Raw genomic sequence first — 56,872 nt, 5'->3', positions numbered from 1 at the left:
CGAGCTGATCGGCGCCGAATCCGTCGGCGCCGACGACAACTTCTTCGAGATCGGCGGAAACTCGCTGCTGGCAACGCAATTGGTGGCCCGGCTCAGCGATGCCACCGGGGTGCGGGTGCAGGTGCGTTCGGTCTTCGGCGCCCCGACCGTCGCCGAACTCGCCGCCCTGCTCGACGGCGGCGCCCGCGACGGCGGCCACGGCCCCGCTCTGACGCGGCGCGAGCGCCCCGCCCGGGTGCCGCTCTCGGCGGCGCAGCGGAGGCTGTGGTTCCTCAACCGGTTCAACGCCTCCTCGGCCGAGGATCTGTCCGGCGTCTACAACGTGCCCGTCGCTTTGCGCATGCACGGCGCGTTGGATGTGGCGGCGTTGCACGCGGCCCTGCATGCGGTGCAGCGGCGTCACGAAACGCTGCGCACGGTCTTCCCGGAGGTCGACGGCGAGCCCTACCAGCGGGTGCTCGCACCCGGCGAGGCCGCCGTGGCGCTACCGGTGGTCGACGTCGACGAGGGCGAAATCACCGGCGCCGTACGGACTTTCGCGGCGGCCGGATTCGATCTCGCCTCCACCGCACCGCTGCGCGCGCAGCTGCTGCGGATCGCCGCCGACGATCACGTACTGGTGCTGGTGGTCCATCACATCGCGATGGACGGCTGGTCGCTGGAGCCGCTGGCCGCCGATATCGCCGGTGCGTACCGGTCGTATGCGTCCGGGTCGGCGCCGGAATGGGCCGAGTTGCCCGTCCAGTACGCCGATTACACGCTGTGGCTGCAGGACACCCTGGGCGCCGAGGACGATCCGGAATCGCCGATCAGCCGCCAGCTCGACTACTGGCGCGAGGCACTGAGCGGCATTCCCGAACTGCTGCCGCTGCCCACCGACCGGCGTCGCCCGGCGACGCCGAGCTATCGCGGGGGCACGGTGGACTGCGTCCTCGATGCCGTCACCCATCGCGAACTGCAGGCCGTCGCCGCCCGCCACGGCGTCACCATGTTCATGGTCCTGCACGCCGCGCTGGCCTCGCTGCTGCACCGGATCAGCGCCGAGCACGACATCACCGTCGGCACCCCGATCGCCGGACGCGGGCAGCAGGCCCTCGACGCGATGGTCGGAATGTTCGTCGGCACGCTGGTGCTGCGCACGCCGGTCAGCGGCGCACAGACCTTCGCGGATCTGCTGCGGGCGGTCCGCGACACCGACCTCGAGGCGTTCGCGCATGCGGATGTGCCGTTCGAGCGGCTGGTCGAGGTGCTCAATCCGGCGCGCTCACAGGCGCATCACCCGATGTTCCAGGTGATGCTGTCGGTGCGCAATCAGCCGGTGCGCAGCCTGGAGCTGCCCGAGCTGACGATCGAGGCGTGCGACGCCGATCCGGGGATCGCGAAATTCGATCTGCAATTCACCCTCACCGAATCGTGGACCGAGCAGCGGGAACCGGCCGGGATCACCGTCTCGGTGAATTTCGCCCGCGACCTGTTCGACGACACCAGCGCTGCTCGCCTCGGCGCCCGCTTCGCCCGGCTGCTGCAGGCGGCGGCCGCGAACCCGGAACTGCCGGTGGGCGATCTGGAGCTGCTCGACCCCACCGAATGGTCGACGCTGGCGCCCGTGCGAGGTGCGCTCGCCGGCCGTCCAGGGACGCTGCCCGAGGTCTTCGCTGCCGCGGTCGCCGCCGATCCGCGGGCGATCGCCCTGCGCACCGAAGACGCCGAGATCAGCTACGGTGCGCTGGACCGGTGGACCAACCGCCTGGCCCGGGTGCTGATCTCCCTCGGGGTCGGACCGGAAATGCTTGTCGCCGTGGGTATTCCGCGGTCGATGGAGTCGGTGGCGACGACCCTGGCGGTGGCCAAGGCCGGTGCGGCGTTCGTGCCGGTGGACCCGAACTATCCCGAACACCGCATCGCCCACATGCTCACCGATTCCGGTGCCACCCTGGGCATTACGCTCGCCGCGCACCGCGAGCGGATGCCCGCGGGCGCCGAATGGATGGACCTGGACGGACCGGACCTGCAGGAGCACGTGCTGCGCGCCTCCGAGGCGCCGATCGCCCCGGCGGAGCGGCGGGGCCGGTTGCGGATCGAGAACCCGGCCTACGTCATCTACACCTCCGGTTCGACTGGCACCCCCAAGGGAGTGGTGGTCACCCACGGCGGTCTGTCGAACTTCGCCGCCGAAACCGCCGAGCGGTTCGACGTGCGGCCCGACAGCCGGGTGCTGCACTTCGCCACCCCGAGCTTCGACGCTGCGATGCTCGATCTGCTGTTCGCCCTGGGCGGGGCGGCGACACTGGTCATCGCCCCGACCGGGATCTACGGCGGTGCGGAGCTCGCCCGGCTGCTGGCCGAGGAGGACATCACCCACGCGTTCATCACCACCGCCGCGCTCGGCACGGTGGACCCGGCCGGACTCGACTCGTTCCGGCACGTGCTCGTCGGTGGCGAGGCGCTGCCGCCGGAGCTGGTGGCGCGGTGGGCGCCCGGCCGGAACCTGCACAACGTGTACGGCCCGACCGAGACGACCATCGTGACGCTGATGGCCCCGCCGATCGCGCCGGGTGCGCCGATCACCATCGGCGAACCGATTCGCGGTGTGCACGCGGCGGTCCTGGACCCGCGGCTGCATCCGACCCCGGCCGGCGTCGTCGGCGAGCTGTACCTGTCGGGTCCGGCGCTGGCGCGCGGGTACCACAACCGCACCGGGCTCAGCGCCGGGCGGTTCGTGGCCAACCCGTTCGGCAAGCCCGGCGAACGCATGTACCGCACCGGCGATCTGGTGCGCTGGGTGCAGCGCGGTGGCCGCTTCGAACTCGAGTACGTGGGCCGCACCGACCACCAGGTCAAGATTCGCGGCTTCCGCATCGAACTCGGCGAGATCGACGCCGCACTGCACCGCCACGCCCAGGTCGAGTGGTCCACCACGATCGGTCACCGGACCGCCGCGGGCGCCACCGCGCTGGTGTCGTATGTGAAGCCGCGCACCGGCACCGATCCGACACCGGCGCAGTTGCGCGCCCATGTGGCCGGCCTGGTGCCGAGTTATATGGTGCCGCAATCGATCATGCTGCTGGAGTCGGTGCCGCTGAACCCGGTGGGCAAGCTGGATCGCAAGGCGCTGCCCGAACCGGTCTTCGCCACCGAGCACGGCTACCGCGCGCCGTCGGGACCGATGGAAACGGCGGTCTGCGACGCGTTCGCCGAGGTGCTGGGAGTCGACAAGGTCGGCGCCGACGACGGGTTCTTCGATCTGGGCGGCAACTCGCTGCTGGCGACGAAGGTGGTGGCGCACCTGCGTTCCGCGGGGGTCGAGATGCCGGTGCAGCTGATGTTCGCCGAATCCACCCCGGCCGGCATCGCCCGGCAGCTGGCGGCTTCCGGCGAGGATGTGCTGGCGGTCGCGATGCAGCCGTTGCTGCCGATCCGCCCCGCCGCCGAGGCCACGTTGCCGCCGCTGTTCTGCGTGCATCCGGCGATCGGCCTGTCGTGGTGCTACGCGGGCCTGCTGGCGCATCTGCCCGGCGACCGCCCGGTCTACGGGTTGCAGGCGCCGCACATCACCGGCGAGCAGGAGCACGACTCGATCCGGGCGGCCGCGAAAGACTATGTCGCGCATATGCGTTCGGTGCAGCCGGAGGGCCCGTACCATCTGCTCGGCTGGTCGCTGGGTGGTTTGATCGCCCATGAGATCGCGGTGCAGCTGCAGGAGGCGGGCCAGCAGGTGGCGCTGCTGGCGATGATGGACAGCTACCAGCTCGGCGACCGCTGGCTCGACCGGGCGATGCCGGGCGTGGCCGACATCATCGGCGAATTCGGCAGCGATCTGCTCGGCGGCGACAACGGCGTGGATCCGGGCCTGACCCTGGAGGAGGCGGCCGAGTTGCTGCGCGGCCGGCCCGGCCCGTTCGCGGCGCTGACGATGGACCACCTGCAGCGGCTCTACACCGGATACGCCAACGGCACGGTGCAGGCCAACGGATTCCGGCCGCGCGTCTTCGACGGTGATCTGCTGTTCTTCACCGCCGCCGACGACGAGGTCAACCTCGCCGATCCGGAGCGCTGCGCCGCGGCCTGGGAACCGTTCGTGACGGGCGTGATCGAGGACCGCAAACTGCGCTGCCGGCATTCCGGCATGACGACACCGGAAGCGCTGGCCGTCATCGGTCCGGTGCTGCGGCAACAACTCGAGGCCGCCGCCGGCGGCGACACGGAGGAGACGCTGTGAGTTTGGCAGTGGAAGTCACCGATCTGGTCAAGACCTACGGTAAGGCGCGGGTACTCGACGGCATCGACCTGGAGATCCCGTCGGGGACCGTGATGGGTCTGCTGGGACCCAACGGCGCCGGTAAGACGACGACGGTCCGAATAGTCACCACCCTGTTGAAACCGACCTCCGGCAATGTCCGGGTCGCCGGGGTCGACGTGGTGCATCATCCGGCGCGGGTGCGCACCCGGATCGGGCTTTCGGGGCAGTACGCCGCGGTCGACGAGAATCTGTCCGGATTCGAGAACCTGCGGATGGTGGCCCGGCTGTACGGCATGGACCACAAGAAGTCCGCCGAGCGCGCGACCGAACTGCTCTCGGCGCTGGGGTTGGAACATGCGGCCGGGCGGCGCGCGGGCACCTACTCCGGCGGTATGGCCCGCCGCCTGGACCTCGCGGGGGCGCTGGTGGCCCGGCCCACGGTGGTGGTGCTCGACGAGCCGACCACCGGCCTGGACCCGCGCGGCCGCCTCGACATGTGGAAGGTGATCGGCGATCTGGTCGACGACGGCACCACCGTGCTGCTGACCACCCAGTATCTGGAGGAGGCCGATCAGCTGGCCGACCGGATCACGGTGATCGACAAGGGCCGCGTGATCGCGCGCGGCTCCGCCGACGAACTGAAGACCTCGATCGGCGGCGACCGGCTCACCGTGACTCTGGCCGAGGGGCAGGATCCGGGCCCGGCCAAATCCGTGCTGAGCGAGGTCGGCCTCGGCGAGCCGATCCACGAGCCGGGAGCCGATCACGTCTCGATCGTGGTCGGCGACGGCACCCGGACCATGGTCGAAGCCCTGCGCCGGCTCGACGACGCGGGGGTGTGTGTGGTGGATGCGGAGGTGACCCGGCCGAGCCTCGACGATGTGTTCCTGTCGCTGACCGGCACGCCCGCAGAGCCGATCGAGGAATCCGAAACCGAAGACGTAGCAGAGGAGATCATGTCGTGAGTACCGTCGAAGCGGCGGTCGCCGAATCGGAGACGGCGGCAGAACCCACGCAGACCGACGCGGCGGTGACGCGGCCCGACACCGACAGCGACGTCCATACCATCGCGGCGCCGGTCCGGGTGTTCCGCGACAGCGCGATCATCGCCTACCGCAACCTGCTGACCATCCTGCGGGTGCCGACCCTGCTGGTGACCGCGACGGTCCAGCCGTTGATGTTCGTCTTCCTGTTCGCCTACATCTTCGGGGCCTCGCTGGGCGGCGGCCAGTATCGCGAATTCCTGCTGGCCGGCATCTTCACCCAGACGGTCGCGTTCAACGCGGCGTTCACGACGGTGGGCCTGGCCAACGACCTGCAGAAGGGCATCATCGACCGGATGCGCACGCTCCCGATGTCGCGGATGGCGGTGCTGATGGGGCGCACCCTGTCCGACACGGTGGTCAACGTGGTGGCGCTGGCCGTCATGGTGGCCTGCGGCTATCTGGTCGGATGGCGGATCAACGGGTCGGTGGCCGATGCGGCGCTGGGGTTCGCGATCATTCTGCTGTTCGCGTTCGCGATGTCGTGGGTGGGCGCGCTGACCGGGCTGATCGCGCCGAATGTCGAGGTCGCGCAGAGCGCGGGACTGATCTGGCTGTTCCCGGTCACGTTCATCTCCTCGGCCTTCATCTCCGCTGAAACACTGCCCGGCCCGCTGCGCTCGATCGCGGAGTGGAATCCGATCACCGCGGTCTCGGCGTCCGGGCGGAAACTGTTCGCCAACAGCTCACCGCCGACCTTCGCCGCCCCGCACGGCTGGCCGGTCGACCACTGCGTGGAATACGCGGTGGCGTGTTCGGTGGCGATTCTGGCCGTCGCGGTGCCGCTGGCGTTGCTGCAGTACCGCAAGGTGGCCAGTCACTGACGGTCCCGATAAGCGAAAGTCCCCTCGCACCGACCGGTGCGAGGGGACTTTCGCTGTGTACTCGATCTACCGGCCGCGCCGGGTCTTGAGCAGTTCGAGGCGCTCCTGCAGCAGTTCCTCGAGTTCCTCCTTCGAGCGGCGTTCCAGCAGCATGTCCCAGTGGGTGCGCGGGGGCTTGACCTTCTTGGGCTCCTGGGTGGTGCCCTCGATCAGGATGCCCTCCTGGCCGTTACGGCACAGCCAGGTCGGCGGGATTTCGGCGTCGTCGGCGAACGGGACGTCGAACTCCTCGCCGTTGTCGGTCCGGTACCGCGCCACTCGACGTGGTGCCAGGTCGTGGTCGCGGTCCGTCTCGTAGCTCACCGCTCCGAGCCGGCTACCTCGGAGTACGCGATCTGCCATGGTGTGCGGTCCTCTCTGGCCTGTCGGCAACGTTCTACTTGACTATCAACGCGCCGGCGGCCCGATCGGTTCCCGCGACGGTCAACCGGGGTATTTTACGGTCTCGGCCGGGCCCGGCCGAGACCGGCCCGGGCGGTAGCGGCGATTCGCCGGTTGCGGCGTGGCCCGGGCGCGAGTGCCGGGCGGACGGCTAAGGTGTCGGGTCATGTCGCGCCGTGTGCTGTCGTCGTGTCTGTGGTGCGGTCGGGAAATCGCCGATTCCGAAATCGGCCGTCGCCGCCGATACTGCCGGCAATCCTGCCGCCAGCGCGCCTACGAACATCGCAAGGGTTTGGAGGGCACCGGCATTCCGGAGGATTCGGTGGTGCTGAGCGCTCAGGAGGCCGCCGATCTCGCCGACCGCTGGTTCGCCGCCCGCTGCGCGGCCGAGGATGTCGCGACCGCCGTCGCCGAGGGCGCCGACCCGTCGGAGCTGGCCGCTTTGACCGCCAATCTCGTCGAACTCGCCAAGGACGCCGAGCGGCTGCGCTGAGCGTGCCGCACGACGGCCGCGCCCGCGCCCAGTGTCACCACGCTCAGTGCGAGGAATGCGAGCACGGCGGCGCGGTCGGGGTGGATCAACGGCTGCGCTCGCAGCGCCTGCCACAACAGCAGCGCCACCAGCCCGGCGTAGCCGAGGGCCAGGACACCGATCAACCGGGCGCGCGCCCGTTCGTCCAGCCAGGGCCGCCGCCGCGCGAGCCAGGCCGTGACCGCGACCGCCGCGAGCAGGAATTGGATGCCGTGCAGCCCCGCGAAATGCGGGATCCGCAGATCGCCGCCGATCGTGCTCCAGTGCGTGATCGGCATACCGCCCACGCCGTCGCGCACGGGCAGGGCGGTATCGGTCACCGTATGGCCGGCGGCCAGCCGCACCGGACGGCCGTGGGCGTCACGCACCGTCTGCTCGCCGGTGAAGCCCATCAGATATCCGAGCGCCATCCCGGCGACGGCGATGGCGAGCCCGGCGTGCACGGCCCGGCTCGTGGGACGGTCCAGGACGCGTTGCCGGCACAGGATCACCGCGACGACGAGGTTCGCGACGAACAGGCCCGGTACGCCGGAGGCGAACACCATCTGGCCGATCGAATTGACCGCATCGGTTTCGGTGTCGAAGTGGCTGAAGGTGCCGCGTGCCGCCTGCACCACGATGAAACCCACGTCCACGACGCCGGTGAGGGCGAAAACGGTTCCCGCCCACCAGGTCACGCGGGCACCGCGGTGCGGCACCGACAGCAGCCACGCGAGGGTCAGCGTGTACAGGCAGAACGCGATGCCGAACTTGCCGGGTTTGAGCCATACCGACTCACCGAGGATGCGGCGGTCGTCGAACGGCGCGGCGCACAGACAGCACAGCGCGAGTGCCGCCATCGCCGCCGCGGTCCACAGCAACGGCCGGTGCCATCGACGGGCGGGGGAGCTGATCGTGGTCATGACGCGAAGTGTGCGGGCGCTGCTACCCGTCGCGCGTCCCCCGGCCGTACTGTTCGGCTCTCATACTCCGGTACCGGTTCGCCGTCGGCGGAAGGCGAGCTCTGTCACGGGATTTGCGCCGCGCGGGCCGGTAGCGCAGGGTACCGGCGCGTCGTGGGTTGCAATTCGGATTCGGGCCGGAAGCGTTCCGGCAACGGGTCGACTGCCCCCAGATAACGGGCCCCTCCAGGAGGGTGAACACCCGCAGCGCCGTCCCGCGAAACCTGCGCGCGGCCTTGGTCTTTCGTGACGCTGTCCCGCACACCGCCGGCGGCGGGGCTCGAGATGGAACCGAAATATGTTCGCTACCAGGCAATTCGGGCGCCGAACGGCGGCGCTGCTTGTCGGACCATCCGAGTAACTTGGCGGTTATCAGCCCCAACGAAAATCTACGGGGCTTCGTATCAAGGGGGCGGAGGGCCATGTCGAACATCGACGAGCGAATCCGGATGGCAGTGGAATGGCTGCGCGGCAGTCAGTTACCGCATCTCGACGGGGGTGCGGGCTGGGGCTGGATCCCCGATGTGCCGCCCAATCCGCAGAACACCGCCGAGGTGGTCTGCATCCTGCATCGAGCCGGGTGCGAAATCCCGCGCGCCGCAAAGGTCGCCATGCTGGTGCGGGCAACGGTCGTGCAACGGCCGATCGGCGACGAATGGTACTTCCGCACGCCGATCGATGTCGCGTGGCGGATCCGGGCCCTGCGCTGCCTCGACATCGAGGAGTCCGACCCCGGCCTGGCCGGTGCCGTGCGAAATCTGCTGGACCAGCAGGATTCCGAAACCGGTGGCTGGCGGATGTCGGGTTTCCTTGGCCGGGTGTCGATTACCGCGACCTCTGCCGCGGTCGAGGCGCTGATCGGCGGCGGGGCCTTCGACGGTGAACGCCATCAGGCCATCTCGCGCGGCATCGCCTATCTGGTGTCCTCGATGTATCAAGAGCCCCGGACGTTGCCGATGTACGCGGCGGCGCATATCGCGGCCGTGCTCGCCCGGCCGGAGATCGTCCGGATCGGTGACAAGCGCGCCGAGCGCGCGTGCGAGCTGGCGGTCAAGCGCCTGCTGACCGGACTGCGCCGCGGTGAGTGCGATATCGAGACCGAGATCTTCCGCCGTGACGATCTCGTCGACACCTGGCGTCACCTCACCTTGCACCTGGCGGTCGGGGCCGTGATCGCCGCCGACAGCCGCACCATCTTCGACCCGGCCGTGCGGGCGGCGATCGTCGCGCTGCTGGATATGCAGGAGATGGACGCACTGGCCATCTACCGGGGCGGATTCCGCATCTCCGACGAGGGCCCGGTCACCTCCTATGCCACCACGCAGGCGCTGGAGGCGCTGTTGCAGGTGCGTCCGGCGATCAACGAGCGGGTGAATCCGGCCAAGGTGTACGACGAGATCTGCCGGGTCGACGGCGCCCATCGCACCGACCCGCAGGCGATCGCCACGCTGGGCCGTCATCGCATGCTGATGAATTCGACTGCCGGACAGGCGTTGCTGGTGCTGGCGGCCTCGGCCGGCGCGACGGTGTTCGCGCTGGCGGTGGGTTTCGACACCGTATTCGGCACGGTCGGCAGTCGCGCGCTGGTGGTCTGGGGAACGGCACTCGTCGCGGTGGGTACGTATTGCGGTCTGGCGACGCGCTTTCCGCGACTACCCAAGCGGCACGTGGCGAGCGCGGTCTTCGCCGCGTTCACCGCGCTGGTCATGCCGGTGGTCACCTATCTGCTCGCCTGAGCCGATGAACGGGCCGCTGGTCCTCATGGTCGCGGTGACCTGTCTGTGGGGTACCTCCAGTGCCCTGCTGGCAACGCTGGCCGCTCCCACCACCGCGGGCCTGGTGGCCCTCGGTGGAGCGGTGCCGCTGCTGATCTGGGCGCGGCTGCGCGGACAGCACCCGTGGGCGACGCTGACCGCTCATCCGGCGCTGTACTTCCGGCTGGGCGGGCTCGAGGCCGCCAATCTGGCGCTGTACGTGGCGGCGCTGCGGATGGGGCCGTTGCCGGTGGTGGTCGCCCTGCACCTGACCGCGCCGGTCCTCATCATCGCCGCCGCACTGGTCCGCGGCCGGCGGGCGCCCACGCTGCCGGTACTGGCCGAACTGCTGCTGGTCGGGGCGGCGATCTGGCTGGTCGCCTGGCGGCACCCGGGCGGCGACGCGCAGATCGCGGCCCTGACCGGATGCGCCCTGGCGCTGGGCAGTGCGGCCTGTGTGGCGATGCTGGTCAGTGTGGTCGCCCGGCACTCGGGACCGGACCACACGGCCACCTCGGCGGCCTTGCAGTTGCTGTTCGGCGGCATCGCGAGCAGCCCGCTGCTGGTGCTCGATCCACCGTCCGGGCGGGTGGCGGCCGAGCTGGCCGCGATCGGCGCCACCCTCCTCGGACCCGGATTCGCGCTCTACTGGCTGGCGCTGCGGCGATTGAGCGCGGCCACGGCCAGCGTCATCGGGCTCAACGAGGCCGTCGTGGCCACGCTGGTGGGAGCGGTGGCCACCCGGAGCCTGCCCACCGCGGCGACCGCCGCGGCGGGGTTGCTCATTCTGATCGCGGCCGGGCTAGAGCAGCGATCGGCACCGCGACATCGCGTGCCGCCCTGACGAATTCGGTACAGGTCGCCGGGTCCTTGTCGCCCCGGCCGTCGTCGACGCCGGAGTTGACATCGACCCAGGCCGGCCGGACGGCGTCGATCGCGGCCGTGACGTTGTGCGGGTCGAGTCCACCGGCGAGCATCACCGGAAATGCCGAGTCGTCCAACAGTTCGACGATGCGAGCGCTGATCGACCAGTCATGGGTGCGCCCGGTGCCGCCCAGCCGGTCGGTGGAACGCGAATCCAGCACGAGCCCATCGCAATCGGGGGCCGCGCGCTCGGCGGCGGCGACCGCCTCCGGGCCGGTGACGTGGACCGCGCGGATCACCCGCCGCCCGCCCGCACCGCGCCGGACCGCGCGCGCGGTGTCGTGGGAGATCAGGCCGTGCAGCTGGATGCAGTCGACGCCGATCCGGTCGGCGAGGCGCAACACCTCGCCGGCGTCGGTGAGATGGGTGACCAGTACGCGTTCCATCGAGGAGGGCACCAGCCGTGACAACCGGTGGGCCGATTCCGGGTCGAGTTCGTCTTCGCTGAAATGCGTCGTGCCCGAAATGAATCCGGCCGCGTCCGCATCAGCGGCGACGACGGCCCGGAGATCGGACTCGCTACGGATACCGCAGATTTTCGTTCGGACGGTGATCATCGGCACACGATACTGCCCGAACGTGTCCGGTCAGGCGGTTCGTGTCGATTACCACGCTGCCCGCCGCCGCGGCGGGGCGCTCACCCGACGCGGCGATAGGCGGTTCCGCGCCGGTCGGCCTCGGCCCACCGGCGGCGGTCCAGTTGCGTGTCGACGGCCTCCACGACGTCCGGGACGGTGATCTGGAGCAGACCCGGATCGGGGGTGTCGCCGTCGCGCTCGCCGGTGTGGCCCGCCCACAGCGCGATGTGGCGGCCGGACAGATGCGGCGGCGGCCCGCTGCGGCCGGGGGCGGTGGGGCCGAACAGCGCGACGGTGCGGGTGCCGAATGCCGTCGCCAGATGTGCGACACCGGTATCGCCGCACACCACCAGCGCGGCCTCGGCGACGGTGGCCGATAGTTCGATGAGATTCTGCTGCCCGGCCAGTACCTGGTCGTGCGACAGCCCCGCGCGGGCGGCGATGCCGAGGGCGAGGTCGCGTTCGAATTCGTCGCCGGTCACCACGACCTCGCGACCCTGTACGAGCAGATGCCGGATCACCGCGGCGAATCGTTCACCGGGCCAGCGGCGGGCGGGCGCTCCGGCACCGACGTGCACCACTACGCAGTCGCGGTGACTGGTGGTGGCCACCGGCGGCACCAAGCCGAGATTGCGGCGGTCGGCGTTGATTCCGGCCGATTCCAGCAGATGACACCAGCGGTCGATGTCGTGCATATCCGCTTGCCATTCGGGGCCGTCGAGATCGGGAAAGGCGGCATTGCGGTAGCTGAGCAGCCGGGCGGGTTCGGTGCGGGAGAGTTCGACGATGCCGTCGGCGCCGGGGCCCTGCAGATTGACCGCCAGGGCGGGGGCCGCGCCGTCCCAGCGCATGGTGTGCGGGTCTGCGGCGGCGACCATCTCGTCGACCGAGGTGATCAGGTCGACGATGGGTTTGAGCCGGTGCGGTGCGGCCAGCACGATGTGATCGCGCGGCCTCGCCCGGCGTAGCGCGCGAAGAGCGGGGACCGCGGTGAGAAGATCACCCAGTCCACGTGCGCGCAGCACGAGTACAACCGCCACCCTCTTCTCCTAGCCATCACCAAGCGACCCAGCAGTCCCGACCCACTCGATTCCGCGCCGTTGCCGCGGCACGACCGAAGAGAGCCACCTGAGGATGACTACCCGACCCGATCCGGCGTGAAACGCGCGTATTTCCGCCGGGTCCGCGTCGGTGCTGTGGCCGGGGGCGGCGGAACCGGTAACCTGAGCGACGGTCGGGCCGAAACAAACTGGAGGATTTCATGATTCGCACCGCTGGACTCATCACCGCCGTCGCGGCGGCGGGCGCGTTCGCAGTGCTCGGCGCCGGTGCCGCGCAGGCCGCGCAGGGCACCGTCACCGTCAACGGGCAGATCTACAACAACCCGACCGGTTGCATCGAACCGCACGCCTACCAGCTCACCGTCGGCAACAGCACCGACAAGGTGATCGAGGTCCACGCCGGGCGGGGATGCACCGGGCCGGTGATCGGCAAGGTCGACCCCGCCGGGATCACCATGGTGCCGCGCGGCAGCCTGCTGATCGTCGAATAATTCTCCCCGTTCCGCCCCGCGTCCGAGGATCGGCGCGGGGCGGGGCCGTGCCTGCGCACGGCAGGACAACGTCACCGTGAGAGCGAGCCCGCGAGAATGCCTGCGGCGGTGCGGATATCCGGGGCCCGGCGGGGATGTAAGCCCTACTACGCCGTGTCGTTGAATTGGTGCCGATGATCTACGCTGTGAGCCATGACAGTGGTCTACAACCTGGTGGTCGTCACCCACCTGCTCGGACTCGCCGCGGTGATCGGCGGATACGCCGCCGGCCGGCCGGCGGTGTCGCAGGTGATGCTCTGGGGTGCGCGGGCGCAGATCGTCACGGGTCTGATTCTGGTCGGCATGGCCGACGGCATCGATTCGCTCGACAAGAATCTCGACATGGCCAAGATCGTGGTGAAACTGGTCATCGCGGTCGCCGTGGCCGGTCTGGCCGAGATCGCGCACGCCGATGCCAAGCGTGGCAAGACTATTGCCTGGATGGTCGACGCCGCCGGACTGCTGGCCATCGCCAACGTGTTCGTGGCCGTGCTGTGGCACTGACATCCGATGCGGTTCGGCAACAGGTGCCGAACCGCATCGAGTGCCTGCGGTGCCCGGTTCAGCCCTCCAGCAGGGTCTGGCCGATATAGCCCTGCGCGTCGGTGATTCCCGGTGGAATCACGAACACCGCGGACCCGACGGGAGTGGTCCAGGTGTTCAGGGCGTCGAATTCGGCGAGACGACGCTGCACCGGCAGATACTGCGTCGTGATATCGCGCTGGTAGGCGGCGAACAACAGCCCTGAATTCGAGGTGGTCCCGGGCGCGGGGGCATCGTCGTAGTTGTAGCCGCGGCGCAGGAAACGCTCGCCGTCGCTGGTGCGATGCGCCCGCGCGATATGCGCCGAAGGCGGAATGACCGGGATGCCGTGGGCGTCCACAGCCGCGAAATCCGGATTGTCGCTTTCCCGGGTTCCGGTCAACGGCGCCCCGGTCGCGATGCGCCGGCCCACGGTCAGTTCTCGCCCCTCGGGGTCGAGTTCGTCCCAGGTGTCCAGATTCATCGCGATCCGGCGCAGCACCATCGACGTTCCACCCCGCAGCCACGGCAGGGTCGCGCCGTCGTCCCACACCAGCCGATCGAAATCGGCCCCGGGGGCGATGTTGACCGTGCCGTCGACCTGACCCATCAGATTGCGCATCGTCTGCCCGGCAGCGGCGTTGCGGAATCCGCGCTGGGTCCAGCGCACGGTCACCAGCGAGGTCACGCTGCGCGAGAGCGCCCGCACCGCATGCGCCACCGTCGTCGCCTCGTCCGCGCAGACCTGCAGCAGCAGATCCCCGTCACAGAATGCGGGGTCGAGCCGGTCGATGGTGAAGCCGGGCAGTTGCGTGAGCCAGTGCGGCCGCGCGGATTCCAGTCCCGCCACAGTGAACAGCCGCGGGCCGAATCCGATGGTCACGGTCAACCGTGCCGGCCGGTGAGCCAGCTCCGGCTCGGTATCGGCCAGCGTCGGCTCACCGGCCACGAGCCGCGCCGCGTCCCCGGACCAGATGCGCAGCAATCCCACGAGGTCGGCACGGGCGGTGCCGGGCCGCAGATCGAAGGCCACGAACGCCGCGTGCTGCTGCGGCGCGGTCGCGACCCCGCCCTGGTGTGGTCCGTAGAACGGTTCGCGTGCGGTGCCCGGATCGGCGGTCTCGGTGCGGCGGGTCCAGCGTTCGGCGCCGAGGGTGAGCCCCGCGACCCCCGCCGCACCCGCCGCGGCCGCACTGCCGCCGAGCAACCGGCGCCGCGACAGCCGCTCAGCCACCGTGGGCGGCCGTAGTCGGTGCGTAATTCTCCTGATTGCCCGCGAAGTCACGCACCTGCGCGGTGAAGGTGGTGCTGGTGCCGTCGGCGAACTTCACCGTGATCGGCGTCTGCGTTCCGGTGCGCAGCGGGGCCTTCAGGTCGATGAACATCAGATGGTCGCCACCCGGCGTCAGTTTCGCGGTGCCGTGGGCGGGGATCGCCAGCCCGCCGGCCTTGGGACGCATCATGGACGCGCCGTTCGACTGGACCACCTCGTGAATCTCCACGCGCGCCGACGCCGGGCTCGTCGCGTCGACGATGCGGATCTCGTGGCCGCTGGTGTTGGTGAAATTCGCGAACGCCGCCGACATCCCCGCGTTGGCGGCCTTGATCCACTGATCACCCACGGTGACCGAATCGGCGTCCGCGGCAGTGGATGTGCTGCCGGACGAACAGCCGGCCAGCAGCAGTGGGATCGAGGCCGCGGCGGTGATCAGCAGGCTCGCCGACCGACGCCGGCGGGTGGAACCTGCCGTGTGGCGGGACGGCGGTGTCGCACCGTGGGGCCGGGCCTGGGTGGATGCCGCACGGCGAGGGCCGCGGGCGCTCGAGGCGAGGGGGGAACGCCCGGTGTGGGGGAGAGAGGACATTGGTGAACTCCATTGCATGAGAAGGGGTTTCATCGAGCAGGCGGCACGTCGTCGCGGATTCTCACCGCGCCCCGGCGCTCGTCACACCCTCGAACCACGCGTTGCGCGGCGTAGGGGTGAGTGCGCGGCGTATACCGCCACCGGTGTTCGTTCGTTGCTGCGTGCCCAGCGGCGAGCGGTGCGACCTCCGCGGTCACACGCGAATCAGCCACCCGCAAGCCTGTCCGGCGTATCCGATCGCCCAGGACGTCGTCGGAAACCGGCGAGGACCGACCGAACAGCACCGCGCGCGATCAGCGCTCACGGCAGGACCGCCACAGCGATGACCGTGACCGAGCATGCAGGCCCGCCGACGTCGACTGATACGCCGACAGCTCGAGCGACCGCTTCGGCGAAGCGTCGGTAGCTGTCCAGGTGCCGTGCGATAACGGTCGATTCGGGTAGCCGCAGTTGCCGCTTGCCGCTTGCCGCTTGCCGCTTGCGGGTCGGCGGCTGCCGCTCGGCGGTGTGCCGTCACTGGCTCACGGACGTTGCCGCACACGGGCGCGGCTGCACGTGCTGTGCGATCCGATGTGACGCTCTCGAGAGCTATCCGTACATCCGGTGGCTCAGCCGTTGGTCGTCATCCGTGGTCCCGCCGCGATCCGGCAAGCCAGTGGACACGTCCACCGATGTGCCGGTATCACGCCCACGCGGGTACGCGGTGCAAGGCAGCGAACGAACCGGTGAGCCTCGGCGGACCGCGCCGCCCGGTGCCGGAGGCCAGCACGAGCCACCGCGGCGCGGTCACCGTATCCGGTACCGAGACGACGACCGGAGCGCTGGAGACGCCGAGGTTGTGCGCGACCGCGCCGACCACGCGGCGGATCAGCGAAACGGCGCGTCGCAGTGTGATTTCCGCGCCACGGACGAGGACCGCCCCGACCACCGTCGCCGTGATGTGCGCGACCAGCATGGGGGCGGTGATCAGCACCTCGTGGCAGTGCGGGGACGTCGACAACGCCAGATGGCCGATCGCCTGGCCGACCGCGAGCAGGCCCATCAGCCGGAACAATCCGGTGCGGGTGTGTGCGGCGAGGCAGCCGATCGCGGTGCTGGCGGCGATCAGCATCATGATCGCCGTGGAGCCGGGTGCCACCGCGCCACCACCGAGGGCGTGGGCGGCGATACTCACCGTGCCCGCGGCGGCGCCGACGCATCCACCACGCAGCTGCGTGGAAGGGTCGGCCGTTGCTCGCACGAGATCATGGTATCGGGGCTCGCCGGCGGGCCGGGCCGCCAGGTCCACCTGTAGGCACCGGCCGTGATGCCCGTCACCACCTGCGGTTTCGGCGCCTCGCGGTTGCGGCGGTCAGAGGATCTCCAGTTCGGCCTCGCGCAGATCCTGGGGGAAGACGAATCGCCGCAACGCCCAGAATCGGAAGGCCATCGCCAGCAGGACACCGAGAATCTGCCCGGTGATGAAGTTGGAGACCGCCTGGGTGAACGCGCTCACATGCGGCACCCGGATATCGAAGACGTACAGCGCGACCGCCTGCGGAATGACGGTCACGCCGACGGCGAGCGCGCTGACGGCGAAGAACAGCGCGGCCTCGTGACTGCGCTGGCGCCCGCCGCGGGTGTTGAACGACCATTCCCGGTTCAGGATGTAGGAGGCGATCGTCGCGATCAGCACGCCGAACGCGCGCGCGGTCAGCGGCTTGTCCGGCAATACGGTCAGCTTGAGGGCGTACACCACTCCGGTGTCCACGAACCACGTGATCGCGCCGACGACGGCGAATTTCATCAGCTCCCGATGGGCGAGCAACAGTGCGCGCCAGCGTTCGGGCAGCCGGTCCAGTCCAGCCTGCACCAACGACACGCAATCCACCCTAACCGTGAGCCGCGCACCGGGCATCCGGACAGCGATCATGACCCGCGAGGTAATCGTCACGCCCACCCGTGCCGCATACGATCGAGCAGGTGCCGACCCATACTGCCGGGGATCTGCTGCGCCACTGGCGTCGCACCCGCCGCCTCAGCCAGCTGGAACTGGCCGGGCGCGCCGAAACCTCGACCCGTCACCTCAGCTTCGTCGAAACCGGCCGGTCCACGCCGAGCCGCCAGCTGATCCTGCACCTCAGCGAGGAGCTCGACATCCCACTGCGCGAACGCAATCGGATGTTGCTGGCCGCCGGTTACGCCCCGGTCTACGCCGAACCCGGATTGGATACCCCCACCATGGCCCCCGTCCGCACCGCGATGCGGCAGATCCTCACCGGCTACGAGCCGTATCCGGCGTTGGCCGTGGACGCGCAGTGGAATATGGTCGACGCCAATTCGGGTGTCGCCCTGTTCCTCGACGGCGTTCGCGCCGATCTGCTGACTCCGCCGGTCAACGCGCTGCGGCTGAGCCTGCACCCGGAGGGTCTGGCGCCGCGGATCCTGAATCTCGCGCAGTGGCGCGGACATCTGTTCGAACGCGTCGATCGCCAGATCGAGGCCACCGGCTCGGCCGATCTGGCCGCGCTGCGCGCCGAACTGCTCGAATATCCCGGTGGCCGCGACGATCCCGGCCTGCCCGAACCGGATCAGGCCGTCGTCCCGCTGCGGCTGCGCCACCACGACGCCGAACGCGGGGATATCGACCTGGATTTCATCAGCACCATGACCATCTTCGGCAGTCCGATGAACGTCACGGTCGCCGAACTCGCGATCGAGTCGTTCCTGCCCGCGAGCCCGGCGACCGCCGAATTCCTGCGCAGCCGTTCACATATCGAGTAGATGCGGCAGCCCGGCCCGATAGCGGTCGGCGTCGATGCGCTTGAACGGTTCGAGCTCGGGCGGCGCGTACATCGGGAACACCGCCGCCCGCGGCGCCGCGTCACCGGCCGCGTCGAGCACCGCGTTGGCCGCCTTGCGTCCCGCTTCGCACGCACCCTCCATGGTCGCCAGGTCGATGCCGGTCCGCACGTGGTCGCCGCAGAAGAACACATTGCCGATCGCCGAATGCGCCTCCGGCCGGTGGTCCCAGGAGCCGACGGTGTTCACCAGCAGCGGGGTGTCGTTGCGGTTGCCGCCCTCCTCGAAATGTACCCCGGAATCGACGAACCACGAGTGCAGGTCGTCGTCGCGCAGCCAGCCGGTGCCGGTGTTGAGCCAGCGTTTCAGCTGTGCCCAGACTTCCTGCACCACTTCGTCTTTCGAGCACTGTTTGGCCGGTTTGCCGAACAGGATGCCGGGGGTGTCCCAGTCCGACACGTCGGCGGACAGGCATTCCACCACCGTCCCGTCGCCGTAGCGGGCCGCGAAATCGCCGCGCCACATCGGCGCCTGCCGCAGTGCGGTGATCGCCCACGGCGAGCCGAGTGCCGCGATATGTCCTTCCGGCACGCCGGTGGGCCGGCGCAGATAGAACTGCACCCCGACCATCCAGTCCAGCACCAGCTCACGCATCCCGGCCAGCGCCGGGTCCGCGGCGAGAATGTCGTCGTCGAGGATCGCGGCCGCGCGGTCGGCCGGCATCGCGCATACGTACCAATCCGCTTGCACCGCACGTCCGCCCACGTTCGCACCGCTGATCCGGTCACCGGACAGGCGCAGGCTCGTCAGTCCCGCGCCGGTGACGAACCGGACTCCCTGTCCGGACAGGTGCGCCACCCACGGATCGATCCACGCCTCGTTGGTGGGGCCGTTCAGGATCCGGTCCACCCCGCCGCGATACTGCGGCGCGATGCCGGCGCCAGCGAAAACCAATGCCTCTCCGATGGTTCCGATGGTGCGCGCGGAGCTGGTCTCCGACTTCGCCGCCACCGTGATCCGGGTCAGGGCGCGCGCCAGATAGTCCCGATAGGCCTGCGACTTCCCGTTCGCCGCGACCGCGTCCACCCATGATCGGTACTCCCATTCGCCGAAGCGGCGTTCGGGCGAGCTGGTGAACCACATCATCATCCGATCGCCGAAGAACGCCAGCTCCTGCGGCGGCAGCTGCGGGACGAAGCCGAATCCGGCGACGAGCGAGTTGCGGATGCGCTCGGGGTTCAGCTCGCGCAGCCCCGCGATCTCGGTCGGCACCGTCACCGGCGGCAGATCCGGAAATCCGGCCACCGTCGATTCCACCCGGATCAGATTTCCGGCCACACCGTTCGCGTTGCCCGGGAACGGAATTCGCGCCATCGTGTCCGGCACGTGCTGGTAGCAGCCCGGGAAGAAGCGGAAGCCGTGTTCGCCCGGCAGATCGGCGCGACCACCCGCCCCGGTGCCGGGCACGCTCATACTGCGCGCCTTCCCGCCCAGCGCGGTCGGCTCGTACACCGTGACCGCGTAGCCGCGTTCGGCCAGTTCGTGCGCCGCGGTCAATCCGGAGACCCCACCACCGAACACGGCCACCGTGCGTCCCGGGCCGACCTGGCGGCGGCCCGGATTCGCCCGCGCTGCCGCCGTGGCCCAGGTGCCGTTCGCCGCCAGAGCCGCGCCCGCGACCGCCGCGCCTCGCAGCAACTGCCGCCTGCCGAATCCACCCGCATTGTCCCGACCGGTCATGTCCACTCCTCGAATCAGCGAGCGGGACCGGCCCTGCGTCGATCCCGAAGCCCGAATATCTGCGCCTGCGAAGCCTTTTCACCGAGGTCCGGCAGTATCGAGGGCCCGCCGGCCGGCCCGTCCCTCACTTCGGCGCCGCCGCGGGCCACCGCGACCACGCCGAACCCCACCGCGCCGCCTGACGTTCCCGCCAGTCCTGCGCGTTGTCGCACACCTCGCGAATCACGGTGTCCACCACCGCGGCCGCCGGCGCGTGCGCCAATGCCTGTATCGCGAACTTCGCCGCCCGCGCCGGGGTCAGCAGTTCGTCGGGGGTTCGCGCCCGCGTCATCACATCCAGCGCGAGGCCGGCCAGGTGCGGGTCGGCCGCGCCGGCGCGGTACAGCTGCACTTCGAGCGGTGTCATCTCGGTGCCGCGGGCGAGCCGGTTGGTCCACTGGTACATGGGCAGGCAGTCCTGTTCGCGCTGGTGCTCCCATCGGGCCACTGCCCGGTCCAGCGCGGCCGCGTCGTCGAGCACCGGGGCCGCGTATTCGCCGAGCAGCCGCCCGTAGCGCATCGCATCGCGCATGCCTTGCGCGGTGACGGGATCCTTGAAGTGGCCGGCGTCGCCGGGCAGCGCCCAGCCCGGACCGCTGGAGCGGCGGAAGTAGGAGACGATGTCGGTGGCCGAGCGCACCCGCCCGAGCGGTTCGCAATCGACCAGTCGCGCAGCGAGTTCCGGGATCGCGGCCACCATGTCCCGGTAACGCTGCTCGGTCTGTCCGGGCGTGCGCGGCCCGTGCGTGACCGGCGGCTGGATCAGTGACAGCACCGCCCCGTCCTCGCACGGGAAGGCGGTTCCCAGCAGCTGCCCGGCCCGCCACTGCGCCGCCGTCGACCGCCATTCCGGGCGGTTGTCGCGCCAGTAGGCGAAGTAGCACGCCCGCCCACTGGGTTTGCTGCGGTACGGGTCCAGCGCTCCGGTCAGCCGCGCGACGGTGGAGCGCCGCCCGTCCGCGCCGACCACCAGGCGCGCCCGGATCTCGTGGGTGGCCCCCGCGCGATCGACCGCGCGCACGCCGGCGACCCGGCCGCCGTCGCGGATCAGCTCGGTGACCCGCATCGACTCGTGGATCGTGGCGCCGGCCGCGCGGGCGGTGGCGACCAGAGCGGCGTCGAATCCGGTGCGCCGCACGCACATCGCGTAGTCGATGCCGTTCACGGCGGTGAACGGTGCCCGCACCACCTGGCCCGCGCCGCCGGCGTAGGCGACCCGCAGTTGTGGCGCGCCGAGCGCCAGCACCTTCTCCAGCGCGCCCAGCGCCGCCACTTCGGCGATGCCGGCGGGCCAGAGCAGATGGGTCGAGAGCGTGTCGGACGGAAATCGGGCCGCGTCCACGACGACGACGCCCCGCCCCGCACGGGCGAAGGCGATCGCGGCGGCCGAACCCGCGCAGCGCGCTCCGACAACCACTACGTCCGCGAATTCGCCTTCCGGGCAATCGTTTTCGTCAAGCGCTCGATCGCGTACCGGAAGGTCTCGGACGGTCGCGGCGGTACCCGAATCGGTCGGCGAGGAGTCGGCAGGTTCGTCGGTAGGCATCGGCGCCGCCTTCCGGGTCACTATGTTCGGACACTGTGTCCTAATGAGAGAATGAAGTGACTCCTCTCACATTGTCAATATGTTTGATTCGATTGTTCCCGGCAATTACCGACGCCTGAGCCGCCCGGGCCCGGTGAGACTCCGGATCACGCACCTGATCCGACCGCATCCGCGATGATCACCGGAAGGTGTGGCCACCCGGCCCGATCGGAAACGACCGTGATGAGGTATCGCGATGGCGTTGATGTCACCCCTGGACTCGGCATTCCTGCTGCTGGAATCCCGCGAACATCCCATGCACGTCGGCGGGCTCTCCCTGTTCCGTCCCTCGGGCACCGAGCCGCGATCGGCGCGGCAATTGCACGAGGAATTGGTCTCGGGCACTGACAAACTCACGTCCCTGTTCCGGCGCCGGCCCGCGCGGTCGCTGGCGAGTTTCTCCGCGCTGCAGTGGGATCTCGACGACGACGTCGACATCGACTATCACGTGCGGTTGCTGTCGCTGCCCACCCCCGGACGGGTGCGTGAACTGCTGGAACTGGTGTCGATGCTGCACGGATCGCTGCTGGACCGGCATCGCCCGCTGTGGGAGGTCTATGTCATCGACGGTCTCGCCGACGGCCGAATGGCTCTCTACACCAAGACGCATCACGCGCTGATGGACGGTGTGTCGGCAGTGCGCACCTGGCAGCGGGCCCTCTCGGCCGACCCCGATGCCCGCGACTGCGTGCCGCCGTGGCGCTCGCCCCGCCGTCGTCCGGACGCCGGCCCGACTACGTTGTTGCGCCGCTCGGCCGAGGCGGTGCGCATGGCCGGGCGGATCGGCACCGCCGTCCCCGAATTGCTGTCCGGCGCTTACGAGATCGCGCGGGACTATCCCGAACCGCGCCCGTTCCGGGCCCCGCACACCATGTTCAATGTCGCCATCACCGGCGCCCGGCGATTCGCCGCGCAGTCGTGGCCGTTGCCGCGGTTGCGCGCGGTCGGGGCGCGGACGGGGGCGACCGTGAACGACGTGGTGCTGGCGATGTGCGCGGGCGCGCTGCGCCGGTATCTGCTCGCCGAACAGGCGCTGCCGGACGAGCCATTGATCGCGATGGTGCCGGTCTCGCTGCGCGGCACCTCCGAAACCGCTGTGGGAGAGGGCAATTCGGTGGGCGCGGCGCTGTGTGATCTGGCCACCGACGAACCGGATCCGGCCGAGCGACTCGCGCGCATCCACTCGTCGATGGCGCGGACCAAGAACACCATGTCGCGGCTGACGCCACTACAGATCCTGGGGCTGTCGGCGGTGAATGTGGCGGGGCTGGCCTCGGCGGCGCTACCGGTCCGGTTGCCGTCCGCCGCGCCGCCGTTCAACATCGTGATCTCCAACGTCCCCGGCGCCACCGAACCCCGCTACTGGAACGGGCTGCGCCTGGAAGCCGCCTATCCGGCCTCGATTCCCCTCGACGGCCAAGCGGTCAACATCACGACGATCAGTTCCGGTGGCGCCATGCATTTCGGCATCATCGGCTGTCGCCGCAGTGTTCCGCATCTGCAGCGGCTGCTGACCGGACTCGAAGAATCCCTCGCCGAACTGGAGTAACCGGACTCCGCGGCAAGGTGGCGAGGATTCGGGCGCGCCGCGCGGTCGTCGGCCGGCGTCGACGGTCAGGCGATTCGCGCGGTGTCGGTGAGGGCGTCGGTCGCGGCGGTGAGAATCCGTCGCGCCCGCGGGAAGTCCTGCAGTTGTCCGCTCAGCAGGTCGAGGACGGGAAACAGCGATTGCGCGGGAACCGCACGCGCGCTCAGCACACCCGCGGTCCACGTGACGAACGTGGTGAACAACTCGTCGTCGTCGAGATACAGTGCGGTGGTGAGGAATTCGAGGATCTGCGCGATATCTTCGGCGGTGCGCTCCAGCTGGGATTCGGAGTACTCCCGCATCGCGGGGAAGCGATGCTCCAGCTCCGCCATGGTGGTCGCCAGCAACTGCGGTGTGCTGCGGGCGATCATGGTGAATTCCTGATCGGTCAGATGCGGCAGCGTCCGGTGCGGTCGGTCCGGCTGCTGCTCCCGCCGCAGCCCCCGGGCGAGCAGCTCGGCCGCGGTCGCGGCGTCCGGCGCCCAGGCGTCCGCGCCGAGCAGGTTCGCGTAGCGGCCGTCCGGCCCGAACGCCGCCCCGCCGACGAGCACCGGCACTCCGGCCGCCTGGCATGCGGTGATGGTGCCGTGCGCCGACGGCAGGCGGGTCGGCAGCGACGACGACAGCAACACGGCGTCGGGGCCGGTGTTGTGCAGGTGCGCGATCAGGTGGCGGGTCGGCACCTGGGCACCCAGGAAATCGACCTGCCAGCCGCGCAGCCGCAGCACTTCGGTCACCAGCCGGGCGGGAAGGGCATGCCATTCGCCGTCCACGCACGCGACGGTGACCCGCCCGGCCGAGGCGGGGTGCGAGGCGGCCGCATGCAGTGCCAGCGCCGTCACGGCCCGGTCGTTGATCGCGGTGGCGGTGTGCTCGTCGGCGACACTGAGGGTGTTGGCGGCCCATTCCGCACCCACCCGGCGCTGGACCGCGGCGATGACATCGAGCAGAACCGCTTCCGGTTCGAGCCCCGAATCCACCGCCGCGAGCACGATGCCGATCGCCGCCCGTTCGTCGCGGCCGGTGACCGCCGTCCACAATTGCTCGCGAAAAGCCGGGGCGTCCCGCGAGTTTCGGCGATGCGGCTCGGACATGAACGGCGGCTCCTTGGCGGTAGCGGTCACGCGAGGACGGTATCCGAGGTTCGCGGCGCGCTGATCGCGACGACCGCGATGTCGTCGTGCTCGTTGCGGCCGACCCACTGGGTGGTGAGCATGTGAATACGCTCGACCACCGCCTCCGCGGGCATATTCGCGCACTGCGCCAGCGCGGCGGTCAGACGCTCCTCACCGAACATGCGTCGGCCCAGCGGTCCGCCGCGAGCCTCGGTCACACCGTCGGTGTAGAGCAGGCAGGTTTCGCCGGGCGCGAGCGAGGTGCGGAACGTCGTGGCGCTGATCTCGGGCAGCGCGCCGACCAACTGTCCCCGCGTCTCGGCCATGTCGACGCTCCCGTCGGCCCGGACGATCAACGGCGGCGGATGCCCGGCGGAGGTCAGCCGCAGCTGCACCCGTCCTTCCCGACGCACCGCCGATGCCAGCACCAGCGTGGCGAACCGGTCGTGCCGCGAGGACATCAGCGCGTTGTTCAGCAGGGTGAGCATGCGCTGGTGATCGTCGGCCATCGGCACCAGCGCGTGCACCGTGTTGCGGATTTTGCCGGTCAGGACGGCGGCCTCGAGACCCTTGCCGCAGACGTCGCCGAGGACGACGAGGGTTTCCCCGTCCGGTGCCGCCGCGCGATGTACGTCGTAGAAGTCGCCGCCGATGATTTCGTGATTCTCCGAAGCCCGGTAGGCGCCGGCCAGTTCGATGCCGTGGACGTGGTGCAGTTGCGGTGGCAGCAGCTCGCGCATCAGGATCGCGGTGATACTGGTCTGCTCGGCGTACAGCCGTGCCGCCGACAACGCGATTCCGGCGCGACCGGCGAACAACTGGGCGAAGATCTCGTCGCGCTCGTCGAAGCTCCGCTCGCCGGAACGCCGCAGCAGGACCAGCGCACCCGCCGAAACCCCGTGGCCGGGAAGCGGAGTCACGATCACCGAGCCCGTGCCGTGCTCGAAACCGGGCGGCAGCAACCACACCGGCACCGCCGCGGGGTCCAGCCACTGCGAGGGAATGGGCGGGAAGCCGCGCAGCGCCTCGCTCAGCCCGGCCACCGCGTCGGGGTCCTCCTCGACGACGTTCACCCGCACCACACCGTGCTCGTCACAGGAGACGACCGACAGCGCCCGCCCGGCCGGGGGAGTGACGACCACCGCGGCGTCGGCGAGGTGGCGGGCGGCCAGCCGGACGGTCGTCTCCAGGCATCGGTCCACGTTCAGCGAGGCCAGCAGCCGCTCGGAGGCCTGCGACAGGAATGCGGTGCGTTCGCGTTCCTGCTCCAGTTCCGAGCGGCTCTCCTGCAGCGAGGCCGCGGTGTCGCCGAGCAGCCACCAGACGAGCGTCCCGTCGGCGCCGAGGGAGGCGACCGCGTGCAGTTCGCGCCCGCCAACCCGCCCGGATACCGAGGCGGGCGACGGCGCGATGCCCGAGGCGGCCGTCTCCTCGTGTGCGGTGGACAACCAGGGCGGCACCGCACGGTGCAGCGGTTCGCCCACGACCGCGTCGGGAAACAGGGCGGCCGCTTGCCCGCTCAGCGCGACCACCGTGCCCGCGCCATCGACCACCACGGCCGGATGCGGTACCGCCGACCATCGGTCGACGTCACTCACCACAGATTCGGGCACGGCGAGCTCCTCACATCCGATCGGGCGAGTGAAACCCGCTGCGCCGCAGCCGAAACCGATGTCACGGCTGGTCCGCGGAGCTGCGCCGGGGCCACTGCCCGGTGTCGGAATCCGAACGGGATTCGGCGGCGGGCGAGACCACGAATTCCACCGTCGTCCCGTCGGCGCCCGAGACGACGCGGGTGCCGGGCATGAGGGCGTTCATCATCGGCAGGCCGCGACCGCGATCGATTTCCTCGTCCGCCCGCGGCGCGCGCCAGGTCCCGCTGTCGGAGACGGCGATGCGGATCGAATGGGCGGCCGACGCGTGCAGCACGACGGTCCGGCCGTCACCGCGATGTCCGTGCTCGACCGAATTCGAACAGGCCTCGTTGACGGCCAGCAGGAGGTCGTACGCGCGATCCGGTCCGAGGCTCGTCCCCGCGAGCCAGGCGCGCAGCAGGGCCCGCACCCGCTGCAGTTCCTCGGACCGGGCCCGGAATTCGATGTGCAGGTCCTCGAGCGATCGCTGTCCGCCGCCGGTCGCGGCCTTGTGAGCTGCGCCTTCGGGACGGCGTGGGCTGTCGGGGTGACGCATACCTTCGGGGTGACGCATGGGATATCAGCCGTTCGTGTGGGAGACAGCGCTCGCGACGGCGGCATCGACGTCGTCGAAGAGTGCGAATACCGTCGACAGGCCGGTGACCTCCACGACTCGCCGCACCGGCCGCGGCGCCACCACCAGCACCCGGCCCGCCTGTCGCAGCGCGCGTACCAGCACATTCATCCCGGAGGAGTCGAAGAACTCGACCGCGGACAGATCGACGATGAGCTGTCCCGGTTGCCGAGTCACGGCCTGCTGGACGGCGGTGTCCAGCCGCGGGGCGGTATGCGAATCGACCTCACCGGCGGCGACCACCACCCAGAGGCCGCCGACCGAGATCACCTCGGCGGTGCAGCCGCTGTGGCCTTCGTATCCCACGTGTTCACCCTTCCCTACACTCGCGGCATCCGGGTCCGCCCCTACGAGTATGAATCGTGACGCGCAGCGGATATGTGCAGGCACACTCGCGCATGACGAACACCGCGATACTCGGCGTAGTTCGCGGTGCCGCGCGCGGCTGTGGTCTCAACCTCGCAAGGTCACCGAGTGTAACGGCCGCTGCGACTCGCCGGGACACGCGTCGGCCGGGGCGCACCGGGCTCCCGCTACGGCGCCGCCGCAGCACCCGTCGTCCGGTGCGCGAAATCGCATGCGCTGAGCGGTGTTCGGCAGGTGAGGGCACGTCGAAGCACGCGTTGCGGCGCATTCGCAGGTCGGGCCGGGGGTGTCCACCGCAACATTCCGACGTGTCGCCGACACGTTCCGTCCGCCGCGTGGTTATATCGCGCGACGACGTTCACGGAGGTGTTCGGTGACGACAGCAGGTCTCATCCTCGCGTGCCTCGCGGCCGTGATTCACATCTACATCTTCTATCTCGAATCGGTGGCGTGGACGAGTCCGAAGACACGAGCCATCTTCGGAGTCTCCTCGGCGGCCGAGGCGGAGACGACCAGACCGCTGGCGTTCAATCAGGGCTTCTACAACCTGTTCCTGGCCCTCTGCGTGATCACCGGCACCGTCTTCTTCGCGGTGGGCGAGAAGACGATCGGCGCCACCCTGGTGTTCACCGGCGCCGGTTCGATGACCGCCGCCGGCCTGGTCCTGCTTCTGTCCAGCCCCGACAAGGCGAGTGCGGCCCTCAAACAACTCGTGCCGCCGCTGCTCGGCGTGATCGTTCTGGCGATCGGCCTGGTGTAACGCACAGCGCCAGGTCGAGATGCTCGGCGATGTCCGCGCGGGTCTGCACATCGGGCCGGATCCGGTGCCGGACCGTACGCCGCAGGGCCATGTTCGGTCAGTACATGTCGCCACCTGCCCGCCGACCTTGCCCAGCCGCAGCAGTCGCCGTGACCCGTTATCGGCAGCGAAGTATGGGTAGGCCGAGCAGGGGACCGACCGCGCTGCCGGCTCGCCCTGGCCGCGGAGCCCTCGCGTGACAGCTCTGCGGGCCTTGCCGGTCGATCGCTGCCCGGCCCGCAGCACCCGGCCCCGCGACGAAAGGAGTCTCCCGTGATCGGAACGTGCACGCGGCGAATGGATTCGAGCCGGTGGAGACAATCGTGGTGGACGTTCCCGGCCACCGCCGCCGCCGCGACGGCCGGCTCGGCGGCGACCACGACCGGCTCGCAGTGGTATCAGCGCCTGGAGAAGCCACCTTTCCAGCCGCCGCCCGCGGTCTTCCCGGTCGCGTGGACAACCCTCTACGTCGATATCGCCGCCACGACCGCCCGGGCGCTCAACCGCGCCGATCCGGCCCAGCAGCGACGCCTCCGCACCGCCCTGCTGCTCAACCTGACCCTCAATGCGAGCTGGAGCTGGGTGTTCTTCCGCGCACACCGTCTCGGCGCGGCCACGGCCGTGGCGGCCGCCCTGACGCTGAGCAGTGCCGATCTCACCCGCCGCACGGCCGAGGTGGACCGTGCAGGCCTCCTGCTGGCGGCCTATCCGGCGTGGTGCGGCTTCGCCACCGTGCTGAGCGGTGCCCTCTGGCGCCGCAACCGCGCCGGGTGAGACGCGCCGGGAGCTCAGGGACCTCAGATCTTTCGATCGTGATCGGCCCAATAGGGCGCTCGCAGTTCGCGTTTGAGGATTTTGCCGCTGGCATTGCGAGGCAGCGCGTCGACGAAACGGAATTGCCTGGGGCATTTGTATCCGGCCAGATGTTCGCGGCAGAACCGCTGGATGTCGTCGGCGTCACCGTCGGAGACGAGGATCGCGAGCACCGATTCGCCCCAGACCTCGTCGGGTACCCCGATGATCGCCGCGTCGGTGACGGAGGGATGTGCCAGCAGGACCCGCTCGACCTCGGGTCCGTACACGTTCTCGCCACCGGTGATGATCATGTCCTTGAGCCGGTCCTCGACGTAGAGGTAGCCGTCGGAGTCGACCCGGCCGATATCGCCGGTGCGGACCCAGCCGTCCACGATGGTCTCCGCGGTGGCGTCGGGGCGGTTCAGATATCCGGTCATGCGCTGGTCGGTGTGCAACCAGATTTCACCCTCCTCGCCGACGGGAACCTCGGCGCCGGTGGTGATGTCGGCGATGCGGACAGTGACGCCGGGTACCGGCCGTCCTGCCGACAGCAGGCGCCGGTCCGCATTCGGCCCGCGATGGTCGCCGGGGTCCAGCGTGGTGGCCACGCCGGATACCTCGGTTTGCCCGTAGACCTGGACGAAGCGCACGTCGGGGAGGGCGTCGAGGGTTCGGCGCAGGAGTGGGAGCGGCATGGGCGCGGCGCCGTAGCCGAGGTAGCGCAGCTGCGACAACGCGTCGACGGCCGCATCGCCCGCGGCGAGGAATCCGGCGATCACCGGCGGCACGAAGAACGTGTGCGTCGCCCCGGCCAGCAGTGCGGTGATCAGCGCGGCGGGTGTGGGTTCGCGCGTCATGATGCTGTGTACGCCCGCGCGGATGCCGAACAGTGCGTAGCAGACGCCGCCGACGTGGAACATCGGCATCGCGACCAGATTCCGGTCGCCGTCGGTGAACGGGAACTTGGTTCCGACGCAGACGGTATGGGCGACGAGTGCACGCTGGCTCAGCAGGACGCCTTTGGGCCGGCCGGTGGTGCCGGAGCTGTAGATCACCAGCGCGACATCCGATTCCGTTGCCGCCGTGCCGAGTTCGGCATCACCGCTCGCGGCGGCGAGGAAGTCCTCGTACTCGTCGTCGATGGTGATGATGCGTTCCAGCCGGTGCGCCGCGCCACGTGCCTGCTCGGCAGTCGTGCGGAATGCGCTGCCCAAGAAGAGAATTCGTGCCTCGCTGTCGTCGAGGACGTACGCCAGTTCGTCGCCCGCCAGGCGCCAGTTGAAGATGGCGAGCCCGGCGCCCAGTGCGGCTGCCGCGAACAGCAACTCGAGCCCGGCCGGATGGTTCTTGTCCAGGAAACCGATGCGGTCACCACGGCCGATTCCGGCGGCGGCGAGACCGCGGGCGGCGCGGTCGATGCGGTCGTTCCACTGTGCCCAGGTCCAGCGCTGGTCGCCGTAGTCGATCGCGATCCCTTCGGGCCGTTCGGCCGCCCATCCGGTGACGAAGTCTCGCAGCAATTCCGGTGTGCCGGAGCCGGTTCGGCTGATGTGCATATGCGCCTCGGTGCTGGTGGCCAACTGATCGCCCTTTCGCTTCCCGGGTCTCGTCACGAGGACCGGAAGTAGCCCGTTCGACAGAACTAGTCCACTTGGACTAGTAGCATGATGGGTGATTCAGTTCACACCTGTCAATGCCCCGAAGTCGATAGGAAGCGACCGTGCCGGACCGAACACGAGGAGAACGCGCTCGCGCGGCGGTGATCGACGCGGCGATCACGCTGCTGACGACCGGCGGATACACAGCCCTGACCACCCGTGCCGTGCAGGAGACCAGCGGGCTGTCTCGCGGATCGATGCTGCACCAGTTCCGGACCCGGGAGGATCTGCTGGCCGCGACGGTCGAGGAACTCGTCGCCCGGCGCGCCGCGCGGGCCGAGGAGATGATCGCGAAGTTTCGCGCCGAACCGCCCGGGGATCGCTTGACCGCCGCCATCGTCGCGGTGCGAGAACTGTTCTCGGGCCCCGATTTTCTGGCCGAGATGGAGTTGTGGGCGGCGGCCCGCACCAATCCCACGCTGCACGAGACCCTGGTTCCGGTCGTGGAGCGCATCGGCGGCCGGCTGCGTGAGCAACTGGCCGAATTGTTCGGCGCTGAATTGGCCGCCCATCCCGACTATCCCAAGGTGTCGATGCTGACGGTCGAGGTCGCCCGCGGCCTGGCATTCAGCGCCCCTATTCGCCGCGGCCACGGCGACCCGATACTGCTCGAGTACTGGTGCGCCGCTGCCGCCACCATGCTCGGCCGCCCCGCTCCCGGCACCCCGCATCGCGATCACGATTACCGGGTTGTCGTCTGAAATGTGCGGCGCCCGAAGTGGCCGATGGGGGTCGAACCTGTTGTGCCGCCAAATGTTTCGAGATTCGCCGGCGAGTAGTTAGCCGAAGAGCCGGCGATGGTCGCGAACGAACTGCTCGAAGCTTCTCGGCGCGTCACCGGTCAGGTCGGTAACGGTCGACAGCACCGAATCGGCTCCGCCGTCGCCGTAGACGGTGCTCACCCGGACCAAGGCTTCTGCCATGAATGCCGGAACGCCGGCGGCGAGCAGGCCGTCACGTGCTTCCGTCGCGGTTTGTGCGTGGTATCGCACGGGCTTGCGCAGAACATCCGAGAAGACGTCGGCCACCTCGTCGTAGGTGAGAGCGCGGGGACCGGTGAGGGCATAGATCCGGCCGTCGTGGCCGCCGGTGGTGAGGACATGTGCGGCGACACCGGCAACGTCACGGGCGTCGACGTAGCTGATGGGCGCCGAACCTCCCGGGCGTGCGATCACTCCGTGCTCGGCGATCGACGCCGCCATCTGCGCGAAGTTCTGCATGAAGAAGTTCGGCCGCAAGAAGGTCCACCGCAATCCGGAGCGTTCGATGGCCTCCTCCACCGGCCGATGCAGGTCGGCGAGGGGAGTGAGGCGTTCGTCGGCCCGCCACAAAGACACCTTGACGACCCGTTCGACGCCGGCTCTGTACGCCTCTTCGACCAGGGCGAGTTCGTCCCGAGTCTGCGTCGCGGTAGTGGCGGTGACCAGGAAGAGGGTGCCGACGCCCGCCATCGCGGCGGGCAGGGTGGCAGGGCGCGTGTAGTCGACGGTGACCGCGTTGTGGCCGGATTCCCTCATCGCGGCGGTGCGTGCGGGATCCCGGTAGGCCGCGCGAACGGGTGCACCCGCCGCGAGCAACGCGGCCACCACGCCCGAGCCAATTCTGCCCGATGCGCCCGTGATCAGCACCGGACGGCCGGATTGCGGCGATAAGGCCGGAAACGGCGCCGAGGGCTCTGTTCCGGTGCGGGGTTGGTTCACATGCCGGACGTTACCGAGAGCCACCGACAAGAATCCGAACGCAGACAGTGACTTTCACCTGGTTCGGCCGAGACCGCAGTCACGCTGATCGGCTCGTCCGCAGTCCCGACCGGTGTCAGCGCAGCGCCGCCGCGAGGTAGGGAGCGGTTGCGCTGTGCGGATCGGTGGCCGCCTCGGCCGGGGTGCCGGTGGTGACGACGCGACCGCCCTCGTTGCCGGCGCCGGGGCCGAGGTCGATGACATGGTCGGCCTGGACCACCACACGCATGTCCAGTTCGGCGACCACGACCGTATTGCCCGCGTCCACCAGTTTCTGCAGGTGCAGCATCAGCCGGTCGGTATCGGCCGGATGTAATCCCGAGGTGGGTTCGTCGAGGAGGTACAGGGCGTCGCCGCGATGTGCGCGCTGCAGTTCGGTGGCGAGTTTGACCCGTTGGGCCTCGCCACCGGACAGTTCGGTCGCCGGCTGCCCCAGCCGGAGGTAGCCCAGTCCGACGTCGTCCAATACGGTCAGTGAGCGGAGGATGTCGGTGTCACCCTCGAAGAACGCCCGCGCCTCGTCGACGCTCATCTCGAGAACCTCGGCGATATTGCGGCCGTGCCAAGTGATTTCGAGTGTGCTCGCTTGATAGCGGGTGCCGTGGCAGTCCGGGCACGGAGTGTAAACGCTGGGCAGGAAGAGCAATTCGACCATCACCCAGCCTTCGCCCTCACAGGTGGGGCACCGCCCGGAGGCGACGTTGAACGAGAATCGGCCCGCGTTGTAGCGTCGGCGCCGCGCCTTCGGTGTGGCGGCGAAACGGCGGCGGATGTGGTCGAACATTCCGGTGTAGGTGGCGACGTTCGATCGGGGAGTGCGCCCGATCGGTTTCTGATCGATGCACACCACCCGGCGAAGATCGCCGACTCCGCCAACGATCGTGCCGTCGACGGCCTGCGAGTCGTCCGACAGCAGCAAATCGTCTCCGGTGTCGTCGGCGGGCGCGCCGACCGGATGCCCCAGATACTCACCGATGAGAGCCGGTAACGCCTGACTGACCAGGCTCGACTTCCCGGAGCCGGACACGCCTGTGACAGCGGTCAGGCACTGCAGCGGAAACGACACCGACACGTCGCGTAAATTGTTGCGGCGCACCTTCTTCAGTCGCACCCATTCCTCCGCGCGCCGCGGCGGCCGGCGTGCGGGCCGTTCGTGACCGAACAGGTAGCGACGGGTCGCCGACTCGCCGACCTCCGCCAAGCCTTCGGGCGGTCCGCTGTGCAGAATCCGGCCGCCGCTCTCGCCGGCGCCGGGCCCGAGATCGATCAGCCAGTCGGCGGCGCGAACGACGTCGAGTGAATGCTCGACGACGAAAACGCTGTTGCCGCGCCGCTTCAGACCCTCCAGGATGACCAGCAGGGCGTCGCGGTCGCGCGGGTGCAGCCCTGCCGACGGTTCGTCGAGGACGTACACGACTCCGAAGAGCTGTGAGGACAGTTGCGTCGCCAGCCGCACGCGCTGCAACTCGCCGGACGACAGGGTCGGTGTGCTGCGGTCCAAAGACAGATAGCCCAGGCCCAGGTCGGTGACGGGCCGCAGCCGTTCCAATAGTTCGGCGACCAAACGCTGTGCGGCAGCGCGTTTTTCGACCGACATGTTCGGCGTGCTGCGCACGTCCGGGGCCGCATCGTGCGCCGAACCGCCGGCCGCGACACGCTTGTCGACCGCCGCTCGGCGGGTCGTCTCGTCGAGTACGGCGTCGGAGCCGGTTCCGGTCGGGTGCCAGTTCTCGGCGAGTACCGACGACAACAGTTCGGCGAGGCGGCCCAGGGGAAGTGCGGAGAATTCGGCGATGTCGAGCCCTTCGAACGTCACCGACAGGGCTTCCGGTTTGAGCAGTTTGCCGTCGCAGGTGGTGCACACCGCACTGCTGATGAACCGGGACACCCGCTTCTTCACCGAGGCGCTCTTGGTGTTCGCGAAGGTGTCGAGGACATACCGGCGCGCACCGGTGAACGTGCCCTGATAGCTGGGCTCCATCTGCTGCTTCAGCGCGCGCCGCGTCTGCGCCGGAGTGAAGCCCGCGTACACCGGCACCGTGGGATGCTCGTCGGTGTAGAGGATCCAGTCGCGGTCCTTCTTCGGCAGATCTCGCCACGGCCGGTCCACGTCGTATCCGAGCGAGACCAGGATGTCGCGGAGGTTCTGACCGTGCCACGCCGGTGGCCAAGAGGCGATGGCTCGTTCCCGGATCGTCAGCGACGGATCGGGCACCATCAGCTTCTCGGGCACCTCGTACACGCGGCCGATTCCGTGACAGGTGGGACAGGCGCCTTGCACGGTGTTCGGTGAGAAGTCCTCGGCGTAGAGCATCGGTTGCTTCGCGGGGTAGTTACCGGCTCGCGAATACAGCATGCGGACCAGGCTGGACAACGTCGTCACACTGCCGACGGAGGAGCGGGCACTACCGCCGGCGCGGTGTTGTTGCAGAGCGACCGCCGGCGGCATCCCCTCGATCGAATCGACGTCGGGTACGCCCACCTGATCGATGAGGCGGCGCGCGTACGGGGCCACCGACTCCAGATATCGGCGCTGGGATTCCGCGAACAACGTGCCGAAAGCCAGCGACGATTTCCCCGACCCCGAGACGCCGGTGAATACGACCAGCGCGTCGCGGGGTATGTCGACATCGACGTCGGCGAGATTGTGCTCCCGCGCGCCGCGCACCTGGACACGGTCGGGAACGGCGATGGGCGGGTCCCCAACGGGCGCTGGCTTCGCGGGAGAACCTGCCATAACACCTGGCCTCACGTTGACGGGATCGATCCCGTGCCGAAGAGTGCTTCGATCTGTGCCGGATACCCGCGTCCGGCCGCTTTTATCCTGCAACTCGCCCGCACCGATGTGTAAATGGAATCACCCTCGGTAATGACGACGGTGCCCTCACAGCAAACGCTGTGAGGGCACCGTCGCGTAGTCCGGCAGCGGATTTACTTGTTACTTGCTCGGCGCCGGCTTGAACGGGGCGTTGATGGTGGCGAAGTACTGGATCGCGGCGCCGATGGCGACCGGGGCGGTGATGAAGATCTGTCCGGCGAGCACGCCCAGGAAGCCGACGGCGGCGGCGCCGGCGACACATCCGCCGAGCGGGCCGAGGCCGAACAGGGTGGCCAGCGCACCGGTGGCGACGAGGCCGATGGCAGCGCCCGCGACGCAGCCGATGACCGCGCCACCGATGGCACCGGTGAGGGCACCGATGGTGGCACCGGTGCCGATGGTGTCCTTCAGCCGGTTGAACGCGGCGGTCTCGCGGTCGTAGGGGGTTTTCCAGGGAGCGGAGTCCTCGAAGGGCAGGGCGACCGGCTTGTAGACCGCGTGCTGCAGATCCAGCTGAGGGGTCAGGGTGGCGGTGTTGCCGGAGATGTCGGCGGCGATCGGGAACTCGAAGTCGTTGACCCGGAAGTTCAGCGGGGTGCCGGCGAGTACGGTGCCGTTGGCGGCCTTGATCTTCAGCATGCCGTCTTCGTTGACGATCGAGCCACTGTCGGTCTTGATGACCGCTTTGCTGTCGTCGACGACGCTGGCCTTGTAGTGGACGCTTTCGGGCGCGGCGGGGGCGGCGGGGTCTGCGTTCGCGGTACCGGCCGCGACGCCGACGGCGGCGACCAGCATGGCGGCGGTCGCGGCGAATTTCCTCATCATCATTTTTGCGGAACCTCGAGACAGAGTGGTTCAGGGACGAACGAATCACAGACCAGGCCAGCTAACGGACAGTGAACGCCCGGAGTTCATTCATTCAGTTCCTGTTCACCACGTTCGCCCGGCTGTCGGCAGGACAACTGAAACCTTCAGTGCGAGTGATGCTTTCTCGCGAGGCTCGCAATGGAGCGAAACTCGACTGAACTGCCGTTTGTGGCTGTTATCACAGACTTTTCCCAGGATGACGCCCACATCTTCCGGCGATTTCCACCGGTGGTCACCTGCGTTGTCTCGTGACTCGAGCGACAATGTGCCCATGGCCGTCCTCGACGAACCCACGACATGGCGTCGCTGACCCGCCCCGGCTCGCGGTCTCGTGAGCGCGACGAACGGCGCGATGCGGTCGAGCGGCGGGTGCTCTCCGCCGTGGACCGGCTGCTGGATACCGGCGTCACCTACACCGAACTTCCGGTGGCCCGGATCGCCGCCGAGGCCGACATCGCCCGCTCCACCTTCTATCGCTATTTCCCCGACAAGAGCCGGCTGTTGATCCGGATGGCCGACCTCGCCACCGACGATCAGTTCCGAACGGCCGAACTGTGGTGGGCCGCAGACCATCTCGACGGAGAGGCGGGGGTCGTCACGGCCATGCGGCTGATGATCGCGGGCACCCGGGCACACCATCGCGTCCTGCGCGCGCTCACCGAGGTGGCGGGCTACGACCGCGATGTGGGCCGCTACTGGCAGGAGCGGGTCCAGCGCTTCACCGAAATCGTCCGCGGGCGGCTGGACCGGGAGCGCGCGGCGGGCCGGATTTCCGCCGATCTGGAGGTCGAGGCCACCGCCATCGCCCTGACCTGCATGGTCGAGCGTGCCATCGACTTCACCTTCGCGGCCGGGAATCCGGTGGACGACGAACAGTTGGCCCGAGCGCTCGGGCGGGCGATCTGGCAGACGGTCTACGGCTCGTGAGCGAGCTGTCGACACATCTGGAGTCCTTGCTGGGCGTACCGGTGGTGTCCGAGCGCACCGCCGGACGCGGGCATGCCTGGACCTTGTATCGCGTGCGGCTCGCCGACGGCCGCGATGCCTTCGTGAAAAGTGCTGTGGGCGAACCGGGTTCGACCGCGGACCATGCCTTGACCGCCGAGGCCGCGGGCCTGCGCTGGTTGCGCGAGGCCGACGCCGCGGACCTGATCCCGCAGGTACTGGCCGCCGACGAGCGCACTCTGGTCTTGCCGTGGTTGAGTTCGGTGACGCCCAGCCGTGCTGCCGCAGAGCAGTTCGGTGCAGCGCTTGCCGAACTGCACGCGCACACCGTCGACCGGTACGGCGCGCCATGGGCGGGCTGTATCGCCACGGTTCCGCAGGACAACGCGATGGTCGCGGGGGAGTGGGGGCCCTGGTACGCCCGGTATCGACTGCAACCGCTGTTGTCCGCCGCCGCATCCGTTCTGGGACGCGACGGAACTCGGCTCGTCGAGCGGGTGATCGGCGGGATCGGCGATCTGGCCGGCCCAGCGGAGCCGCCGTGCCGCATTCACGGCGATCTGTGGTCGGGCAATGTGCTGTGGACCGAGCGCGGTGTGCGGCTCATCGACCCGGCCGCCCACGGCGGTCATCGCGAGACGGACCTGGCCATGTTGCGGCTGTTCGGCGCGCCGCATCTCGGCCACATCCTGGGGGCATACCGGGAGCGCTTCCCCCTCGCGCCCGGCGCGGAACAGCGGATCGCACTGCATCAGCTGTATCCGTTGCTGGTGCATGTCGTGCTGTTCGGTGGGGGATACCGGGAACAAGCCATCGCTGCCGCGGAAGAGGCACTGTCCGCACTGTGAAAGCCTGTGCGCGGCAGCGTCTTCCGAGGCGGCCGGTGAGCGGGGCCGGCGTGGTCGGCGGCACGAACATATTGTTATGGACGTATGCGCATCTACGCATGTAAAGTCGCCATGTCGTATGTCATCGACACACGCTGCTCACCGTCCACAACCGCAGCCTCGAGGACTGGCTACGGTCGGGCGATGGAGTTGCGGAGGATTCACCACGCGGCGATCATCGCGGCGGACTATCAGAGATCGAAAACGTTCTATACCGAGGTGCTAGGGCTGCGGGTGGTGGCGGAGCACTACCGGGTCGAACGGCGTTCGTGGAAGCTCGATCTCGCACTGCCGGACGGCGCCCAACTGGAGCTCTTCTCGTTCCCGGATCCGCCGACACGGCCGTCGCGGCCCGAGGCGTGCGGGCTGCGTCATCTCGCCTTCGTCGTCGAAGACGTCGCCGCGGGCCTGGCGGAGCTGCGGGGTCGGGGAGTGGTCGTGGAGGAGGTCCGGGTCGACGAATTCACCGGTCGCCGTTTCGGTTTCTTCTTCGACCCGGACGACTTGCCGCTGGAGTTGTACGAGGCCTGAATCCGTTTCGGCCGTCCTCGCGGTCGAATGCCCCGGCGCTCGAGGAGGTGGCGGCCGGCATTGCGACGCGATAAAACAATATGTGATGGAGATATGCGCATCTAACTATGTGTCTCATTGAAGCGCGCCGCAGACTTCCAGCTCACGTAACAGAAACTAAAAACAGCACAGGACGACCGAGGCCTATTCGTACGCCCGAGATGAGGGGTTGTCCGCCGGGTGCAGGCGGCTGCCATACGATGACCGGATGACCACAGTGTTGCTCAACACATCAGCCGGGGACATCACCCTCGAATTGGACGAGACGAAGGCGCCGCAAACGGTCGCGAACTTCGTGGACTACGTCAAGTCCGGCCACTACGACGGGACGATCTTCCACCGTGTGATTCCGGGTTTCATGGTGCAGGGCGGCGGTCTGACCGCCGATATGCAACAGAAGCCGGCGCCCAACCGGGTGCAGAACGAGGCCAAGAACGGGCTGCGCAACGACAAGTACACCGTCGCGATGGCGCGTACGGCGGATCCGCATTCGGCCAGTGCCCAGTTCTTCATCAACACCGCCGACAACGACTTCCTGAACTACCCGGGTCAGGACGGCTGGGGTTACGCGGTCTTCGGGCGGGTCGTCGACGGTAACGCCGTCGTGGATTCGATCGAGGGTGTCCGCACGGGCTCCAAGGCCGGGCATCAGGATGTGCCGGTCGAGCCGATCACGATCGTCTCGGCTCAGCTGGCCTGATCGGCAGGGCGCGCGCCCCGCATATCCCGTCCGTTCAGCACCGCGGAAGCGGTGCCGATGGCCGGTGGTGCGGGGCGCCGCCATGTGCGGGGTGGTTCGTCAGACCAGCCGGTGTCCGCCTTCGACGTGCAGGACTTCGCCGGTCATGAAGTCGTTGTCGAGGACGGCGTGGAACGCGGCCGCGATATCGGCGGGACGGCCGACGCGGCCGGCGGGCAGTCGGGCGGCCATCGCGGTGAGCCGGGCGTGTTTGTCGGGGCCGGCGAAGTCGTCCCAGATCGGGGTGTCGACCCAGCCGGGGGAGACGGCGTTGACCCGGATCGGAGCCAATTCCAGCGCCAGCGCTCGGACCAGGCCCTCCAGAGCGGCATTGGCGGTGGCCACGACCGAGCCGCCGGGTGCGGGACGGTAGGCCGCGATTCCGGAGGTGACGGTGATGGAGTTACGGACGCGATCTGCCGCGTACTTGGCGACCAGCCACGGCCCGAGCACTTTGATGTCGAGGACGGTCCGCGCGTCGCGCGCGGGCAGCTCGGTGAGCGGGCCGTATCCGTGGCGCATGTCGGCGGCGGTGACGACGATGTGATCGACCGCGCCTACGGTGTCGAAAAGTGCTGCGATGGAAGCTTCTTCGGCGATGTCGACGCGCTGTGAGCGGAGCTGGTCAGGATAGCCGAGCCCTGCGGTCGCGGCGGTCAGGCGGTCGGTGTCGCGGGCGGCGATGGTGACTCGATGTCCGGCTGCCAGGAGTCGTTCGGCCAGGGCGAGGCCCATGCCGGAGCTGCCGCCGATGATGAGGGTGTGGGTGGTGTCGGTCATGCATCCACCGTGCGGCGTGGCGAGTGCGGCGGGGAGACCGGCCGTGGCCTGGTCCTGGCGGGGCTACCCCGGCGTGGCTGGGAAGCGGGCACACTGGATGAGTGAGTGATCGTCGTGCCCTGGGAGAGTTCCTGCGTGCGCGCCGCGCGCGGGTGCAGCCGTCGGAGGTGGGTCTGCCGCCGGGCACGCGGCGGCGGCAGACGGCGGGCCTGCGCCGCGAGGAGGTCGCGGCGCTGGCGGGGCTGAGCGTGGACTATTACATCAGGCTGGAACAGGGCCGCGACCGCAATCCGAGCCCGGAAGTGCTGGCGGCGCTGGCCTCGGCGTTGCTGCTGAATGCCGACGAGGCGGCTCATCTGCACCGGGTGGCGCGGCTGGCGGGGGCGCGCTCGGCGGCCACGGCGGCGCCGGTGGAGGTGGCCGGGCGGGGCATGGTGTTGCTCCTCGAATCGGTGCGTCCCACACCGGCTTTCGTCCTGGATCAGGTGAGCAACCTGCTGGCGGCGAATCCGGAGGGGTTGCGGTTGCTGTGGGGTATCGAGCAGTGGGAGCCGAGGCGCCGCAATCTGATTCGGTACGTGTTCACGCATCCGGCGGCGCGGACGGTGTTCGAGGACTGGACGGGGATGGCGCGCGATTGTGTGGCGCATCTGCGGGTGGTGCAGGGCGCGGGATCGCATCCGGTGGAACTGGCGGCGCTGACGGCCGAATTGTGCGCGGCGACCGCGGATTTCGAGGCGTTGTGGGCGCATTACGATGTGCGGGCCAAGCGCGGTACGCGCCGGATGTTCCGGCATCCGGCGGTGGGCCGGATGGAGTTGACCTCGGAGATTCTGACCGCGGCGGACGGGCAGCGGTTCGTCGCGTTCCAGGCCGAGCCGGGCAGCCCGGACCGCGACGCGGTGACGCTGTTAGGGCTGGTGGGTGATGACGTACCAGAGCGCGGCGAGGGTGCCGAGCACGAACAGTGGTGAGATCACCCAGGTTTCGACCTTGTTGCCGGTGCGGTCGATGATCGGGATGCGGGTGCGGATGTCGAGTGGCCAGAACAGCCGGCAGCCGCGGTCGGTGAGGCAGTCGCCGATGAGGTGGGCGAGGGCCCCGAGGCCGACGGAGAACGGCAGCCAGGCGGGTTTGTCGGAGATCCACTGGTCCATGGCGAAGGTGCCGGCGACGGCGAGTACGGCGATGGTGGCGTAGGAGCGCAGCCCTTCGCCGGGCGGGCAGAGATTCAGCGCGCGGACGGCGAGGGCGAGCAGGAAGAAGACCAGGCCGAGGGTGAACCAGCGGCCGATCCAATGTTCGCCGGCCCAGGTGCCATAGGTGACGGCCGCGACGAAGGCCAGGGAGTGGGTGGCGTGGCGGTGCCCGCCGGAGACGGTGGAGATGATCTTGCAGGCGGTGTGCGTGATCGGTCCGAGCGCATGCGAGATGGTGCCGCTGGGGTGGTCGGCGTCGGGCAGCAGGGCGGCGCCGGCCGTGAGGAACGTTCCCATCAGCAGGTCGACGGTGCCGAGGTGGCCGATCTGCGCGGCGGGGAAGGTGAGAATCGAAAGTGGTAGCGCGGCAGCGGCTCCCGCCCACGCGAGCGCACCACTGGTCGCATGTGAATGTCCTAGCACCGCCTCGAGATTAGACGATCTTGGTCGGGTGACCGCAGCCGGTCAGGAGTGGGGGTGGGGGTCGAGGATGCGGTCGAGGGCGTTGAGGTCGGATTCGAGTAGGTAGAAGGTGCGCAGGGTGATGAGGAAGGCGAAAAGCCCTCCGACACAGAGCCCGACGATGGGGCCGATGACGGTCTGCTGTTGGTCGGGGGTGAGGAATACGAGGCCGGCGGGGACGCCGATGAGTGGGACGCAGGCGGCGACGCCGAGGTAGATGCGGCTGCGGTGCACCATGCGGCGCAGCATGGCGGCGTCGGCGGGGGTGGTGCCGCCGGCGGCGACCAGGCCCGGGTAGTACCAGCGCAGGACGAAGTAGGTGACGGGGAAGTAGGTGTAGACGACGGCGACGCAGGCGGCGACGAGGTTGCAGGCGATGAGGCTGGTGGTGATGCCGGCGGATACGTCGCCGAGGGTGTGCAGTTTGACGAGGAAGACGCCCAGTGCGGCAAGCCATCCCGCGAAGGTGGCCACGGCGATGCGGTCGCCGCAGGCGAGGGTGTCGGCGCGGGCGCGGGCGAGGGTGGCGGCGTCGAATTGCCTGCCGCGGCGTAATCCGTTGGGTACCACGAACACCGAGCGGCACCAGTACATGAGGGCGGCGATGGCGATCGGGTAGGCGATGGCGATCATGAGAATGCCCAGGCGCACCATCTGGTGGGCGGCGTCGGCGCCGAGGGCGTCGCGGATGAGTCGCAGGTTGTGGGAGCCGAGGTAGAGCCCGGCGAGCAGGTGGCCGAGCAGGCTGGAAAGGGTGACGACGGGCATGGGGCGCATGCGCAGGCGGGCGCGCAGGCTGTGGGTGGGCGGGTCGACGAGGTCGCGGGCGGCGCGGTCCTGGCTGAGGTCGAGTTGCTGGGCGAGGTCGGCGCCGGTGGCGTAGCGGTCCGCGGGGTCGGGTGCGAGGCAGGTGAGCAGGGCGTGGCGCAGCAGGGCGGGGGTGTCGGGTGGGAGGTCGGCTTCGAAGTGGTCGGCGATGGGTGTGCGGCGCCGGTCGATCATGGCTTGCAGGGATTCTTCGGTTTCGCCGGCGTCGTGGCCGTCGTCGAAGGGGAGGCGGCCGGTGAGCAGTTCCCACAGGACGACGGCGAGGGCGTAGAGGTCGGCGCGGGTGTCCAGGTCGGCGGCGGTGGTGTCGAGGTTGGGGTGGCAGGCCTCGAGTTGTTCGGGGGCCATGTAGGGCAGGGAGCCGCCGAAGTAGGCGACGGGGTTGGCGCCGGGCAGGTGGCGGCTGAAGCTGATGTTGAAGTCGGCGAGTTTGGGTTGGCCGTCGGCGGTGAGGAGCACGTTGGCGGGTTTGAGGTCGCGGTGCAGGATGCCGCGGTGGTTGGCGTAGTCGAGGGCGGCGGCGAGGCGGCTGCCGAGCCAGGCGACGGTTTCGGGCCAGCTGAGCCGGGCGAGTTCGGATCGGGTGGGCGAGGGCTGGGGTTCGAGGACGCCGCCGGTGGTGGTGGCGGCGTCGATGGCTTCGAGCAGGAGTGTGCCGTCGCGTTGGGCGGGTGGTGTGCGGCGCAGCATGCGCAGGACGCCGAGCAGGGTGCCACCGGGCACGTACTGCATGTACATGAGTTTGAGGCGCTGGTCGGTGATCTGGCGCTGGTCGAAGACGCGCACGATGTGGTCGTGGTCGAGTTGAGCGAGGGTTTGTGGTTCGCTGCCGCGGTCGTGGGAGATCTTGACGGCGACGAGGCGGCCCATGGAGCGTTGGCGGGCGAGGAAGACGCGGGCGAACGCGCCTTGGCCGAGGGGGAGCAGCAGGTCGAAGTCGTCGACGGTCGCGCCGGGGTTGATGGTGTCGAGTGCGTCGAGGGCGGTGGGGTCGGCGAGCATGGTGGTGCGCAGTCCGGGTGCCGAGGGGGGTAGGTCCTCGAATCCTTCGGTGATGCGGGCCATCTGGATGGGGTAGTCCTGTTCGTATTCGCCGAGGTCGACGGCGTGGTGGTCGCGACGGCTGCGGGCGTTGATCTCTTCGTAAACCAGGTCGGGGGGCAGGGGCGCGGCGGCGAGTTCGGGGAATTGTTCGCGGTAGTCGGCCAGTCGCGGTGCGTCGGTGTCGCGTTGCCAGCGTTCGTGCAGATCGACCTTGATGAGTTCGATGAGTGCGGAGCGGCGCAGCGCGGGTTCGGCGGGCAGGTGGGCCGACAGATCGGGTGGTTCGCCGGAGGTTTGCCATTGCTGGGCGAAGCGGGCGACGAGCGACGTCAGCGCGGTCTGCGTTGCGGTGGCGCGGTCGGCACCGGGGTCGGGTGCGGTCGCGCCGAGGTTGTCGGTCATCCCTCGCTCGCTTCGAAATCGGTGGTACCCGGGCCCGGGCCCGAGAATAGGTGAATCCTCCCATGAATTCTGGGGAACGTGCCGATGCCGTTACGTTATACGGGATTTCGTGCCTACCGTGCGGTGCTGGGAAGCCGGTCGGCTGCGGCGGGGGAATATCGCCGGGGCCGGGTCGGCGGGCTCGCCGGCCGGGGTGGTCGCGGCGTCGTCGCGTGGGCGGGCGGGGTCCGGCGGTGCGATGGTGGATTAGCTCGGGGGTTGTTCGCGGGGGCGGTGGATTACGGCCCGGCGCTGGCATTAGTGGATTGAAGCGAGATAGGCTCCGGGGGATTGTCGAAGGAGCCGAGTGGCCGGATCGGTCGCTCTCGTCGAAAGGGGTCCGCCGTGTCGGTGCCGGCCGCGGTGAAATCCGAGATCCAGACCATCGGGGGCGCGTTCATGTTCTCCCGCGAGGCCAAGGCATTCGGTGCCACCACCGGCGTGGACGGCTTCATCGGCCCGTATACGCGCGGCCGCGGCGGGGTGCTCGGCGAGGTGGATGCCGATGTGGTGACCGCGGCGTTCGGGTTCTTCGAGCCGGAAACCGTTCGGGTGGCCTGGGATTCGGTGGCGATGGCGCCCGCGCAGGCCGCGGCCGGATATCTGGCGGCGTGCCAGGGTTTCGGTCGCCGCAAACTCGCCGGATTCGACGGCTGCGACCGGTTGGCCGAATTGCTGCGGGTGGTGACCGATGCCGCCGATGTGGCGGGGGTGAGCCTGTTCGCGGGCTGGCGGGCGTTGCCGCTCGCCGACGATGCCGCCGGTCGGGTGTTGCAGTTGATCCATTGTCTGCGTGAGCTGCGGGGCGGCCTGCATCTGATGGCGGTGCGGGCCAGTGGGCTGTCGCCGTTCGAGGCGGTGCTGATCGGTGGCTCGCCGCGTACCGACGGGCCCACCCAGGCGCGGCTGTTCGGGTGGGGTGAACGGGTCGACGTCACCGAGGTGAGCTCGGCGATGCGGCAGCGCTGGGATGCGGCCGAGGCGCTGACCGACGAGCTGATCGCCCCGGCCTTCGCGGCGTTGGACGACACGGCGGGCAAGGAGCTGGTCGAGCTGCTGCGCGGAGCGCAGGCCACCGTCTTCGCGCGGTAGTCGCCGCCGTCCGGGCGCCATACTGCCGTAAGCTATTGGTATGGCGGAGACGAAGAAGGTGACGATCTCGGTCCCCAAGGATGATGTGTCCACCTTGGAGCGCTGGAAGGCGTCGGGGCGGATCGACAATCTGTCCGCCTACGTGTCGGCCGCGTTGCGGGATCGGATGGATCGCGATATTTCGCTGGATGCCATCGAGTCCAGTTTCGGTGGCGTGCCGCCGCTCGAGCTGGTGAATCAGGCCCGGCGTGTGCAGGGCCTGCCGCCGCTGTCGGCGGAGGATCTGGATCGGCGAAGCGCCGGCGCCGCGTGAGCCCGGCCGCACTGGGCGGCGTGGTGTTCGACACCGCCGCCGTGGTGGGCTGGACGCGGCGGCTGCCGTACGTGCACGCGGTGGCATGGGCGACGGCGGAGGCCGGTCATACCATCGTGGTGCCCGCGGCGGTGGCGGCGGCGGGGCAGGCGCTGATCCGGCCGGATCGGCTCGATATTCTCGCGGTGTTGCTGGAGCTGCCGCACACCGTGGTGACCGGACTGGACACCGGCGCGGCCTCCCGGGTGGCGGCGTTGCTGGCCGGACGTTCCGATGCCGATGGGCTGGTGGCCGCCGGACACGCCGCCAGTGAGGCGGTCTCTCGCAATTGGCCGTGTTTGACCGCTCGGCCGGATATGTTGCGACGCATCGACCATCAGGTGCTGGTCGATCCGCTGCCCTGACCGACCGCGGCCGCGGCTGCCGTGCGACGACGAGGAGAGGACCGCGACCATGTCAACGGCCCTGAGCCCCCGGATTTCCCGGCTGCGCCAGCTGATCGATCATCCCGCGACCGGTGCCGCCGAACGCGAGGCCGCCCAGCGCATGCTCGACCGCATCCTGGCCAAGCATCCGCAGGCGGCGGGACCGCGGGGCGATCGTGATTACGGTCCCCGCTATCACCGGGTCGGGCGGCACGCCACGTTGGCGAGCATTGCCGAAATGATCAGTCAGGACATCGTTTTCGCGCAGATCTTCAGCATGCCGCAGCATCGTGCGGAGCTCGCCGAACGTTCGCCGATCCGGGACGCTCCCATCGAGATCTCCTACTCGGTCGCCACCCCGTACGTCGGCAAGATCATCGTCACCATCGAGGGTGTGCCGCGGGAGTGGGGTTGGGTCAGCGACTGCGGCATCGACAATCCGAGCCCGGCGCTGCAGGAGCTGGCCGACGAACTGGCCGAGATCATGAACGCCTACAACCACGACGGCAGCGATATCGGCAAACGCTTCTTCGCGTGTGTGCGGGTGCCCGAGCGGACCCTGATCTGGTGACCGGCTAGCCCGGCGCCCGGGCGGTCCCGTGTGCGAAAGGTGTTGCGGCGCTGCGTAACGCCTCGATCACGGCCGCGTTCGGCGGGGTGAGCGGGGCCGGTGTGCGGACCAGCGACAGGCGGCGCAGTTCGGTGGCGGCGCGGGCGTGGGAGCCGGTGACGACGCGCAGCGTGATCACCTCCGGCGGCAGCGCCGGGAACAGGCCCGAGGGGACGGTGGTCACGCCGCAGCCGGCGGCGACGAGGGCGAGTTTGGCGAGCCAGTCGCGGGCGCGGTGTGCGATGTGGGGGCGGCCGGGCAACCCCGGCCACACTCCCAGCAGCGGTTCGGTGGTGGCGGCGGGGCTCGCGATCCACGGGGCGTCGACGAGTTCGTCGACGGTGACGGTGGTGCGCCCGGCGAAGCGGCCGGTGGCGGGGGCGGCGACGAGCAGTTCCACCTCGCCGAGTTGTTCGACGATCAGCCGCGGTAGTTCGGTGTCGGGTGGCCGGTGCGGCGGCCGCGAGGTGATCACGGCGAGATCGAGGCTGCCGGCGCGGATGGCGCGGACCAGCGCCGGCGGGGTGCCCTCGCGGGTGGACACCTCGAGTGCGGGGTGGGTGCGTCGCAGCGCGGCCAGCGCGGTGGGTACGAGTACCGCGCCCGCGCTGATGAGGCTGCCCAGCCGTACCCGCTGGACGAGATCGCGGTCGTCGAGGTCGCGTCGCGCGGCCTCCAGCGCGTCCAGCACGACCCGTGCGTGGCGCAGCAGCGTCAGCCCGGCCGGGGTGAGGTGGACGCCGGTGCGGTGGCGTTCGAACAGGGGTTTTCCGGCCTCGCGTTCGAGGGCCGCGGCTTGGCGTGAGATGCCGGATTGGGTATAGCCGAGGGCGGCGGCCGCGGCGGTGAACGATCCGCGTTCGGCGACCTCGGCCAGCACCCGCAGTCCGGCCGGTGACAGATCCATGACTGTCCGGCATACCAGATATGCCGGACTTTCGCTGGTGGCATGGCCGGATCGCGTCCTACGTTGGCGAAGAAGAGATTCGGAACCGGAGGAGTGGGCGATGCGTGCGGCGATGTTGGAACAGTTCGGGCAGCCGTTGACGGTGACGACTGTGCCCGATCCGGTGGCCGGGCCGGGTGAGGTCCTGGTGGATGTGCTCGCTACCTGTGTCTTGCCGTATGCGGCAGAGGTTTTCGGCGGTGTGCGCAACTATCCGCTGGAGCCGCCGGTGATTCCGGGAATGGGCGGGGTCGGGCGGGTGGTGTCGGCCGGTCCGGATGCGACCCGGCTGCGGCCCGGGGACCTGGTGTGGTGTGATCCGACGGTGCGTTCCCGCGACGACGCGCGCACTCCCGACATCACGTTGCAGGGCTGGAGTTCGCGTGGTCCGGGCGGGCTGCGATTGTCGCGGTACTTTCATCACGGGTCGTTCGCGGAGCGCATGGTCGTGCCGACGGAGAACGCCGTGCCGCTCGGTGACGTCGACGGCGAGGACGTGGCCGGCTGGGCGTCGCTGGCGGTGCCGCTGGTGCCGTACGGGGGTCTGCTGGCGGCGGATCTGCGTGCCGGGGAAACATTGCTGGTGAGCGGGGCGACCGGCAATTTCGGGGGTGCGGCGGTGGCGGTGGGGCTTGCCATGGGCGCGAGCCGGGTAGTGGCTCCCGGCCGCAACCGCGCGGCTGCGACCCGGTTGCGGGACCTGTTCGGAGACCGTGTGCGCCCGGTCGAGCTGACCGGCGACGCGGAGGTGGATCGGCAGGCGATGGTGGCCGCGGGCGGGGGACCGGTGGATGTGGTGCTCGATATTCTGCCGCCCGCGGCGGACACGCGCGTGGTGCGGACCGCGGCGATGACGGTGCGGGAGTTCGGGCGCGTCGTGCTCATGGGCGGGGTGGGGATGCTCGGCGGATCCGATCTGGCGCTGCCGTATCCGTGGCTGATGCGCAACAGTGTGACGGTGCGGGGTCAGTGGATGTGCCCGCGCACCGCTGTTTCGGGGTTGATCGAGCTGGTGCGGTGCGGGCTGCTCGATCTCTCTGTGGAAACGGTCACCACGTTCGGATTGGACGACGTCGCGGCGGCGGTCGAGCACGCCGCGGCCCATCCCGCGGCGTTCGATCGCACGGTGGTGCTGCCGCAGCGACGCTCACCACTGCCGAGGTAGGTAATACGCGGGTATTATGGTGGCTGCGTGGAGTACGCATGGTGGATCGGAATCCACTCGTTCCTGGCTCGTGCCGAGGTGGCGCCCTGGGAGGTGATGGAGGTGCTGTATTCGTCGCGGCGCTGGCCGCGCCCGGCCCGCACCCCGGAAGGGTTGCCCGTCACGACCGTGTGGGGCCGCACCGACGCGGGCCGTCCACTGGTGGTGATGCTGCGGATGCGGCCGTCGCCGGAGTCGGCCGGCACCTGGGAGATCGTGATGGCCGCGCAGATGCGCCCGCAGCAGCTCGAGGAATACACCGCATGGGAGGCGAACCGATGACCGACAAGCACATCTTCGAACCGAAGCCCGGCGCCGACCCGCAGGCGGTCGTGGACGGTTTGGTGTTCGACGACTCCGCCGCGTCGCCCGCGCTGCCGCCGACCGGCGAGGAGATCGAACGCGGGATGGTCACCACCTCCTTGAAACTGCCGAAGGATCTGCGTGACCGGATCCGGGAGGCGGCCGCCGAACACTGCATCACCCCCTCGATGCTGATTCGCCAGTACATCGAGATGGGGTTGCTCGCCGAACAACCCGGCCGGATGATCCCGCTGTCGGATGCGATCCGGGTGCTGAGCAGTCTGCGTCCCTCGGCCTGAGCCCGGTTACCCGAGTTCGGTGGCGGCCCACAGGTCGTAACCGTGACCGCCGGCCTCGGGCGGGCCCGCCACGATGCGGTGGGTGCGCGTGCCGTCGGGTCCGCGTTCGGCGCGCAGGAACAAGTCGCCGGGGTGCGCCTCGGCGTGGCGGGTGCGCGCGTAGTCGTAGAGGTGGGTGACGAACACGACCTTCACTCCGGCCTCGGTGAGCGCCCGCAGCAGGGGCCCGGCGATACGGCCGGCGTCGCGTTCGCCGGTGGAGGCGAACGCCTCGTTGCACAGCAGCAGCCCGCGCGGCCCGATCCGGTCGATCACCGCGTTCATCCGGACCAGTTCGTCGGCGAGTTTGCCGTAGGACAGGGTGTGGTCCTCGTCGCCGACGAAATGGGTGAACACTCCGTCGCGGACGTCGGCGGCGAATTCCTCGGCGAGGACGAACATTCCGGCCTGCATCATCAGCTGCGCGGCGCCGAGGCTGCGCAGGAACGTGGATTTGCCGCCGTTGTTGGCGCCGGTGACGATCAGCAGCGATCGCCCGTCAGCGGCGAGGTCGCTGCCCGCCACGCTCGCGGGTTCCGGGCCCAGCGCCAGGGTGATGTCGCGCAGCCCGCGGCAGCGCAGCCGCGTCGTGCCGGACGGGTGGGGGTGCGGCAGGCAGTAGGGGATCGCGATGCGGTCGAGGCGCTCTCGCAGGATCAGGCAGCCGAGGTAGAAGGCGGTCTCTTCGCGTAACCGCAGGAAGAAGGCGTGCAGCCGGTCGGCGGTAGCGGCGACCACGTCCGCGAGTTCTGCCAGCGCGTGGTCCTTCAGCTGCATCACCGGATCGGCCTCGGCATCGCCGTCGGCGATCGCTTCGAAAACGCTTGTGCTGCGGGGGAATCCGAATCGTGGCCGGCGTGCGGGTGGCCGGTGGACCACGACATCGGTGATCTTGTTGCCGGTGCCCAGGCCCGCCTCGATGTCGACGCCGTGGTCGAAGCGCAGCACGCTCAGCTCGTCGCGCACCGCTCGCAGGTAGGTGTCGTCGAACTGTTTCGTCGTCGCGATCAGGTCGGTCCAGCCCGCGGCGGTGAGGCGGTCGCCGTCGCGTTCGAGCAGGGTGCGCAGCCGGCGCAGCTGCTCGAGCTGTGCGGTGAACGGTGGCAGGGTCAGAACCAGTGTGCCGTTGGCGCGCCGGCGTGCCGCCGATGTCCAGCGCCGCACCGACGTCGCGGCGGCGGCGATGTCGTGGACGGCGCGCACGAGGTCGGGGTGGGCGCAGCAGTCGGTGAGCACGGCGTGGCGGTGTGTGATCACGGCCGGATCCGCCGGGGTCGCGGTGATGACTGCCCGGACCGTGTCGGCGATCGCCGGGTCGCGCTCGGCGATGGTGTCGATCAGTGCGGAGATGCCCAGATCCGCGACAGCGGTGTCGCCGAGCGCGGCCGGTGCGGGTGCGGTGTCGGCGGGGAACAGCAGCCGGACCCTCATCGCGCCAGCCTCGCGGCCACCGCGTGGTAGCCGAGTCCGTAGCGTTGGGCGAGTTCGGTGGCGTAGGCGTTGCCGTCGGCGGGGCGGCGCACGATGCGGTAGGTGCGGTGTGCTCGGTCGGCCGGGTCGGTCGATGCCACCATCGACACCACCTCGGGTCCGGCGTCGGCGAGGTCGTCGAAGAAGCTCACCCACACCCCCCAGGCGCCGAGCCGCACGATGTGGGCCAGGACCTCGCCGGCGATGCGCGCGCCGTCGTGTGTGGTGGTCGTGGAGAAACTCTCGTTGAGCACGACCAGGGTGTCCGCGCTCGTGGTCCGCAGGATTTCGCGCATGGAGCGCAGGTCCGCCAGCAGCCTTCCGTCCGGGTCGCCGGCGTGTTCGGCGCGTTCGAAGTGGGTGTGGATGCGATCGGGCAGCGGCAGCCGCGCCGCCTGCGCGGGGACCGGGCCGCCGAGCGCGGCGAAGTACACCAGTTGCCCGATCGCGCGCGCGAAGGTCGTCTTCCCGCCCTGATTGGGGCCGGTCACCACCGTCATTCGTTCCGGGGGTTCGAGGCGGAAATCGTTGCACACCAGCGGGTTCGGTGAGCGGGTAGCGAGGGCGAGGTCGTAGGCGCACTCGGCGTGGATCGGTTCGCCGGGTGCGGCGATCTCGGGCAGGCACAGACTGCGGCCGGTGCCGGCGGCGCGGTGGGCGAACCGGCGGTAGCGCAGATAGAACTGCATGCCTCGATCGAATTCGGTCACCTCGGGGGCGATGAAATCTCGATGGCGGGTGGCGAATTCGGCCAGTCGCTCGAACGGCGCCGGGTACAGGTCGGCGACCCGGTCGAGGATATGTTCCTCGGTCTGGTTCATGTCCGGCCACTCCGGTTGCGGGTGTGGGTCGCGGCGGTGTGGTGCGCCGAAGCGGGCGAGCAGTCGCGTCACGGCGGCGGTGTAGTCGGGTGCGGGGCGTGCGGGGCTCACCTCGAGGGTGCGGTCGACGATCCGCAGCCGGTACCGCACGCGGGCCAGCGCGGCTCGTACGGTGTCGATGTCGTGGGCCAGTGTGCGCAGATCCGCACCGGCGCAATAGGTGTCGAGGTAAGTGCGCCACCGCAGCAGTGCCCGCGATCGCAGTGGCAGCCGTGCGGTCGCCGCGTGCAGTGCGGTGACCGCGGCCACGTAGCCGGCGGCGGCGTCGAGGTGGGCGCGGTGGCGTTGATGCCGGTGATACAGCTCGCCGGCGATGCGCAGCCGGCGCCGCACCCGCCACATGGCGATCACGAATTCCTCTGCGGCGGCGTATGTTTCGTGGTCGTCGAGGTCGGTGAACACCTCGTGGCGGAATCGGACGGTGTCGGGGTCGCGGACGGGGCGGCGCAGCAGGGCGGTGAGGTCGTGGTCGTCGGTATCGCCGACGATCGCGGCGAGCAGCGGTTCGATTTCCAGGTCGGTCAGCGCGTCCTCGCCGACTTCGACGGTCGCGACGCGCTCGGCCGGCACCGGCCACAACACACTGACGGTTTCCATCCCCACCCACTTCCCGCGCCGGCCGGATCGAGTAAACGACCCGGTAGGGGGCTTTTCGGTCAGGCTAGCGACATTACTTACCGGCCGTCAAGTAATCACACTCGGCGAAGGCCGAGTCGCATCCGAATGTATACAGCCAGCTGTACAGTTAGCTTAGTAAATGATACGGTGGAGTCGTGTCCGGAAAGCCTGCGCCCACCCCCGCCGCGGTGGCGGCCGATCTGCGTGTCGCCGTCAGCCGGCTGCTGCGGCAGCTGCGCGCTCAGGCCGAGGGCAGCGACCTCACCAAATCTCAGAGCTCGGTCCTCATCCGCCTCGAACAGGGCGGGCCCGCCACGGCCACCCAACTGGCCCACGCGGCGGGAATGCGCCCGCAGTCGATGGCGAAAATCGTTCGCGCGCTGGAAGAGGCGGGTCTCATCGCGGGCACACCCGATCCGGCCGACGGCCGCAAAACCGTCCTGGACCTGACCGAGGCCGCCCGCGACGAATTCCGCACCGGCCGCCGCGCGAAAGAGGACTGGCTCACCCGCGTCATCGAGGCCGAATTCACCGACGCCGAAATCCGGCAACTCGCCGATGCGGTCGGGCTGCTCGACCGCATCGGCCGGGCCGGCTGATCCAAGCGCCCACAACCGAAATCCGCGACCCGGCCACCGGGTTCGCGCGATCCGGCGCGCGCCGACCCCGGTGCGTCCGAAACCGCACGCCAGCAAAGGAATTCGTCATGCCCGTCACCACCCTGGACCCGGCCACCGCCCTCATCGTGATCGATCTGCAGCAGGGCATCGTCGGCCGGCCGCTGGCGCATCCGGTCGAACCCGTGATCACGCGCGCGGCCACACTCGCGCACGCCTTCCGCGACCGGGACCTGCCGGTCGCGCTCGTCAACGTCGCCGGCACCCCGCCCGGGCGCACCGACGCCGGCGCGATGACCATGACCGATCTGCCGCCGGACTGGACCGCCCTCGTTCCCGAGATGGCGCCGCAGCCCGGCGACATCCAGGTCACCAAGCACGCCCGCAGCGCCTTCGCCGGCACCGGGCTCGCCGACCGGTTGCGTGCCGACGGCGTCACGCAGGTGGTGGTCGTGGGCATCGCCACCGGCGCCGGCGTCGAATCGACCGCCCGCGACGCCCATGAACAGGGTTTCCACGTCACGCTGCCGGTCGATGCGATGACCGATTCCGACGCCGAACGCCACGAACACAGCATCGCCCACATCTTCGGCCGCATCGCCGAAACCGGAACCACCGACGACGTGCTACGGACATTGGCGGCCCGCTCGTGACAGCCGCCCCCGCCGACACCGCGCCCGCCCGCAGCGACCCGTTCACCGTCCGCTTTGTCGGGCCGCTGCTGCTGGGCTCGACCCTCAATCCGATCAACACCTCCACCATCGCCACCGCCCTCGTCGGCATCGGCGTCGACTTCCACCGGGGCCCCGGCACCACCGCCGTGCTCATCTCGGTGCTGTATCTGTGCAGCGCCGTCGCCCAGCCCACCATGGGCAAACTCGCCACGCTGTTCGGGCCGCGCCGGGTGTTCACCGGCGGGTTGATCATCCTCATCGCCGCCGGCGTGATCGGCGCCGCCGCACCGGCATTCGGGTTCCTGGTGGTGTCGCGCGCGCTCATCGGGATCGGCACCTCGGCGGCGTTTCCCACCGCGATGGCGCTGGTGCGGCGGCGCGCCGACGACGCCGGGACGGGGGTGCCGGCGCGAGTGCTGGGCAACTTCTCGATCGCCGCGCAGGTCACCTCCGTGGTGGGGCTGCCGCTGGGTGGTCTGCTGGCGGGTGTGTTCGGTTGGCGCGCAATATTTTTCGTCAACATCCCGCTCGCGCTGGTCGCGCTGGTGGCGACGGCGACCGGGGTGCCGAAGGATGCACCGCGCGACCGCGATCAGGGGTCGCTGCCGGCCGCGGTCGACCTCGTCGGCATCGGCCTGTTCGCCGGCGCCGTGATCGGCATGCTGAGGTTTCTGTCGGATCTGCGCTCACCGCTGTGGTGGTTGCTGCCGGTGACGCTGGGACTGGTCGCCGCGCTGGTGGCGTGGGAGTTGCGGGCCCGCAGTCCGCTCATCGATGTGCGGATGCTGACCCGCAACGGCGGCCTGTTGCGCACGTATCTGCGGCAGGCGGTGGTGTCGCTGGGCAGCTACACCGCCCTCTACGGGACCAGTCAGTGGATGGAACAGGCCGCCCACTACAGCGCCTCCCAGGTGGGGTTGATCCTGCTGCCGCTGTCGGCGATCAGCATCGTCATCGCGCGGATGGTGTCCAATCGCGGCTGGGTGCGGGTGCCGCTGACCGCGAGCGGTGCGGCGTTGATCGCGACCGGGCTGGTCATGGCCGTGATCACGCACAACTCGCCGGTGATCGTGCTGATCGCGATGTCGCTGCTGTTCGGCGTGGCCGGCGGCGCCAGTGGGTTCGCCAACCAGGCCGCGCTGTATGTGCAAGCGCCCGCCCGGCAGGTCGCGGTGGCGTCGGGGTTGTATCGCACCTTCGCCTATATGGGGGCGATCTTCTCCTCCAGCCTGATCACGCTCACCTTCGGTTCGGCCACCACCGATGCCGGGCTGCACGACATCGCCTGGGTGATCGTTGCCCTCGGTGTCCTCGTCGCGCTGATGACGGTGCTGGACACCACGATTCCGGCCCGCACCGGCCGCACGCCCGCGCGGTGACTCAGCTGTAGGTGGCGGTCAGTTCGGTGACCCGCTGCTCGGGCCACGGGCACCGAATCTCGCCCTGGGTCGCGGCGAAGAACAGTTCGATATGCACCTGCCAGGCGGCCAGCAGTCCGGCGCGGTGCTCGGCGAGCCGTTGGGGCAGGGTGTGGGTGAAATCGACCCGGGTGCCCAGTCGCGGATCGGCGATGATCTCCCACCGCGCCCGTCCCGCCGGCTGCCCGTCCACCGACACCTCGTATTCCAGCAGCCGCGGCGGATCGAATGCGGTGACCGGTCCCGGCTCGATCGCCGGGTTGGTCGCGCGCGCCGGTGGTAGCGCGCCGACGCGCAGGGGGTGGTCCTCGATCAGGATCGCCCAGATCGTGTCCGCGGGCCGCCACACCAGGTCCCGCGAAAACCGCAGCACCACATCGGATTCGGGGCCCACGCCGGGTTCGGCGCTGCCGCGGGCCAGCCCGAACTTCTCGGCGTAGGCTTCGGCCCGGGCCAGCCATCCGGCTCTCGGGTCCTCATCTTCGGCGCGGTCGTCGAGTGCGGCGGCCAGGCTGGTCAGGCAGCCGTCCCATCCGGCGGCGGTGCGGGCGGCGCCCAGGCGGCCGGCCGGGCCGTCGCCGAGCGCGTGGGTGAACACCAGCCGGCAACCGTCGCCGTCGGCGATCAACTCGAATCGCAGCACATCCCGGTTCCAGCGGAACATGAACACCTTCGGCGGATCGACCTCGAGGACCTCTCCGTCCCAGGTGTCCTCGATCGGGGCTTCGTCGTCGAAGACGAATCGCATCGGCGCGCCGGGGCGCAGGTCGGTTTGCACCGTAGCCGGAAACCACGCCTTCATCTGCTCGGGATCGCTGATCGCCCGCCACACTCGTTCCCGGGGATGGGCGAAGCGGCGCTCGAACCGCAACGTGGGCGTGCCGTCGATCGTGGTCAGTTCGGCGGACGGGTCACTCATCGTCATCACTCCTTGCGGTCTCGGCTTCGGTGAGGGTGGTGCTGTCGTCGGCGGCCAGGACGTCGAGGTGGCGGGCCAGCGCGTCGAGGCTGGTGTCCCACAGCTGCCGGTAGGGGGCCAGCCACAGGTCGATCTCGGTGAGCGGCTGGGGTCGCAGCCGGTACCAGCGCCGTTGCGCGTCCTGGCGGACCTCGACCAGGCCGGCGCCGCGCAGGATCTTCAGGTGTTTCGATACCGTCGGTTGTGCCAGGCGCAGTTCGGTGACCAGTTCGCCGACCAGGTGTTCGCGCCGGCGCAGCAGGTCGAGGATTTCGCGGCGCCGCGGTTCGGCCAGCGCCTCGAACGTAGATGCCATATCGGCAATATAGCCGAAACGGAATATAAAGGGGAGGGGTTCGACGGTCACATCCGCAGGGGCAGGCCCGCGCGGATGCGCTCCATGCGGTCCTCGTGCACGACGTGCGCGCGGTCCAGAAGCGTGGTCAGGTCCTCGGCGCGGAACCGGTGCACAAATTTGTCCGGCAGCCCGGCCATGGTCCGTTCCGCTGCCAGCATCCGCCCGTAGGTGTGTTCGCGCACGGCCTGATCGGCCTCGTAGCCCAGATCGAGGTACCGGGTGGCGTAGCGGCGCGCCCCGGCGACCGCGGTCTGCGCGCGCCCGGCCGGGCTCCACAGCGAGACCACCACCGTCACAACGAGTATCGCGACGATCACGACCAGCGACCACACGGTGGGAATCTCGGCCACCGGCACCGGATCGCCGTCGTTGACGAACGGCACGCTGTTGTGATGCAGCGCGTGCAGAATCAGCTTCACGCCGATGAAGCCGAGGACGGCGGCCAGCCCGAAACCCAGATAGATCAACCGGTCCAGCAGCCCCTCGAGCAGGAAGAACAACTGCCGCAACCCCAAAAGCGAGAACGCGGTGGCGGTGAACACCAGGAATACGTTCTCGGTGAGGCCGAAGATCGCTGGAATCGAATCGAGGGCGAACAGCACATCGGTGCCGCCGATCGCGATCATCGCCGACACCATCGGCGTCAACCGGCGCCGACCGTCCACGATCGTGGTCATCGCGTCACTGTCGTAGGAGTCGGTGGTGCGCAACAGTTTCCGGGTCGCGCGCACCACCAGCCCGTCGCCGGAGTGGGTGTCCTCGCTCTCGGGACGCAGCATATTGCCCGCGGTCACCAGCAGCACCCCGCCGAACAGGTAGAACACCCACGCGAAACGGTTGATCAGCGTCGCTCCGAGGAAGATGAATCCGGTGCGCGCCAGCAGCGAGATCACGATCCCCACCAGCAGCACCTTCTGCTGGGCGGCCGCGGGCACCCGGAAGGCGGTGAAGATCACCAGGAAGATGAACAGATTGTCCACCGACAACGCCTTCTCGGTGATGTAGCCGGCGAAGTACTCGACCCCCATCTCGGAACCGCCCAGACCCCACACCACGAACCCGAACGCCACCGCCACACCGATATAGGCCGCCGACCACGCCGCCGACTCGCCCAGGGTCGGCGAATGCGCGCGACGCACGTGGAAGACGAAGTCGAACACCAGTAAGACGACGATCAGCGCCAGCGCACCGGCCCACGCCAGCAGCGGAACGGTCACGGCGGCCTCCTGTGCCCGAGTGGTCTCGGGTGACTGTAGCGTCCGCGGCCGAACGACCGCCCGAACCGGCATGGTCCCCGGACGTGCGGATGCCCCGCGCACCACCGCCGGTTGTCTCTTAT

General features: G+C 69.5%; 54 protein-coding genes (1 of these 54 cut by a window edge). 28 read left to right on the top strand and 26 right to left on the bottom strand.

The genetic code is table 11. The annotated features are described in order from the left end of the window. The 3 genes from A5780_RS09750 to A5780_RS09740 all read left to right on the top strand — a co-directional run. Positions 1-4,219 carry the end of a non-ribosomal peptide synthetase gene (locus A5780_RS09750; protein ID WP_082976372.1) on the top strand. The gene continues 9,425 nt to the left of window position 1, outside the view, so the window shows 4,219 of its 13,644 coding nt (coding positions 9,426-13,644); the start codon falls outside the window, past its left edge; it ends in the stop codon at positions 4,217-4,219. Beyond that, the gene (locus A5780_RS09745) at positions 4,216-5,205 is read left to right on the top strand and encodes an ATP-binding cassette domain-containing protein (RefSeq protein WP_063013557.1); all 990 of its coding nucleotides are present in this window, start codon (positions 4,216-4,218) and stop codon (positions 5,203-5,205) included. The genes A5780_RS09750 and A5780_RS09745 overlap by 4 nt, the downstream gene beginning before the upstream one ends. 119 nt (positions 5,206-5,324) lie before the next feature. After that, positions 5,325-6,107, top strand: a complete 783-nt coding sequence (locus tag A5780_RS09740) for an ABC transporter permease (RefSeq protein ID WP_063013596.1) — start codon at positions 5,325-5,327, stop codon at positions 6,105-6,107. A gap of 66 nt (positions 6,108-6,173) precedes the next feature. Here the strand turns inward: A5780_RS09740 and A5780_RS09735 are convergent, their stop codons facing one another. Beyond that, positions 6,174-6,509 carry an RNA polymerase-binding protein RbpA gene (locus A5780_RS09735; protein ID WP_030517018.1) on the bottom strand — a complete coding sequence of 112 codons (336 nt, stop codon included), beginning with the start codon at positions 6,507-6,509 and terminating at the stop codon, positions 6,174-6,176. A gap of 205 nt (positions 6,510-6,714) precedes the next feature. Between A5780_RS09735 and A5780_RS41775 the strand changes: the two genes are divergently transcribed. The 3 genes from A5780_RS41775 (at position 6,715) to A5780_RS09720 (ending at position 10,619) form a co-directional block, all read left to right on the top strand. Then, positions 6,715-7,041 (top strand): hypothetical protein, encoded by a 327-nt coding sequence (locus A5780_RS41775; protein WP_082856969.1) that lies wholly within the window; start codon positions 6,715-6,717, stop codon positions 7,039-7,041. Positions 7,042-8,443: 1,402 nt separating this feature from the next. Further along, positions 8,444-9,757, top strand: a complete 1,314-nt coding sequence (locus A5780_RS09725; RefSeq protein ID WP_064908251.1) for a hypothetical protein — start codon at positions 8,444-8,446, stop codon at positions 9,755-9,757. Between the two features lie 4 nt (positions 9,758-9,761). Next, positions 9,762-10,619 (top strand): DMT family transporter, encoded by an 858-nt coding sequence (locus tag A5780_RS09720; RefSeq protein ID WP_063013563.1) that lies wholly within the window; start codon positions 9,762-9,764, stop codon positions 10,617-10,619. Here the strand turns inward: A5780_RS09720 and A5780_RS09715 are convergent. Together A5780_RS09715 and A5780_RS09710 are read right to left on the bottom strand one after the other, a co-directional pair. Beyond that, positions 10,558-11,256 carry a phosphoribosylanthranilate isomerase gene (locus A5780_RS09715; RefSeq protein ID WP_063013565.1) on the bottom strand — a complete coding sequence of 233 codons (699 nt, stop codon included), beginning with the start codon at positions 11,254-11,256 and terminating at the stop codon, positions 10,558-10,560. The genes A5780_RS09720 and A5780_RS09715 overlap by 62 nt on opposite strands. A gap of 80 nt (positions 11,257-11,336) precedes the next feature. Continuing rightward, positions 11,337-12,317: a glycosyltransferase family 9 protein gene (locus tag A5780_RS09710; RefSeq protein ID WP_063013567.1), complete on the bottom strand. Its 981-nt coding sequence runs from the start codon at positions 12,315-12,317 to the stop codon at positions 11,337-11,339. A 221-nt stretch (positions 12,318-12,538) separates the two neighbouring features. Between A5780_RS09710 and A5780_RS09705 the strand changes: the two genes are divergently transcribed. Beyond that, positions 12,539-12,829: a hypothetical protein gene (locus A5780_RS09705; protein WP_030517012.1), complete on the top strand. Its 291-nt coding sequence runs from the start codon at positions 12,539-12,541 to the stop codon at positions 12,827-12,829. 192 nt (positions 12,830-13,021) lie between these two features. Then, entirely contained in the window at positions 13,022-13,372 is a 351-nt protein-coding gene (locus A5780_RS09700; protein WP_030517011.1) for a hypothetical protein, read from the top strand. A 58-nt stretch (positions 13,373-13,430) separates the two neighbouring features. Here A5780_RS09700 and A5780_RS09695 read toward each other — a convergent pair whose 3' ends face one another. The 4 genes from A5780_RS09695 to A5780_RS09680 form a co-directional block, all read right to left on the bottom strand. Next, positions 13,431-14,624, bottom strand: coding sequence for a Dyp-type peroxidase (locus A5780_RS09695; protein WP_063013569.1), 1,194 nt, complete (start codon positions 14,622-14,624; stop codon positions 13,431-13,433). After that, positions 14,617-15,255 carry a copper chaperone PCu(A)C gene (locus A5780_RS09690; protein ID WP_082976371.1) on the bottom strand — a complete coding sequence of 213 codons (639 nt, stop codon included), beginning with the start codon at positions 15,253-15,255 and terminating at the stop codon, positions 14,617-14,619. Before A5780_RS09690 ends, A5780_RS09695 begins: the two co-directional genes overlap by 8 nt. A 682-nt stretch (positions 15,256-15,937) precedes the next feature. Beyond that, positions 15,938-16,495, bottom strand: coding sequence for a hypothetical protein (locus tag A5780_RS09685; protein WP_063910749.1), 558 nt, complete (start codon positions 16,493-16,495; stop codon positions 15,938-15,940). 111 nt (positions 16,496-16,606) lie between these two features. Beyond that, positions 16,607-17,116, bottom strand: coding sequence for a GtrA family protein (locus A5780_RS09680; RefSeq protein ID WP_030517007.1), 510 nt, complete (start codon positions 17,114-17,116; stop codon positions 16,607-16,609). A 101-nt stretch (positions 17,117-17,217) separates the two neighbouring features. Here A5780_RS09680 and A5780_RS09675 point away from each other — a divergent pair, with 101 nt between their 5' ends. Then, entirely contained in the window at positions 17,218-18,018 is an 801-nt protein-coding gene (locus A5780_RS09675; protein ID WP_030517006.1) for a helix-turn-helix domain-containing protein, read from the top strand. Here A5780_RS09675 and A5780_RS09670 read toward each other — a convergent pair. Both A5780_RS09670 and A5780_RS09665 read right to left on the bottom strand, forming a co-directional pair. After that, positions 18,004-19,776: an FAD-dependent oxidoreductase gene (locus tag A5780_RS09670; RefSeq protein WP_064908266.1), complete on the bottom strand. Its 1,773-nt coding sequence runs from the start codon at positions 19,774-19,776 to the stop codon at positions 18,004-18,006. The two genes, A5780_RS09675 and A5780_RS09670, sit on opposite strands and share 15 nt — an antisense overlap. A gap of 124 nt (positions 19,777-19,900) precedes the next feature. After that, positions 19,901-21,361, bottom strand: coding sequence for an NAD(P)/FAD-dependent oxidoreductase (locus A5780_RS09665; protein ID WP_082976370.1), 1,461 nt, complete (start codon positions 21,359-21,361; stop codon positions 19,901-19,903). 235 nt (positions 21,362-21,596) lie between these two features. Here A5780_RS09665 and A5780_RS09660 point away from each other — a divergent pair, with 235 nt between their 5' ends. Beyond that, entirely contained in the window at positions 21,597-22,949 is a 1,353-nt protein-coding gene (locus A5780_RS09660) for a wax ester/triacylglycerol synthase family O-acyltransferase (RefSeq protein ID WP_064908249.1), read from the top strand. Between the two features lie 65 nt (positions 22,950-23,014). On the opposite strand, the gene A5780_RS09655 is transcribed toward A5780_RS09660, so the two are convergent. From A5780_RS09655 to A5780_RS09640, 4 genes are all read right to left on the bottom strand, one after another. After that, positions 23,015-24,082 carry a B12-binding domain-containing protein gene (locus tag A5780_RS09655; RefSeq protein WP_064908264.1) on the bottom strand — a complete coding sequence of 356 codons (1,068 nt, stop codon included), beginning with the start codon at positions 24,080-24,082 and terminating at the stop codon, positions 23,015-23,017. A gap of 26 nt (positions 24,083-24,108) precedes the next feature. Further along, the gene (locus A5780_RS09650; RefSeq protein ID WP_064908248.1) at positions 24,109-25,716 is read right to left on the bottom strand and encodes a PP2C family protein-serine/threonine phosphatase; all 1,608 of its coding nucleotides are present in this window, start codon (positions 25,714-25,716) and stop codon (positions 24,109-24,111) included. 61 nt (positions 25,717-25,777) lie between these two features. Continuing rightward, a complete protein-coding gene (locus tag A5780_RS09645) occupies positions 25,778-26,311 on the bottom strand; it encodes an ATP-binding protein (RefSeq protein WP_082857228.1) in 534 nt (177 codons plus the stop codon). 6 nt (positions 26,312-26,317) lie between these two features. Continuing rightward, a complete protein-coding gene (locus tag A5780_RS09640) occupies positions 26,318-26,677 on the bottom strand; it encodes an STAS domain-containing protein (protein WP_197516605.1) in 360 nt (119 codons plus the stop codon). Between the two features lie 433 nt (positions 26,678-27,110). Between A5780_RS09640 and A5780_RS09635 the strand changes: the two genes are divergently transcribed. Together A5780_RS09635 and A5780_RS09630 are read left to right on the top strand one after the other, a co-directional pair. After that, entirely contained in the window at positions 27,111-27,497 is a 387-nt protein-coding gene (locus A5780_RS09635) for a DUF1304 domain-containing protein (RefSeq protein WP_063016200.1), read from the top strand. 312 nt (positions 27,498-27,809) lie between these two features. After that, the gene (locus tag A5780_RS09630) at positions 27,810-28,310 is read left to right on the top strand and encodes a TspO/MBR family protein (protein ID WP_369829514.1); all 501 of its coding nucleotides are present in this window, start codon (positions 27,810-27,812) and stop codon (positions 28,308-28,310) included. Positions 28,311-28,333: 23 nt separating this feature from the next. On the opposite strand, the gene A5780_RS09625 is transcribed toward A5780_RS09630, so the two are convergent. Beyond that, on the bottom strand, positions 28,334-29,887 hold the full coding sequence (locus A5780_RS09625; RefSeq protein WP_064908263.1) for an AMP-binding protein: 1,554 nt from the start codon (positions 29,885-29,887) through the stop codon (positions 28,334-28,336). Positions 29,888-30,051: 164 nt separating this feature from the next. On the opposite strand from A5780_RS09625, the gene A5780_RS09620 reads away from it, so the two are divergent. After that, positions 30,052-30,690, top strand: a complete 639-nt coding sequence (locus A5780_RS09620) for a TetR/AcrR family transcriptional regulator (RefSeq protein ID WP_082940694.1) — start codon at positions 30,052-30,054, stop codon at positions 30,688-30,690. Between the two features lie 78 nt (positions 30,691-30,768). On the opposite strand, the gene A5780_RS09615 is transcribed toward A5780_RS09620, so the two are convergent. From A5780_RS09615 to A5780_RS09605, 3 genes are all read right to left on the bottom strand, one after another. Next, the gene (locus A5780_RS09615) at positions 30,769-31,689 is read right to left on the bottom strand and encodes an SDR family oxidoreductase (protein WP_082976369.1); all 921 of its coding nucleotides are present in this window, start codon (positions 31,687-31,689) and stop codon (positions 30,769-30,771) included. A gap of 115 nt (positions 31,690-31,804) precedes the next feature. Continuing rightward, a complete protein-coding gene (locus A5780_RS09610; RefSeq protein WP_197521711.1) occupies positions 31,805-34,465 on the bottom strand; it encodes an excinuclease ABC subunit UvrA in 2,661 nt (886 codons plus the stop codon). Positions 34,466-34,666: 201 nt separating this feature from the next. Then, positions 34,667-35,374, bottom strand: coding sequence for a hypothetical protein (locus A5780_RS09605; protein ID WP_063016193.1), 708 nt, complete (start codon positions 35,372-35,374; stop codon positions 34,667-34,669). 336 nt (positions 35,375-35,710) lie between these two features. On the opposite strand from A5780_RS09605, the gene A5780_RS09600 reads away from it, so the two are divergent. The 4 genes from A5780_RS09600 to A5780_RS09585 all read left to right on the top strand — a co-directional run bounded on the left by A5780_RS09600 (position 35,711) and on the right by A5780_RS09585 (position 38,515). Then, entirely contained in the window at positions 35,711-36,340 is a 630-nt protein-coding gene (locus tag A5780_RS09600) for a TetR/AcrR family transcriptional regulator (RefSeq protein ID WP_063016191.1), read from the top strand. Further along, a complete protein-coding gene (locus A5780_RS09595) occupies positions 36,337-37,206 on the top strand; it encodes a fructosamine kinase family protein (protein WP_082976368.1) in 870 nt (289 codons plus the stop codon). Before A5780_RS09600 ends, A5780_RS09595 begins: the two co-directional genes overlap by 4 nt. Positions 37,207-37,389: 183 nt before the next feature. Beyond that, a complete protein-coding gene (locus A5780_RS09590; RefSeq protein WP_064908245.1) occupies positions 37,390-37,776 on the top strand; it encodes a VOC family protein in 387 nt (128 codons plus the stop codon). A 247-nt stretch (positions 37,777-38,023) separates the two neighbouring features. Next, the gene (locus A5780_RS09585) at positions 38,024-38,515 is read left to right on the top strand and encodes a peptidylprolyl isomerase (RefSeq protein ID WP_030516987.1); all 492 of its coding nucleotides are present in this window, start codon (positions 38,024-38,026) and stop codon (positions 38,513-38,515) included. A 99-nt stretch (positions 38,516-38,614) separates the two neighbouring features. On the opposite strand, the gene A5780_RS09580 is transcribed toward A5780_RS09585, so the two are convergent. Beyond that, the gene (locus A5780_RS09580; RefSeq protein ID WP_064908244.1) at positions 38,615-39,334 is read right to left on the bottom strand and encodes an SDR family oxidoreductase; all 720 of its coding nucleotides are present in this window, start codon (positions 39,332-39,334) and stop codon (positions 38,615-38,617) included. 101 nt (positions 39,335-39,435) lie between these two features. Here A5780_RS09580 and A5780_RS09575 point away from each other — a divergent pair, with 101 nt between their 5' ends. Beyond that, positions 39,436-40,308 (top strand): helix-turn-helix domain-containing protein, encoded by an 873-nt coding sequence (locus A5780_RS09575; protein WP_064904965.1) that lies wholly within the window; start codon positions 39,436-39,438, stop codon positions 40,306-40,308. On the opposite strand, the gene A5780_RS09570 is transcribed toward A5780_RS09575, so the two are convergent. Beyond that, positions 40,246-40,956 (bottom strand): metal-dependent hydrolase, encoded by a 711-nt coding sequence (locus A5780_RS09570; protein ID WP_063016183.1) that lies wholly within the window; start codon positions 40,954-40,956, stop codon positions 40,246-40,248. The genes A5780_RS09575 and A5780_RS09570 overlap by 63 nt on opposite strands. Before the next feature lie 42 nt (positions 40,957-40,998). Continuing rightward, positions 40,999-43,269 (bottom strand): serine/threonine-protein kinase, encoded by a 2,271-nt coding sequence (locus A5780_RS09565; protein WP_064908243.1) that lies wholly within the window; start codon positions 43,267-43,269, stop codon positions 40,999-41,001. Between the two features lie 384 nt (positions 43,270-43,653). Between A5780_RS09565 and A5780_RS09560 the strand changes: the two genes are divergently transcribed. The 4 genes from A5780_RS09560 to A5780_RS09545 are packed head-to-tail and all read left to right on the top strand — an operon-like array spanning position 43,654 to position 45,709. Then, positions 43,654-44,400, top strand: a complete 747-nt coding sequence (locus A5780_RS09560) for a hypothetical protein (RefSeq protein WP_064902360.1) — start codon at positions 43,654-43,656, stop codon at positions 44,398-44,400. 40 nt (positions 44,401-44,440) lie between these two features. Beyond that, on the top strand, positions 44,441-44,713 hold the full coding sequence (locus tag A5780_RS09555; RefSeq protein ID WP_030516981.1) for a hypothetical protein: 273 nt from the start codon (positions 44,441-44,443) through the stop codon (positions 44,711-44,713). After that, positions 44,710-45,117, top strand: a complete 408-nt coding sequence (locus tag A5780_RS09550) for a hypothetical protein (RefSeq protein WP_036508401.1) — start codon at positions 44,710-44,712, stop codon at positions 45,115-45,117. The genes A5780_RS09555 and A5780_RS09550 overlap by 4 nt, the downstream gene beginning before the upstream one ends. Before the next feature lie 49 nt (positions 45,118-45,166). Further along, a complete protein-coding gene (locus A5780_RS09545) occupies positions 45,167-45,709 on the top strand; it encodes a hypothetical protein (RefSeq protein ID WP_030516979.1) in 543 nt (180 codons plus the stop codon). 4 nt (positions 45,710-45,713) lie between these two features. Here the strand turns inward: A5780_RS09545 and A5780_RS09540 are convergent, their stop codons facing one another. Next, the gene (locus A5780_RS09540) at positions 45,714-46,655 is read right to left on the bottom strand and encodes a LysR family transcriptional regulator (RefSeq protein WP_064908242.1); all 942 of its coding nucleotides are present in this window, start codon (positions 46,653-46,655) and stop codon (positions 45,714-45,716) included. A gap of 100 nt (positions 46,656-46,755) precedes the next feature. Here A5780_RS09540 and A5780_RS09535 point away from each other — a divergent pair, with 100 nt between their 5' ends. Genes A5780_RS09535 through A5780_RS09525 form a run of 3 tightly spaced genes read left to right on the top strand, consistent with a single transcriptional unit; the run spans position 46,756 to position 48,500 of the window. Then, the gene (locus A5780_RS09535) at positions 46,756-47,859 is read left to right on the top strand and encodes a zinc-binding alcohol dehydrogenase family protein (protein WP_064908241.1); all 1,104 of its coding nucleotides are present in this window, start codon (positions 46,756-46,758) and stop codon (positions 47,857-47,859) included. A 27-nt stretch (positions 47,860-47,886) separates the two neighbouring features. Then, entirely contained in the window at positions 47,887-48,180 is a 294-nt protein-coding gene (locus A5780_RS09530; RefSeq protein WP_051043657.1) for a hypothetical protein, read from the top strand. Continuing rightward, the gene (locus A5780_RS09525) at positions 48,177-48,500 is read left to right on the top strand and encodes a CopG family transcriptional regulator (protein WP_156769432.1); all 324 of its coding nucleotides are present in this window, start codon (positions 48,177-48,179) and stop codon (positions 48,498-48,500) included. Before A5780_RS09530 ends, A5780_RS09525 begins: the two co-directional genes overlap by 4 nt. A gap of 6 nt (positions 48,501-48,506) precedes the next feature. On the opposite strand, the gene A5780_RS09520 is transcribed toward A5780_RS09525, so the two are convergent. Then, the gene (locus tag A5780_RS09520) at positions 48,507-49,970 is read right to left on the bottom strand and encodes a hypothetical protein (protein WP_064908240.1); all 1,464 of its coding nucleotides are present in this window, start codon (positions 49,968-49,970) and stop codon (positions 48,507-48,509) included. Next, entirely contained in the window at positions 49,967-51,487 is a 1,521-nt protein-coding gene (locus A5780_RS09515; protein WP_064908239.1) for a hypothetical protein, read from the bottom strand. The genes A5780_RS09520 and A5780_RS09515 overlap by 4 nt, the downstream gene beginning before the upstream one ends. Before the next feature lie 176 nt (positions 51,488-51,663). Here A5780_RS09515 and A5780_RS09510 point away from each other — a divergent pair, with 176 nt between their 5' ends. The 3 genes from A5780_RS09510 to A5780_RS09500 all read left to right on the top strand — a co-directional run bounded on the left by A5780_RS09510 (position 51,664) and on the right by A5780_RS09500 (position 54,178). Continuing rightward, the gene (locus A5780_RS09510) at positions 51,664-52,107 is read left to right on the top strand and encodes a MarR family winged helix-turn-helix transcriptional regulator (RefSeq protein WP_063016168.1); all 444 of its coding nucleotides are present in this window, start codon (positions 51,664-51,666) and stop codon (positions 52,105-52,107) included. A gap of 107 nt (positions 52,108-52,214) precedes the next feature. Beyond that, complete coding sequence (locus A5780_RS09505) at positions 52,215-52,778, top strand: isochorismatase family protein (RefSeq protein WP_064908238.1); 564 nt, start codon at positions 52,215-52,217, stop codon at positions 52,776-52,778. Then, the gene (locus tag A5780_RS09500; protein WP_064908237.1) at positions 52,775-54,178 is read left to right on the top strand and encodes an MFS transporter; all 1,404 of its coding nucleotides are present in this window, start codon (positions 52,775-52,777) and stop codon (positions 54,176-54,178) included. The genes A5780_RS09505 and A5780_RS09500 overlap by 4 nt, the downstream gene beginning before the upstream one ends. Position 54,179: 1 nt before the next feature. Here the strand turns inward: A5780_RS09500 and A5780_RS09495 are convergent, their stop codons facing one another. Genes A5780_RS09495 through A5780_RS09485 form a run of 3 tightly spaced genes read right to left on the bottom strand, consistent with a single transcriptional unit; the run spans position 54,180 to position 56,750 of the window. Then, positions 54,180-55,136, bottom strand: coding sequence for an SRPBCC family protein (locus A5780_RS09495; RefSeq protein WP_064908236.1), 957 nt, complete (start codon positions 55,134-55,136; stop codon positions 54,180-54,182). Then, the gene (locus tag A5780_RS09490; RefSeq protein ID WP_064908235.1) at positions 55,129-55,491 is read right to left on the bottom strand and encodes a helix-turn-helix transcriptional regulator; all 363 of its coding nucleotides are present in this window, start codon (positions 55,489-55,491) and stop codon (positions 55,129-55,131) included. The genes A5780_RS09495 and A5780_RS09490 overlap by 8 nt, the downstream gene beginning before the upstream one ends. 47 nt (positions 55,492-55,538) lie before the next feature. After that, positions 55,539-56,750, bottom strand: a complete 1,212-nt coding sequence (locus A5780_RS09485) for a TerC/Alx family metal homeostasis membrane protein (RefSeq protein ID WP_064908260.1) — start codon at positions 56,748-56,750, stop codon at positions 55,539-55,541. Positions 56,751-56,872 lie beyond the last annotated feature (122 nt).

Source organism: Nocardia sp. 852002-20019_SCH5090214 (assembly GCF_001665865.1).
Classification (GTDB): domain Bacteria; phylum Actinomycetota; class Actinomycetes; order Mycobacteriales; family Mycobacteriaceae; genus Nocardia; species Nocardia nova.
Note: the sequence above shows the minus strand (reverse complement) of the source record. Positions and strands in the feature narration are given on the sequence as shown.

What these genes read in the sequence shown, in the direction of transcription:
- A5780_RS09735 (WP_030517018.1), bottom strand. Translation starts at nt 6,509, where the DNA reads ATGGCAGATCGCGTACTCCGAGGTAGCCGGCTCGGAGCGGTGAGCTAC.
- A5780_RS41775 (WP_082856969.1), top strand. Translation starts at nt 6,715, where the DNA reads ATGTCGCGCCGTGTGCTGTCGTCGTGTCTGTGGTGCGGTCGGGAAATC.
- A5780_RS09725 (WP_064908251.1), top strand. Translation starts at nt 8,444, where the DNA reads ATGTCGAACATCGACGAGCGAATCCGGATGGCAGTGGAATGGCTGCGC.
- A5780_RS09720 (WP_063013563.1), top strand. Translation starts at nt 9,762, where the DNA reads ATGAACGGGCCGCTGGTCCTCATGGTCGCGGTGACCTGTCTGTGGGGT.
- A5780_RS09715 (WP_063013565.1), bottom strand. Translation starts at nt 11,256, where the DNA reads ATGATCACCGTCCGAACGAAAATCTGCGGTATCCGTAGCGAGTCCGAT.
- A5780_RS09705 (WP_030517012.1), top strand. Translation starts at nt 12,539, where the DNA reads ATGATTCGCACCGCTGGACTCATCACCGCCGTCGCGGCGGCGGGCGCG.
- A5780_RS09700 (WP_030517011.1), top strand. Translation starts at nt 13,022, where the DNA reads ATGACAGTGGTCTACAACCTGGTGGTCGTCACCCACCTGCTCGGACTC.
- A5780_RS09690 (WP_082976371.1), bottom strand. Translation starts at nt 15,255, where the DNA reads ATGTCCTCTCTCCCCCACACCGGGCGTTCCCCCCTCGCCTCGAGCGCC.
- A5780_RS09670 (WP_064908266.1), bottom strand. Translation starts at nt 19,776, where the DNA reads ATGACCGGTCGGGACAATGCGGGTGGATTCGGCAGGCGGCAGTTGCTG.
- A5780_RS09665 (WP_082976370.1), bottom strand. Translation starts at nt 21,361, where the DNA reads ATGCCTACCGACGAACCTGCCGACTCCTCGCCGACCGATTCGGGTACC.
- A5780_RS09660 (WP_064908249.1), top strand. Translation starts at nt 21,597, where the DNA reads ATGGCGTTGATGTCACCCCTGGACTCGGCATTCCTGCTGCTGGAATCC.
- A5780_RS09655 (WP_064908264.1), bottom strand. Translation starts at nt 24,082, where the DNA reads ATGTCCGAGCCGCATCGCCGAAACTCGCGGGACGCCCCGGCTTTTCGC.
- A5780_RS09645 (WP_082857228.1), bottom strand. Translation starts at nt 26,311, where the DNA reads ATGCGTCACCCCGAAGGTATGCGTCACCCCGACAGCCCACGCCGTCCC.
- A5780_RS09625 (WP_064908263.1), bottom strand. Translation starts at nt 29,887, where the DNA reads ATGCACATCAGCCGAACCGGCTCCGGCACACCGGAATTGCTGCGAGAC.
- A5780_RS09610 (WP_197521711.1), bottom strand. Translation starts at nt 34,465, where the DNA reads ATGGCAGGTTCTCCCGCGAAGCCAGCGCCCGTTGGGGACCCGCCCATC.
- A5780_RS09605 (WP_063016193.1), bottom strand. Translation starts at nt 35,374, where the DNA reads ATGATGATGAGGAAATTCGCCGCGACCGCCGCCATGCTGGTCGCCGCC.
- A5780_RS09600 (WP_063016191.1), top strand. Translation starts at nt 35,711, where the DNA reads ATGGCGTCGCTGACCCGCCCCGGCTCGCGGTCTCGTGAGCGCGACGAA.
- A5780_RS09590 (WP_064908245.1), top strand. Translation starts at nt 37,390, where the DNA reads ATGGAGTTGCGGAGGATTCACCACGCGGCGATCATCGCGGCGGACTAT.
- A5780_RS09585 (WP_030516987.1), top strand. Translation starts at nt 38,024, where the DNA reads ATGACCACAGTGTTGCTCAACACATCAGCCGGGGACATCACCCTCGAA.
- A5780_RS09580 (WP_064908244.1), bottom strand. Translation starts at nt 39,334, where the DNA reads ATGACCGACACCACCCACACCCTCATCATCGGCGGCAGCTCCGGCATG.
- A5780_RS09565 (WP_064908243.1), bottom strand. Translation starts at nt 43,269, where the DNA reads ATGACCGACAACCTCGGCGCGACCGCACCCGACCCCGGTGCCGACCGC.
- A5780_RS09555 (WP_030516981.1), top strand. Translation starts at nt 44,441, where the DNA reads ATGGCGGAGACGAAGAAGGTGACGATCTCGGTCCCCAAGGATGATGTG.
- A5780_RS09545 (WP_030516979.1), top strand. Translation starts at nt 45,167, where the DNA reads ATGTCAACGGCCCTGAGCCCCCGGATTTCCCGGCTGCGCCAGCTGATC.
- A5780_RS09540 (WP_064908242.1), bottom strand. Translation starts at nt 46,655, where the DNA reads ATGGATCTGTCACCGGCCGGACTGCGGGTGCTGGCCGAGGTCGCCGAA.
- A5780_RS09535 (WP_064908241.1), top strand. Translation starts at nt 46,756, where the DNA reads ATGCGTGCGGCGATGTTGGAACAGTTCGGGCAGCCGTTGACGGTGACG.
- A5780_RS09525 (WP_156769432.1), top strand. Translation starts at nt 48,177, where the DNA reads ATGACCGACAAGCACATCTTCGAACCGAAGCCCGGCGCCGACCCGCAG.
- A5780_RS09520 (WP_064908240.1), bottom strand. Translation starts at nt 49,970, where the DNA reads ATGAGGGTCCGGCTGCTGTTCCCCGCCGACACCGCACCCGCACCGGCC.
- A5780_RS09515 (WP_064908239.1), bottom strand. Translation starts at nt 51,487, where the DNA reads ATGGAAACCGTCAGTGTGTTGTGGCCGGTGCCGGCCGAGCGCGTCGCG.
- A5780_RS09505 (WP_064908238.1), top strand. Translation starts at nt 52,215, where the DNA reads ATGCCCGTCACCACCCTGGACCCGGCCACCGCCCTCATCGTGATCGAT.
- A5780_RS09495 (WP_064908236.1), bottom strand. Translation starts at nt 55,136, where the DNA reads ATGAGTGACCCGTCCGCCGAACTGACCACGATCGACGGCACGCCCACG.
- A5780_RS09490 (WP_064908235.1), bottom strand. Translation starts at nt 55,491, where the DNA reads ATGGCATCTACGTTCGAGGCGCTGGCCGAACCGCGGCGCCGCGAAATC.